Raw genomic sequence first — 41,379 nt, 5'->3', positions numbered from 1 at the left:
GCCTGCCAGCGTCCCCGTGGCAAAAACAACACTTGGACGCCGTACACGGCCGAGGATAGGGGTAACGGCCAGTTGGCATAGCCAGCAGTCCACCAGTCCGACACTGTGGGACTACCCATGCCCGAAAGGACTGGGAGTCCGGTAATTAGACTGCGAACCTGAAACTCCCACCGCTCGGGATTCCTCCGCGTTTACGCGGAAGAGGATGTCAATCACTCAACAAGACTCTCACGCCTGTGCGAGATCACTCAACGACTCACCGACGGTAAAACCGATTGTGTCGTCGAACTCTTCGCCACCGAACACTATCGCAAGCATCTCCTCGCTCGGGTTATCAATAGTTATTGACGACGAGGTAGCGGATTCGACTTGGATGGCTGGATCATCATCCAGTTCGACCCTCGCGTCATAGGCTCTAGAATCAGTCCATACGTCCTCATACGCAGTCATGCCGTCTTCATCGTCTTTTTCGTCGGCGTCTTCATCGCCCGATGCCGGCGGCAATTCAAATGCTTCCGAGAGAACAGTCTCATCCGCCGAATCGGTAATCGTCACAGTGCCAGTAAGGGTATCGTCAGTTTCGTTGAAAAGGTTGACATCGCCCAACGCGAGGTCGGCAAGACTGTTGACGATCCCTGTACAGCCGGCTGTTCCTGCGATGAGCACTCCACCACTGCAGGCGAGGAACCGTCGTCGGGAAGCGCTGTCTAAATACTGACGGACCGTCCATTGGAGGGCCATGTCACCTCATCGAAGTGCTACCGACATCAAGATACGGAAGACTAAAATCCGATTTGAAACACGACAATTTCCGTCTATCAACCCCCCGTACTAGACTTTTGTAGCCTTCGGAGATGAATTTCGGGAACCACATTACTGCGATAGCACCACCAACGAGCACGAAGTAGCTGAGTGACTTCGCTGAAAAATATTCACGTAGAATAGCGACAAATATTCAATTTAGCTACGCACCTGTGGCCGCCTCGATCCAAAGTAAACGGGCGTCCGCCTCCACCGCACTCGACATCGACGGCGTGGAGCGGACAGACGAGTGACGGCGACGGCAGGCCATACTCAGTTCGAACTGACGCCCGTTTCAGCGGAAAGTGTCGAAGCGATCGGCTTCCGACGGAGCCGACCGTACGAGAGCGTTACCGGTCAGGGTCTTCGTTTCGGCCGTAATGCCCGCCTCTCGCCTCGGGAAGGTCGCCTCTTCTCACGTGTGGTCGGGGCGGACCACCAATCGTCCCCGTAGACATCAACACCAGCGACAGGACCCTCAGCCGAGCCGATAGTTGCTAACGCGGTCTCGCGCAACGTACATCGAGACGAGACCGACGAGACACGCGATGACAGCCGAAACGAGCGTCCCACTGAGACCGATCACGAACTGACTAACGCCGAGGACCGAGCCGAGCGCGCGGCCGACAGTACCGGAGTGTGCGATAAGGGTCGGGAGCGCGACGACAAGTACGGCGACCGAGTAGAGTGCGAACGCGAAGGCGCTGGGGACGATCGCTTTGGTACTTCGAGAGACGCTGACGGCCTCAAAACGCGGAAAACCGACACCGATTCCGGTCCCGATCGTCCCCGACACGGCCGACAAGACGAGCGCTGACACGCCGAGGCTCGCAACGACCGGTACCGAATGCGGACTCAGAAGTCCCGTGGTAACGGTCGCCACGACGGTTATCGGCGCTATCAGGAGGGCACCGGAGAGGGCGTGTCCGATGACCAGTGAGCGTTCGGGGGTCTCCGAAAGCAGTGTGACGGGGAGCGCTGCGCCCTCTTGACCCACCACGTTGAGCGCGAACAACGACCCGGCAACCCACGTTCCACTGAGCACGATCCACAGCGGCAGCCCGGTTCCGATCTCCCCTGTTTGGACGGCCGTGACAGTCGGACCAGCGAGGACGATCAGGGGATACAACGCGAACGAAAGCGAGATCGGCGACCGGCGTGCACGTTTCCAATCGACTGCAACGACACCGAAGACCGGCCGTGAGAGAACTTTTGAGAGGCCGTTGAGCCGTGAAGATCCCCCCTCCGACCGCTCGATCTCGTGCGTGATGTGAACGCCATCAGCGTACCAAAGCCACTCTGCAAGTCGGGATAGGGACGCAGCCGCGACGACGACGAACGCTCCTGTGAACCCCACCGCGCCGACCGCCCTGAGCGGTGACGCCCCGATACCGAGCCCCACTGCCGCGAGGTCGCCGAACCAATCGATCGGCGTCGGCGCGAGCGCTCGATAGACCGGTTCCAAGACAGACGCGAACGCGTTCGTGAATATCAGCGCGAAGTACCCGATACCGAACAGAAGCAGGAACAGCGTTCGAAGGCGGCTGAGGAGCCGCGATCGAACGCCGGCGTTTCGCACCCCCAGTGCGATGATGAAGCCTGCCGGGATCCCGGTCACGAGTAAGAGACACAATGTGAGCAACAGGGCGGGGATCGTGAGCAGCGAGCCGGCACCGACGGCGAACGCGACTGTGGCGGCGCTTCCGATTGTGAGGAGGAACGCTGACCAGAGCGTTAGTTCGGCAAGGACGAGGCCACCGATCACGTCCCGGTGTGAGACCGTCGTCAACAAGCCGCCAACGTTGTCTGGGCGAAGCGCGACGGCGTACGCGCGATATCCACCGAATCCGACCACGAAGATCCATCCGTAGACGAACGCCATCCGCGCCCATTCGAGGAGCGGCTCGGTCTCGCTTCCGGCGACGAATCCCCCGGCGAGGTACGCCCCGAACACACCGCCGATTGAGAACGGAAGCAGCATGACGCCCGCGAACGCGAGCGCCAACAGCTGCGTCGTGTTCCTCCTCATCCTCCGCCAGCGGCGTCGGAGTTCGGTCCAGGCGATGAGCCGGGGCCGTTTTGCACGCCTCATCGGTCCTCAATTCGTCTGTCGTCCTCGACTCGTCCGTCTTGTCGGGCCGTCGCGTCTCCGGCGTTCCCGGGAGCCGATTCGGAAGCTGCCGGGCCGCGTTCGGCGGTGACCGAGAGGAACACGTCCTCAAGCGTCGTTCCCTCTTCGGCTTCCATCCGCGCCGTCAGTTCCGCGGGTGCGCCCTCGGTAACGAGGTCGCCCTCGTAGAGGACGCCGACGACATCCGCGAGCTCTTCGACGACCGAGAGGATATGCGTCGAGAGGAACACCGTGTGGCCGTCGTCGGTCAGGTCCGCGATGACGTCGATGACGGTTCGAGCCGCCCGCGGGTCGAGTCCGCTGGTCGGTTCGTCGAGGAATACGACGTCGGGCTCGTGTAACAGCGCCTGAATCAGCCCGATCTTCTGGCGCATGCCCTTCGAGTAATCGTCGATTCGCTTGTCGGCGTCGTCCGTGAGACCGAATCGATCCAACCAGTCTGCGATCCGAGTCTCCATCTCGGTAGCGGGGATGTCACGAAGCCGACCATAGTACTCGAGCTGTTCACGACCGGTGAGTTCGTCGAAGACCGGCGGCTCTTCGGGAAGGTAGCCGATCGATGCCCGAATTTCATCACGGTCAGAGACGGGATTTCCGTTGATCCACGCCTCACCGTCAGTCGGTCGCGTCAGCGACGTCAGCATCCGCATCGTCGTCGTTTTTCCGGCCCCGTTCGGTCCGAGGAAGCCGTACACCGTGCCGGGGTCGACGGCGAGGTCGAGCCCGTCGACAGCGATCTCAGTCCCGAACTGTTTTGTCAATTCACGCGTCTCGATGGCGCCTGTCTCCTGTGTCATTGTGACGGATGGATAGTCAGGTTCGTACCGCAGTCGGTCATAGGGCGATACCTCCGACTCCGACAGCGACGAACGCCAGCGCGACCACCGTCGGAAACACCGCCCGCCAGAGCCGTGAGAACGCGAACCGTCTCGGGGAGCGATCGGTGATGACAAGATCGCCTGTGAGGACGGCCTCGTTCTGTTGCCGTTCCGTGTGTCCCGCGATAAGATACTCCTCGTCGGGAACGGTCCGACGTTCGACGTAGCGCCGCGTCCCGAGTCCGGGAATAATCCGTGCCCATCTCGCAACGGGTTCGAGATCGTCTCGCACGTCGACGAACCGTTGGATTCGCTCGGGTGGCGTTTCACTGGCACCGACGGTGATGACTGTTGATTCCGTATCGAGAGAGAACCGTTTGGCGGACGGGACGACGTCGAGAGACCCGGACGGACCGTCGAGAGTGAACGGACGCGTCGTCATACCGTCATCGAGATGGGTTTGAAACCACGGGATCCCGATCCCGAACGGTTGCCGTTCGGTGACCTCGAACTCGAACCCGAGGCTCCGCGATCCCGTGAACGGAGTCGTAAGGGTCTCGCTCGATTCGTTCGCAACGCCGCGGCACACGACGAAGGAGCCGGTGCTGGCCACCTCGCTCGGGTCTCGAACGGTGGCACGGAGGACACTCGGTACGACCGCAAGCGGCCGGATCCCGTACCAGCCGATCGCGAGACCGAGAGCGATGAAGCCGCTCCCGACGACCGTGTACAGCATCAACGGCAGGGACGCGGCTTGTCGATCGCATGAGCGGCGCGGTCGGTCGTCGTTGCGCCTGACCGGGACGGGTTTCCGTCCGTCCCGACGAGAGCTCGGTCGAACCTGCTGAATGTCGTCGTCACGAACAGTGTCGGTTGCTCACGGAGAGGCCACGAGACCTCTCGGAGGGCTTCGAGGAGGGCCACACTCTACGTGTCAGCGAGACCTACGCATAAAATGACGGGATCGTCCGATTCGAAACCCCGGTGAGACACAGCTGTCGAACCGTCCGTGAGAGACGCCCCGTAAGCCACCACCAGAAGGGCTGACCATGGAGTTTGAGTATCCCGACCTATGGCCCTCCGCTCAGTCGAAAACGTTGCGGAAGCGTTCGGCGTCACACGGGAGTTTCTGACTCCTATTGATGTTCGCCGCTGGCGGACGCTCGCGCTCGTCGCGCTCTTCGTCGGGGGCGGCGTCAGCTCCCCGACGGCACAGCTCAACATGTCGACCCGACAGGAGACGTCTGTGAACTACCCTCCCCTACTCGCTCACGGCTGACGCCGTTCGCTCCTTGAGGGAAGGGCCTCCTGTTTCCACGACGCGCTTTGCAGATAGGAACGTATCCACAGGGAGCGCAGTCCCCACAGGCGTTGACGAATCGCAGAGCGATTCGTTCGCCAACCAGAAATCCTCGATTTCTGGTGACGTTGATTCGGAGTGTCCCACTCCTACATCTTGTAGACCGCGAGAAAGGATGCTCCACGCCGCGCTCGCGTCCCCGTCCGCCTCAAACCCACAAGACGGACAGGAGTGTTCACGGACCCAAAACGGCTTGTCGGTCGAAACGCCGCACGACGCGCACTCCTTGGTCGTCCCTCTCGGGTTGACCGCGACGAAGTGCGTTTCTTCACGCTCGCACTTGTATTCGAGCAACGAGAGGAACGTTCGCCACGCGGCAGACGCAGTGTTGCGGCTGTTCGACGGACCTTCCATCATCCCCTCCACGTTCAGGTCTTCGACCGCTACAAGCTCGAATTCCTGAGCGTAGTACGCCGAGAGCCTGTGCAAGAAGTCGCGGCGCTTCCGTCGCAGGTCGGCGTGACACTCCGCGACTCGACGCCGTTGCTTCTCGTCGTTGTTCGACCCGTGCTGTTTGCGCGAGAGCGTCCGTTGCTCGCGCTCCAAGCGGTCGCGTTCGTCTGAGGGGTCAGACGTATCCGCGCCCGGTTGTGGGCTTCGAGGCGCGCCGCGAGCAGTTCTGGTTCCGGTACGAGGACCGGCGGCCTGAGGCGGCACGGGAGCTTCGACGCGAAGCGATTGCGAAACGCGCCTCGCTCTCCGGCGGCGACGCCGCCGCCCGAGCCATCGCGGACAAACACGGGCGGCCGAGGCCGACGTGCCGGACGGAACGCAGCTCTCGCTCGGCGAACTCGCCGACACCGGTATGTGCGCGACGACCCAACAACTGGTATGTCCACCACGAGCGTCGAGACGGCGGCCAATCCGCAGGCGCTGGTCGACAGGCTCCCAGCAGCCCCGGGCGACTGGGAACGGAAGGAAGAACCCGGCGGCATCGTTGAGTACCGGCTTTCGGACGAGGAAAGCCCCTGTACCGCGGCGAAAGTCGCTGTCCGTCCCGACATCCTGAGCGACGCGGCCGTCCGGCTCGTCCGCAAACGCGGATGTGGCGACGCGGGGAGCGACACCTTCGACTCGATCGCCGCCGCCACAGACGCAGTCAGCCGAGAACTCCGCCACGTCCTCGCGGCTGTCGGCGACGACCAGCCGCGATAGATTCGGCTGCGGGCTCGGTCGCGGCATCAATACCGGCACTAGCGGCTCCGGTGCGCGGCACCGGCGCGGGCCGATCGCCATACCGACATCGGTATCCGACGGGGTGACATACTGTGTGCCGTGTCGACACGACACACCGACGCCGCTTCGGCCGCGCTCGTCGCACTCGCCGTTTGGATTACCGGGCGGCGAGACGGACGTTCGCCGCGAGCGTTGCTTCGCCCGGTCCCGTTTCTCGGCGGTGCGGCCGTCGCGGTGTTCGTCGAAGTCACGTTCGCGCGGTGGCCGGAACGCACGACTCGCCTCTGGCGGCATCCGGCGATCCGCTTCGGCTCGCCGCTCGCGCTCCTTGCCGCGACCCTGTCGGTTGGCCGTCGAAGCGGCGCGCCACACGCGGCGACGCTCGGAGGCCTCGCCGGGTACTTCGCGCTGCTCATCGGAATCACCACAGACGTCGTTCCCGAGCCGAAACAGTGGTTTCGACGCTCCGCCCCGGACGAACGGAGGGCCCGCGACGACGTCGCTCACGGTCCCGAATAATCGGCTCTCGTATCGTCTGGCCGAGGACAAGCGACGCCTGGAGCCGTCTCAACGGACGATTAATGCCGCTCGCGCCCCTACATCTGACACTCAGATGTCCGACCGGTACCCGATAGCCGGGCTCCCGACGCCAGACCCGACGTACGATGCCGACCGCGTGGTCGCGATCCAACTCGAGGCGCTAGCGACCAACGACGACCCGTTCACGAACGCCGGCATCGGCGTCGCGTACAACTTCGCATCGCCGGCGAACAGACGGGCGACGGGCCCGTTTGACCGCTTCCGGCAGATGGTGCACAACCCGCGATACGCCCCGATGATCGACCACGTCGAAGCGACGACGGGACCGGTCGAGCGCGACGGCGATGATGCCGCACAACGCGTCACGCTGACCGGCCCCGACGGCCGCACGGTCACGTACGTCTTCGAGCTGTCGCGACGCCGACGCGGCGAACTCGACGAGCACTGGCTGACCGACAGCGTGGTCCGCGAGTAGCGCGGCCGGCCGAGCGGTCGCCGCTCGGGTCCCGGTTAGTGATCCCGCCACCGAAGCGACTGCCGATTCAGCGCCTCCACGGCGGGCTTGCCTTCTTCGAGCATTCGGTCGGCGATCGCGATGGCCGCGCGCAGTTCGTCGGCCGACAGCTGCTCGTACGCGGGGGTGCCGTCGACGTGTTCGTACCAGACCCCCTCGAACAGGCCGTCCAACACGACGCGGGCGAAACAGTGGTCGCGGTGGATCGGCCAGTCGCCCGCTTCGGCCGCCTGTTTCGGGAGCGCACCGGTGACCCGCTGGAGATACGTCTCGCGCAAGCGCGTGAGGTCGTCGCCGCCGAGCGTTCGTTGCCCCATTCGACACCGGTGATACGAGCCCGGTCAATAAGACGGCTTTCCCCGCGGCGCTATTCAGCACGGTATCAACAAACTCCCCGACATGTGTCAGTAACAATCCGACCGATACAGAGGTCGAGTTCAGCAAGCCACGCCCGGAAGCGAGACACATTGCTACTCACAAACCTTGCCGGGCGTCAATTCCGAGCGACAAAAAACTCGACCGACACAAGACTCACAGATATTTGAGTGATACAAACATATATTGATACTCGTTCCGTAGAGACGCTCATGAGCGAATTCGATCCGGCTCCTGACTCAGCGACAGAGACGCCACGGTGGCAAGACGGAACCGATACCTTCGGCCGCGTCTACGATGTGGCCCTCGGTCTCACGTCACCGACGACGTACACGAGGGTTGCAGAACTCGCAGACTGCTCCCCGAACGCAGCGAAAAAGCACCTCGATCGCCTCGCGGAGATGGGGATTGTCCGCGCTGATCGTAGCAGCCGTCCGGCCACGTACGAGCGAAATAATGGGTATCTCGAATGGCAAGAGGCGAGTCGGATCGCCACCGATCTCTCTGTCGATGCGATTATCGACCGCGTCGAAGCGCTTGAACAGCGACGGACGGAGTACGAAGCCGAATTCGGCACCACCGACCCAGCCACCGTTGCGGTGTTCGATGCCGAAGATCACGAGACGATCCACGACCGCATGACTGCAGTAAGCGACTGGCAGGGGGTCATCCGAGACATTCGCTTATACGAACTTGCCCGCCAACTCTCACAGAACGACGGGCACCTCATCCCCGCATAAGATGAGTCCGCCCCCAGAGGATTCAGCGGCTGACTCGACAGGCCCGCCCGATCGACAAACGTTACGCCTGCTTGAAAAACAGTTGACGACGGACCAACTCGTTGCTGCCACCCAGTTCGACCCAAATACGCACGAACCGCGACTGCTCACCGCAACCCTTGACACTGACCGATATCCCGATACGATCGCTGACGCCAGAGTCGATATTCGATGGTTCACAACCGGAGATTTTTCCATCCACTACGTCGAGACCCGGAGAGAGAACACCCACTGGGAGTGTCGCTGGGATCGGCATCCAAACACACACAACACCCGACTCCATTTTCACGAACCACCAACCGGTACTGAAGTCTCAAATTACGATCTCGCTTCACTCCACCCACTCGATGTCTATTCAACGGTGTTCGAAGCGATCGAGCGGCGTATCGAAACGCTCTGGTGAGTGGTCTTTCTGCCCGAACTGAACCGCAGCCAACTAGCAACGAACTACGAGAACTCCGGCCGCTCAGCATACGCGACCGGATCGCGAGACCCGGCGTTCCGGAACGCCTCAAGCCGGAAGGCGCAGGCATCGCAGGTCCCACACGCAGGCTCCTCGTCCCGGTAACACGACCACGTCATCTCGTACGGCACACCGAGTCCCGAGCCACGCTCCGCTATCTCCGTCTCTGGCTTCGTCCCGACATCGATCACGTTCTGAAAGGCGTCGAAAAAAGCCGGACGACAGTCGGGATACCCGGAGAAACCCTCCGAACGCGCGCCGATAAACAGCATCTCCGAACCGGTCGCTTCTGCGTACGATGTCGCCATCGACGATAGATTCGCGTCTCTGAATGGGACGTACGACGTCGGAATTTCGTCACTCTCCATATCGGCGTCAGCCACATCCATCTCTTCGTCCGTCAGACTCGATGTCCCGATCTGTGAGAGATGCCCCGTTACGATATGAAGGAAGTCACCCGCGTCAGCCTCTTCAGCAAGCGCTTTCGCACACTCGTACGCCTTGTCTTCAATGCGCTTCCCGTACGACGTATGGAGGAAGTACGGCTCGTATCCCTGCTCGATCGCCTCGTAGACTGCTGTCGCACTATTCATCACGCCGGTTACCGGAACCACTGCGCTTTCGTTGCTTATGTCTGCTCAGTTGCGTCGAACTGATCGCCGCTCTGTTCACCACACTGCGCTTTCCACAATGCCATCATCTAACCCTGACACCTTCCCGGCCCGGATCGGCCGACGACCCGCTCCGTCCGCACCGGACTGCCGTTGTTTTCATCGTCGAGCCCCTATCGGGTGTATGAGTGATCTCCCGGAGAGCCGCGCTGGTGTGTCGGACATCGACTGTACCGGACTGCAGGCGGTCGTCACCGGGTCGACGAGCGGGATCGGTCGCGCGGCGGCACTGGCGCTCGGCCGGCTCGGCGCCGATGTCATCGTTCACGGCCGCGACGCGGAGGCGGGCAGGGCGGTGGTCGACGAGCTTACTCGAAGCGGGGTCGACGCCGGCTTCCTCCGAGCCGACTTCGCGAGCGTCGACGCGGTCAGGGAACTCGCGGCCGACGTCCGCGAGGAGACCGACGGGATCGACCTCCTCGTCAACAACGCCGGTGGACTCTTCAGGAACGGGGCGACCACCGACGCCGGGGTCGAGTACACGTTCCACGTCAACCACCTCTCGCCGTACCTGCTGACGGCCGAACTGCTCGACCACCTCCGCGAGGGCGCTCGCGTCGTCACGACCGCCTCCGGCGCACACGAGGGGGCGTCGCTGGACCTGGAGCGGGTCCGGGGTGATGACCGGTTCACCGGCTTCCGAGCGTACAGCCACTCGAAGCTGGCGAACGTCCTCTTCGCGTCGGAACTCGCCAGACGCCTCGACGCCGCGGACCGTGACGTGACGTCGAACAGCATCCATCCCGGCGCGATCCCGGGCAGCGGCTTCAGCCGGTTCCTGCCCGGGCCGCTCCCGGGGCTCTTCCAACGGCTCGAGTCGCTTCCCGGGGTCACGTCCGTCGCCGACGGCGCCGCGGAGATCCTGTTCGTCGCCGTCTCGCCGCGGACGGCGGACGTCTCTGGACGGTACTTCGCGGATCAACGGCCGCGGTCGCCGTCGAACGCCGCCCGGGATCCCGACGCCGCACGGCGGCTCTGGACGGAGAGTGCGGCGTTACTCGACACGGAACCGCCGTTGGCCGAGGGGTGACCGTCCGCCTCGGCAGGGGAGTCCGGCTTCGCTCGTGATTTCGTCCGTTCAGCGATCGGCCGAAACCGATCCCGAGGGCACGGATCGGACCTCACCCGACGATCACGACGGCGCGGTCCGTCGACCTGAGGACGTCACTGGTGACGCTTCCCATCACGACTTCCGCAACGCCCGACCGTTTCCGACCGGCTACCACGATCTCGTCGGCGTCGAACGACTCGGCGGCCTCGAGGATCGTCTGTGCGACCAACCCCTCGAGTTTCTCGCCCTCACAGCGGAAGCCGGCGTCGGCGATCTCCTCGACGGCGGTGGTCGCCGACGGGATGTCCTCGAACTCCCTCGGCGGTGCGCCCTCGTAATCGGCCTCGTCGACGTGGATCACCTTGACCTCGACTTCGTCGCGGTCCATCGGCAGTGATCGCACGTAATCCGTCTGTTCTACCGTACGCTCCTTGTTCGCGTCGATGGGGACGAGTATTCGATACGTCACAGTCGGAAGTCGTTACTGAACCTACATAATTATTCATCGTATTTTGGCGGATCGGGAATCCGCCGGAGCCGGTGGCGCCCGTCACCCGGCCCGTCCGGTTCGGGATCCGCGGGACCACCGGCGCTACGGTACGAAAACCACCGGACAGTGTTCCTGTTCGAGGATCTGTTGTGGCGTGCTGTCCGAGAACACGGAGTCGATGAACGAGTCCTCGGTGTAGCCGATGACGACCGTATCGATGTCCGACCGCTCGACGATCGACAGGATCCGTTGGCGGACCTCGGCCATCGAGCCGACGTCCGTCACCGACTCGATCGACACCTCGACCGACACGTCCAACTCCTCGGCCAGTCGTCTGATGTCCGCTGCGCCGATGTTCTCCTCGAGATCGATCGAGTCCGCCGAGAGGTGGATCGCCGTCACCTCCAACTGGTCGTGAGTTCCGAACGTTTCGAGGGCGTAGTTGACGGCACGTTCGCTTGTCGGCGAGAAGCCGAAGGCCGACTGTGGCACCCGACTGTCCACCGGAACGATGTCGAACGGGAGGAGGACGTGCATACGTGAACTGTATCGTCGGGGAGCATATTTTTATTGATATTTATACATATAATAATCCTCTAAAAACAACGTGGGCGGTGTTCAGATAAAGATGAAGAGTGAGGCGGTGTGTTTTCGATCAGTCCAAAGAATTATGCCGAACCCACCCGCTCGTCATTCGACGTTTACGTCGGTCAGGTACCACGCAATAAGCCGCGCCTGCGCTCGGCGGACGATTCCGCTCGCGGTCGACTTGTCCACGCCGACCACGTCGGCGAGATCCGCCAGCGTGCACCCTCGCGGGACCTCGAAGTAACCCTCTCTGAGGCCGGCGGCGAGGAGCTCCTCTTGTCGGCGTGTGAGGAGTCGGTCCGACCGCTTCTTGTTCACCTTCGAGAGGAGCTCGTACTCGGTACCGCTCGCTTCCAGCGTCTTTCGGAGCTGGTCGAACTCCCCGCGAGTGCCGGTCAAGTCGAACTCGTAGAACCCGTTCCGCACTTCAATCGGAAACTCGGGCGGGAACCCTCCGGCTTCGACGAAGGCGTAGAAGTCGACATCGGTCGTCTCGTACGTCGTGAGGAGCCGATCGTCGGTACGTTCCAACACCTCGTACGCGTCGATCGCATCGTGCTCGCGAAACGCCGCCGCGACCGACTCCGGAGTCCGAGTCAGCACCTCACCGAGTTCCTTCGCGGTGGCGCCGCTGCGGACGCCGGAGAGGAGGCGAAAGGTCGCGTCGGGAAACGCCTCCGACAGGTCGGCGATGTACAGGTCCGGCGGGAGGCGAATGCGGAACCGAGCGTCGATCATGCTGGTCACCGCCGCTTCGGGCAGATACCAACATGTTGGGGTCACGCACACATGAATCGCCCGGCAACACTACGGTATGAACTCCGAGTCGGCCGCTGCGGCCACGAGCGGACGGACGAAGTTGCGGGCAATGGCGCGAACGATCGCCACGTCGATCCGAGAGCTGCGACGCCGCGATCCGGTTTTGTCCGCCGTGGCCGCGATCAACGCTGTCCTATTTGGTGCCTTCGCCGTCGGCATCGTCTTCGACCCAACGGTCGTCAACGGGGAACCGGCGTGGCTCAAGCCGACGAAGTTCGCCGGCTCGATCGCACTCGTGTGCGCGACGCTCGGCTGGCTCGGTGTCCACCTCCCGGTCGACCCGGACTTTCGCCGCCGCGTCTCCCGGGTCGTCGGGGTCGGTCTCCTCATTGAAATCGCCCTCATCGGCGGACAGGCCGCGCGGGGCGTTGGGTCCCACTTCAATCAGGCGACGGTCCTCGACGGGGTTGTCGGGGGAGTCATGGGCGTCACAATCGTCGTCGTCACCGTCGCGGTCGCAGCGCTGGCGGTCCGGGCGCGCAACAACGAGTTCGATGTCCACCCGGCGTTCGCCGCGGGCATCCTCCTCGGCATCGGGTGGTTCGTCGTCGGGGCGTTCGAAGGAGCGGCGATGATCGCGATCCAGTCACGGGTCGTCGAGGCGACGGAGCCGACGGTCCCGATCGTCGGCTGGCAGCTCGTCGGAGACCTCCGCCTCGCCCACTTCGTTGGCCTCCACGCTCTCCAGCTGTTGCCGCTGACTGGCTACCTCGCGGCTGTCGGACACCGCCGGGGCCTCGTCGACCATCCGCGACGCGCGGTATTCCTCGTCGCTACCGGATACGGCGCGGTCCTTCTCGGAACCGCCGCCCTCGGCGTCGCCCCGGCCCTCGTCTGACGAGCGATCCCGCGAAACGGACCAGTGGGGTTACACGGAGACGGAGTACCTACCGGCGTTCCGGATCACGGACCTCACGGAGCGGGAGGCGGACCTGATCGAGCACTTCGTTCCGGTCGCCGTCGACGAGGCGGGCGGGTTCGCGAACTTCCGGGAAACGGCGACGAAGACGAATTCGCTCGTCGATCGGCTGAAGGCGATCGAGTTGCCGGACGTCGACGACGTGGCCGCCGACTTGGAGAACTACCTGGAGACGAAGGAGCGCGCCGAGGAGCTCGACGCCAAGATCGAGCAGACGGACCGGCTCATCGACGAGATCGTCTACGAGCTGTACGGGCTGACCGAAGAGGAGATCGAGATCGTCGAGGAGGCAGTTAACTGACCATGGCGAGCCGCGATCCGGCTGAGTTACGCGACGAACTCGAAGATGTGGACTTCGACGGCGACCCAAGGCAGCTCTCCGAGTTGCGCTCGGAGGCTCGCGAAACTGTCGATGCACAGCGTGAGACGCTCAACGACATCGATACGAAGGCGAGTAAGATACTCCGGCTTAACGTCGCACTGATCGGCATTCTCATCTCTGTGCTGTCGATCGCGATACAGGTCGGTCCCGACTCCGAGACGGGACTTGGGAACGTCGAACCGTTCGTAAACGTCTATACGGAGATCGGACTCGGTGCGTTGGTCCTTTCAACGGCCTTCGCGGCGATGACGTACACCGCGTCGGAACTCGATGTCGGTGTGAGTTCCGAGAATCTCACGGGACTGCTTAAGGCCGGCTTCACACAGGAAGAGACCGAAGAGTTGCTCGTGCAGAACTACATCATGCGAATCAATTTCAACCGAAGTACGAACCTCCGGAACATCCCGCTGATCCAGTTGACGATCGTTCTGATCGTCTCGGCGATTGTCTCGTTCGTGCTGGGACTCTATCACGGTGTCTCGGGATCCGTTCCGATCTGGCTCTGGCTGTCATCGATCGTACTGCTCGGCGGAGTCGTCTGGGTGTCCGGACTGGTCACGCAAATCCGTCGAGCGATCGACGATCTTCTAGAGTGGCGTTGACCCAACGGTTATACACCTGACTGTATAAACTGGAAGTATGAGCACAGAAAGTGAGGAACAATCTGACCGTGAGGAGGCGCGTGAGAGTCTCCTCAGTGGCGGCGAGCGGGTCTCGAAAGGTCGCCAGCGAGACAACGACGACGCTGAGGACACCGACGACAACTGAACGGCCTGGCTGTAGGCGTATGCCGTGAATTCAATTTTTAATATTTGAGACGGCGACGAAGACGAACTCGCTCGTCGATCGGCTGAAGGCGATCGAGTTGCCCGACGTCGACGACGTGGCCGACGACCTGGAGAACTACCTGCGGACGAAGGAGCGTGCGGAGGAGCTCGACGCGAAGATCGAGCAGACGGACCAGCTTATCGATGAGATTGTCTACGAACTGTACGGGCTGACTGAGGAGGAGATCGTCGAGGAGGCAGTTAACACCGAGTAGGGAATTTTCGGCGGTGACTTTAGTTGAAACTGTATTCGTCTATACTTGTGATTCCTCAGTCTCTTCTTTCGCCTCCTGTATAATCTCGTCTTCAACAATTTCTGATCCGGGTCGATCTTTATCGGATTCTGCAATCCCTAAGATCGTCTGAATTCGAGGGGAAAATCCTGGATCTAGTTTACTCAAACCACGTTTGAGTCCATCTGCAACCTCTTTCCCGCCATTTGTCATCCGGACAATATGCATTCTGTCGTCCTCGTCAAGTTCGGCGAGATCTAGATCATCGAGCGACTGCATTATCTCCGTAAAGCCTGGATCAGTCGGACCCCACCGATCTCTCGTGAAACCCCAATCCTCCTTTTCGAGCGCGTTTACTCGATACTTGTAGAGAACTTTATGGTATTTTAGTTCTCCATCCATTTCCCCATCAAATTCATCAAGCATTAGCAAGTGGGGATGGTTCTTGCCCTCCTTGTCTTTCATTGTGCGTACCTCCCGAGGGATGCCTGGATCTGTTGGCGAGTCAACTGCCCTATCTTAGGGAACTCAGTCAGCAAACTCTCGTCAGAGGATGTACAAATAAACTGTTCGTCACACGAGTCAATGAACTCAAGTAGATTTTCTTTACCCTCAGCGTCGAGGTTCGAGAATGGTTCGTCGCATACAATTGTCGCCCACTTTGTCGTATTCGACTCCCGAACGAAGCGATTGTACGCGACCGCAAATGAGATGTTCATGAATGTGATCTCTGCGTCACTCAGATCTCCTGCTCGGTCGTATTTTCTGGGCCCTCCGGATCCAGGAATCTCGATACCTCCGTCTTGCATCATCTGAATCTCCAGTCCGATTTCGCCAGCCATTTTCTCGAAGATTTCCTGCCACTCTTCTGAGAATTCTTCAATCTCTGCGTTGATGCTCTCTTCCCGCATTACTTCCACCTCGTCTTTAGCCTCCTCCAGTCGTTCCTCAGAAGACTCTAGTTCATCTTCTAACTCCTCGATCTCGCCTTCTCTATCAGAAATTACTTCTTCGATTTCGTCAATGCTTGACTGGTAGCGTTCCAGTTCCTCTTCGGTTTCCTCAACGATAGCAGAGAAGTCGTAGTCATTATTTCGAATAATTCTTTCAATTCGCCCGTCGACATCACTCAGTGCCGGTTGTTCTTCACGAATCTCTTCGATCTGTTCATTGACCCTTTCTAACTCTGAATTGATCTCCTCCAGTTCCTCTTCGATCACTTCTAGCTCTTCTTCTGACCGGCTGATCTTATCGTCGATGTCTGCCTTGATTTCGTCACTTCGGTCCTCGACAGCACAGAACGGGCAGCGGGAGCGACTCAAGCGATCTTTAGCTAAATCTGTATCGACGTGTCCACTACACGCTGGGCAGACGAAGTCGTTTACAGCTTCAGCGATTATTCCGTTCCGCTCTGACTCCCGATACCGCTTCCACTGTCCCTTTTCTTTTCTCTTACTCCTTCGCTTGCGTTGTAAGGAATCCTGCTTCTGAGATGCTTCCGAGAGATCTTCTTGAAGCTCTTCGTTCGTCTCGATTGTTTCGATGATCTCTTCGAGTTCTCCGGACTCAGCAAGAGATTGAACTCGTTCGTACTTTTCCAGTTGGTTTTTGTCGCTACGGAGATTATTTTTTCGCTCGCTTTTATCCTCCTCTTTCCGACGTAGTGTCTGCTTGATTTCCGCGATTCTCTCTTCTAGCTGATCAATCTCTTCATCAGTCTCCTCTATCTCTTCCTGAGTGCCCTGATCGACTGCCGACCTAATGTGATCCAGCCGGGCGTCCTCCGACAGCCGCGAAATCGGCATCTGTTCGATGTGTGAGTGTACGAAGTGGTTTTTGATGACTTGTGTACTAGAGACCTCAGCAGATGGGTCTTCAGCTAGCCAGTCTGCAAGTGCTTCTTGTGCCTCCTCCTCACTTTTCTCGATATCATCCCTTCTGAACTGAGCACCTAGCTTACCACGTCGGAATTCTGTCCCGTCAGTGAATTTCAGAGAGACGTTGTTGTTCCGGCCAGTGGACAGTTCAATAGTTTCTCTCGAACCAAGGAGATTGTACAGGATCGCGTTGAAGGTGAGTGTCTTTCCAGTTCGATTACCGCCCTGTATTAGTAGATTCTCACCTTCGATGTTTGTGTGTTCAAACCCTCCGTACTCTTCTTTTGCAAATTCCCGAGAATGAATTTCCGTGATATTCATCTAATCTAACATTACAGATGCCATTTGAATAGTCCTTTTGATTTTCATAAAAGAGGGAACACATAGAATGAGGGTAGATAGTACGGAGAGGGCCAAGAGCCCTAGAGTTATTGACAGACTAGATATCAGAAGTGAGTGAGTTCCGAATACCACGGAAGCAAGCAAACCAGAATAAAACAGACACGTATATCGGAATACCTGACCATCAAACTTGTCAAAATCTTCTCTATTTTCTTTATAGATCTCGATAAAATCCTTTTGGCCATTCTTTTTCTCTATTTCTCTTTTCACATGGAGAATGATAGGAAATGAGAGAAAGGAGATCGCGGGCTTGCTAAGTAATTCCAGAATTAGCATGAATAAGAACCCAGCAACCGCTGCTCCAAACACTAGCTCACTTCTAGCTATGTCAGGGAGCCAATAGCTCGCAGTGCCATATGTAAGAATTGTTGTGATAACCCCTCCGGGCCCAGTCTGAGTAATTATTCGAATTAGAGACATATTTCAGAATTCTAAAACCCCGCCCACCAACCCGGCCTCGTAGCGTGAGGCGGCCGCGGACCGGGCTCGGGAACGTCGAGTCCGGGATCGACTTCCTCGCTCAAATAAAGTTGCCCCCACGTCGTGATCGACCAGTAGGTCTTGAAGCGTCCCTCGACGATCTCCCGTTCGTACCGATTGACGAGCTCGGCATCGAGTAACACCTTACAGCGCTCGGTGACGCGACCGGGGCTCACGGTACCGGCGAGGTCAAAGCCGATCTCCCAAGCGTCGGCGTCGCCTCCCCTAGCGAGCTGTTCGAGGATCCGCTCGTCGAGCTGGGTCATCCACGGGACGAATGACCGCATTCAGTCTGCGCCTCCGTTGGAATCCCCCGTAACGTCACCGCTGTCGGTTGCGGTGACATCGTCGGCCTCGTCGTCGAGGTAGCGCCACTCTTGCGTGTCGAGGCGGCCGTCGAGATAGGCTTCTCCATCCTCAGTGATGACGTATATCCCGTTACCGAAATGTTTGGTTAGACCTTCTTCAGTTAGCCGTTTACAGCGTTTATCGATGTATTGCCGTGAGTAGTTGATCGGGCCTTCCCGCTTCATCTCAGCCGGAGAACCAGACTCGTGTTCAGATAGATACTCAAGAACCCTATCATCGACAAGGGTCATCCAGTCTCCAGAATGTCTCATGAAGGACATCCAGTTGCCCTTCGCTGTATTACGACCGAATAGCAACTCATATTGATAATAGCATTATAAGAACTATCCAGCAACTATAAAAGCTTTCAGCATAGAATAATGCTCACGGAGCCCGAGTGAGAGAATCTCGGCAGTGTGAGAAAATGTAGGATCCCGGCCGCGGTGCTGGCACACCCGACCGGGTCGGGTTCTGTGTTGGCCCACAGAACCATGCAAACGAAGGCAACTGCGGGGCTTAAGCCCTGCGCGACGAACGGCGAACCGAGCGGACGAACTAACGGCTGCGGTCTTTGCGAAGCGCCGGCTGGCGGCTACGACGCGGCGTTCGGCGGCGCGCTCTGCAGAGAGTGCGCGGACGCGTTCGGCGACCTCCGCAACGACGTGCGGGAGGTGCGCGATGAGTAGCGTCGACACCGGTGAGAGCGGGACCGCCACAGGCGACGCCCTCGCCGATCTCACCGCCTTCCAGCGCGACCTCCTGTGTGCGCTCTCCCACGACGACGACCGTAAGGGGACCTCGCTGAAGGCGGAACTCGCCGGCTACTACGGCGATGAACTCAACCACAGCCGCCTCTACCAGAACCTCGACGAGCTCGTCGAGTGCGACCTCGTCGCCAAGCGGGCGCGCGACAAGCGCACCAACGAGTACCGCCTCACCGAGTCGGCCCGACGCGCCCTGGAAGCGCGCCGCGCATGGCAGGCGAGAGGTGAGACGGCGTGAGCCGCACGCGACCGTCGTCTATCCGATTCGACGCCCGCGAGACCCTCACGGGTGACCTCGACGACGTGACCGTCCGACAAGCGGTGGAGGGCCACGCGTGATGAAGAAACTCTGGCGATGCCGCCAGTGCGACCGGCTCGTCAACCGGTTCGTCAACGGCTGGGTCTGCCCGCGCTGTGGCTGGTGCTGCGGCCACTCACTCGCCCGCGTGAATCGGGGACCATGAGTCGGGACAGCGAGCAGCACGCCACCGCGCCCGCAGCGAGGACCCCCGCGGGCGACATCATCACGGATCTCGATCAGCTCTCGCTCGCAGCCACGTCGAGGACGTGCCAACACTGCGGTCGGTCGTTCATCGAAGGCGATGACGTCGTCGCGTACGTCCACAAGCCGGCCGAACAGCGGATCTACGAGGTCGGCCACTGTGTGTGCGCACACGCCGAACATCGCCAGCAAGAGGTGTTCACCCTCGGTGTCCACGAACTGATGGTCACCGGGCGTATCGGTGTCGCCTCTGACGCGGCGACCCAATCGACGTGGCCGATTCTCATCGACCCGGTCCCCGTGGGCGTGAGCGCGCCGGCGACGACGACGATCCGCTGGCTGCCGCCCGAGACACCACTCGCCGAGCAGGTCGTGCCGACGGCGACCCAGCGGCAACAGCGCCGGACAGCCCGGACACAGGTGACCGTCGGTGGCCATCAACCAACGGTGGAGGGTGACGACTGATGTCGCCGCCACACTTCGTCGACGACCGTCGGAACACGACGACCGGCCGCCATCGTCCACACCCACCCACGCCGAAGCAAGCAGTAGACGTGGACACCGTGCGCGCGACGATCGCGCACCTTCGTCGTGCCCTCACCGCGAGCGACGCTCACAATCCGGGCGCTGTCAACGCGGCCCTGTTGCAGGCCACGATGGCGATCGAGGAGACTTGCCACCCCAAGATTGCGGCCGCACTCCGGACTGCCCGCGGTGTCGATCCAGACTCGCGAACGCTACGGCAGTACATCCGGCAGCTACTCCGGCGGCTCATCGCGGTGGTCAACTGTTGGGAGCCATCCGAGTGATGCCAGCCAACGATCACTCCCGAGTGCCGCGTCCACAATCCACCGGACAGGGCCGCGAGCGTGGCGTCCGTCTCGTGCGTCCACCCGCTAGCGATGAGGCGGCTGGTATCCGCTGTGCCGCGGTCTCGCCGCGGATGACCGAGTGGGTGCCAGATGTCCTCGAACAGCTTCGCGAGGGAAGCATCGAGACGGTGCGCGCACAGACAAAGCACACCGACGCGTGGCGTGCGAGCTCATCGATACTCGATGCGACGCTCCCGGCGTGGAACTCCCTCAACGACAAGTGGGACGACGCGACCGCGGAGGCGGTCGCATACACGCAGGCGATCACCGAGCTCGCCGTAACCGACACGAATTCGACCGCCGAGTCGACGTATCACGAGCGGCGTCACGAATCGTTAATCGAAACGGTCGAAGCAATCGGGACGGGACGCGGCGCCGTCAACGCCGGACTCGGGGCGCTCGCGAAGGGGCCGGTCGCGCTCCATCGCGAGTTCGATCCCACCCCACGAGCGATTACGTTGGTCCTCGATGGGCCAGCATGGACCGAACTGACTGACCGTCGGACCGGAGTCCGTGCACTCGCGGCGATCGCCGTCCTCGCAGACGGATTCGACGTCCGGGTTGTCGCCTCGCCGGCACTCCAGCACGAACTCACCCACCGGTACCCGCGGTGGACCGAAGTCCATCTCGGTCTTACTGACAGCCGGGACCGGTCCCCCCAACAGGGACACCGCAGTTCCGATGAACCAGCTGCACCCACCGACATCACACAATTGGCGTGGATCGCTCTCGATGGACTCGCGTCCGCACCCGGGAAACGGCAGTTACTCGCCGCGTTACCCACCGAGAGTGGTCTGACGTACGCCGAGCTCGAAGCCGATCCCGAACTCGCGATCGAGCGCGGGACGATCGGTCGGTACGTCATCGACTTGGAGTCGCGAGGGTTAGTTGCGATCGACCGGCGTCGAGAGCACAACACGGTTCGGCTCACCGACCTCGGGGAGACGGCCGTCAGTAAGTGTCTCACGCCGGATTGTGAGCTCCACCACCCGGACCAGACCCAGTTGGCACACAGTCTTACCGCGACCACTCACGATTCACCAAGTACAGTGTCGCCCCCGCGAGGGGCATTGGGGACCGAACCGACCACGGTCGAATCGTGGCTTGCGGCGACCGGCGACGGCGACGAGGGCTACGTCCAGCGGATCGACACCCACGACGCGGCGTCGATCCACCAAAGGTTCACCATCCCGGCGGAGACTGGAGCGGTTACGCTCGTTGATGACCCGGTTGAACCGTTTGACGACGGTCGAGTGAGCTACTTCAGTCACCTCGACGGCGAGTGTCTCGCCATCGTCCAGTGGGGCGGTCCACTCGCCACACTAGGACGTCTCGCGGGTGTCTTACTCAGCGACACGGCCCTGTCGGAGGTCCTCACACCAACGCGACTCGGTGAGACGTTCGCGAACATCCACGGTGGGTCCGGCGGACACACCGGTTCACCCGGCCGGACTCTGCGTCGCGGCCAGCAAGTCGGCTGGTTCAGCGAACACGAGGAGGTGTACGAGAACTGGCGTAACCGGATCGAGAGCGTCCGCGAGACGCATCTCACTCGCCTCAGTGCGCTCACCGATAGCTCCGACAGTGCGGCCCGTGGTGAGTTATTCGAGGACCTCCACGGACTCATCGCGACGGCGACCCAGCTGTATCACGCTGCTGGCGTCGATCTGACCCTAACGGTCCGGCTGCCGGACACCGAGACGCTCGCCCAAAGCGAAACGAAGCGAGACGATCTTTGTGACTTCATTCGGTATACGGTGCCGAAACAGTCGGTGTACGGCGTTCACTCAGGCTATCGGATGTTGTTCGAAGAGCGTCCGGCGAAGCTCAAGCGACGGTTGCCGTACGACATCGAGACAGGCGCTTCGATGGAGCTAACAGCGTCGTGGGTGCTCGCCGGACCGACGGCGACAACGCTCCAGACAGCCATTTCCGAGGCGCTTGCCGCGGAACTCGACACCCTTCGCGAGGCGATCGCCACCGGCAACGAACGGGCACCGACGCTAACCGTGCCCGTTCGCGACGGGACGACATACACGTCGCTCCGCCGGATCGTCGACGAACTCGCCGTGGAGTACGACACCGGGTGGACGCCGCGTGTTCGACGCGAGCTCACGCGGTTCTGCCTCCGATCGTTCGGCCGCGAGGTGCCACACCGAGCGAGTCCGTACGACGCGGTCACCTGTTTGGTGCGAGCACTCGATGACCCACGCCAACAGGAGTGGGAGCCAGCAGTGATCAGGGCGGCGACAACGCTGCCGAGCAGTCGCTTCCGCCCTGACCTCGCACCGACGGCGACGAAGCTGTACGCGACGCTACTCAACGCGTCTGAGCCACGTGGTCGGCAGGAACTCATCGAGCGCGCCGACATCTCGGCCAGTAGCTACGACCGCCGTATTGGGACTGTCAGCGATCTCCCTCGTGTTCGGCCGACAACGGTGGGCGGACACCGGAAGTGGTACGCCGTCACACAGACGGAGGCGGCTAGTGCGGGCCAGAGGCCGGAGCGCTCACGCCACCCTCTACGGGCTCGCCCGACCACCGCGCGTGTCGCTTCAACTGCTGGAGACAGCCGCGGCGATCCAAACAGGGCGGTGAGGGGAGATGTTCAACTGACAAGACAGTTCAGAAGCGGTCCTACTCGATCAGCCGAGATCCGGACGGCGACGGCAGGGCAGCCAACGCTGCATCGGTTCCGAGCCTCAGGCAGGCCACAAAAGAGGCCGCCGGCTACCTTGTGGAGGTATCGATTCCAGGTAGATTCTCCAGCAACGGAACAGGCGGGAGTGGACTCGCGACACAGCAAGCAGTCTACCAGATGCATCGCTCGCACACCGATTGCCGCGAAGACAACTCACGACACACAATGGCCCGATCGACTACGGACGAATTCGACTGGGAGAATAGAGATTATCACCAAGACGCCCTTGTGGACGGATTCCCCCGTCTGAATATTGTGAATTACGAGTATGAGACAGGGTATCGGAAACACCTCGTGAAACTGCTTGAGAAGTACGACTGGGACGTTTCGACAGAAGTGTGGGATGACAATCGAAATGGCCGGGTTGATATCTTCGCAGAGCACCCGTCTGTCGGATGTATTGGGATCGAGGTCAAACGGACGCCTAAACGACAGGGCGGGCCAATTTCTGAGGGGATCGCACAGCTACTGAACTATCGCTCCTACACCTACGAGGAGTTCGACGTCGACTATTGGGTACTCGCTCCTGGCTTTGATGTCTCAACTGGACCTGGGGGAATGCCGTCAGAAAGAAAAAAACAGGTTCAGATCCAGTTACAGATGATACTTGTCGAACTTAAGATGGGAATGCTCGTCCGGTGGAAAAGATCGATTCTGTTCGGAAAGAGCCCTACACCGAGAATTAATCCACGGCATCCGGAATACTTCGACGAAGCAGATCGGCGAGCGCTTAACGAGACTATTAACGGCCGGAGCTGGGATGCAGGTGAGTACGAAGCAGGAGAGTAGATTCCCACTCACCGAGGTCGATTCCGAAGTATTCCAAGATCATGGCTGCTACAGAGGCCGTAACAAGCGAAAGAACTGTTTCCACAGCAGTTTACCCGACCATCGACCACGAACCATCAAAGAAGAGCGCAATGATGGTCCAGCCCACGAGCCCAAACGACAGTCCTCGAACAAGCCGAGTACGTTGTTGAGCAACACGACCAAGTCGCCCGAACGACTGACAACCAAGCCCACGAGGACCTCCGATACGCCGTCCACGGGGTGCTCGAAGGCGAAGCGGAACACCCCCAGCGGGCTGGACGCAGACTGACGGCGTGACCGTTGGCTACGGGAGCGGCGAGGCGATGTACGACAGCTGGGGCTATGTAAAAGACTGGGGGAGACCTTCCCGTTACGGAGAATCAAGGAGAAAGCCTCGCGCTTCAACGCGGGGATGAATCCGACAGTTCTCTACAGTAACCAGGACTCTCAGAGGCATACACCGAAGTGCTAGAGGCAGGGTTGGATGAATTGGAGAGTTGAATATCCAGCAACAACGTAGTTCGCACATGCTACTGTAGTTGTCGGATTCACCCCACGGCTAAACCCGTGGGCTTTCTCCTTGCCTATCTGTAGGGTCGTGTAGTTAACGGTGGGATCTGTGATGAACGCTATTGCCGAGTGGTTCGATAGAGGTAGTTTAAGTGATGACAATACTTGCGGTGGGTCACCCTTTCTTACCCAACAGATAGTCCGTGACAGCGTCGAATAAGTAGGCTGTGGTGACCAAATCCGGTCAATCCCGAGTTGCCGAGACAGCCTCGACGACCGATTGGGCGTTTGCCGCAACCCGACCGTACGAATCGTCGGCAATTGCATTGTGGTCAACGATTGAACTACCGACACCGACCGCGACTGCACCGGCCTGGATGTAGGCACCCGCGTTCTCCGCACCGACGCCGCCGGTCGGGACGAGGGGGATCTGCGAGAGGGGGCCGCCGATCGCTGCGACGTGATCTGGTCCCCCAGTCTTTGCGGGAAATACCTTCACCGCGTCGGCGCCGCCTTGGTAGGCTTCAAGCACCTCAGTCGGCGTGTAAGCGCCCACCACGATCGGCGTTCCGTAGCTGTTCGCCGTTCGGATGACGTCACGGTTCACCGTCGGCGTCACGAGGAACTCCGCGCCGGCGAGCTGTGCCGCACGCGCTGTCTCCGCGTCGAGCACGGTGCCCGCGCCGACCAGCACGTCCTCGACCCGATCCGATATCAGCTCGATCGATGCCATCGCGTTTGGCGAGTCTACCGTGACCTCAAGCGCCGTCACGCCGCCGTCGACAACGGCATCCGCGACCGCCCCGGCGTCGTCTGTGTCTACGTCCCGGAGGATTGCAATTACTCCGCTGTCCGTGATTCGGTCTAGTCGGTCAGTTTGCATGGTGAGGCCCTCCCTCGGAGGAGTATTAAATCAAACCGTGTCGAGGATGATCGTGCGCGTCACAATAGTTCGAGTTCGATTGTTTTCGCGGCACTGGAAACGAGCCCGGCCGTGTCTTCCTCGAGCCGTTTCCCCTGCATCTCGTCAGACGGCCCGGAGACGGTGACTGCGCCCACAGGATCGCCGTTGACGACGATAGGAGAGGCGACGCACTGCCAGTTCGCGTCGAGCTCGCCGCGATCGAACGCGATTTTTCGGTCCCTGATCGACCGGAGTTCGGAGCGAAGCGTCGCCGGGTCCGTCACGGTCCGGTCAGTCTTTCTATCGAGCCCATAGCGGTTGACGTACTCGTCAACTGCGTCCGCTGACCGGAACGCGAGAATTGCCTTGCCCGCCGCGGCCCCGTGGAGTCGGACGCTCCCCCCTACTGCGATTGGATGGTCGTCATTACCGATCCGGTGTAAGTAAATGGCGTCCGCTTCTTCCGGAACCACGAGGTTCGCGACCGCGTTTGTGTTCTGCGCCAGTTTTCGTATCTCGCTTTGTGCCGCCTGATAGACGGTATTCCGTTCTCTCGTCCCGAACCCGATCCGCAGGAACCGATGGGTGAGCTCGTAGGTCCCCTCGATGTTCTTCACGTAGCCGAGCGTACAGAGCGTCGAGAGGTGGTTGTGAACCGCGCTTTTCGAGACATCCATCGCGTCGGCTAATTCGGTGACTCCGGCGCCGTTACGCTCGTATAGTTCCTCGACGATCTGCAGGGACGTTGCCGTCGCCTGAACGGAGATGGTGTCCGGGTCTCCCATCGTTTCTGAGAGTGGTATGGGAGACAGCGGTATAACACTTGTTTAGTATAGGAGAACACAGTCGTGGATCAGAATATAATATTGGGTATAAAATTTATAAATTAAATATATTATACCCGCAATACTAGGCGGACGCGGCATAAATTTGAAAAAACGTATATAACTGGGCTCTGTTCAGCTTATGAAAACACAAATAATGCGGTTCTGAGCTGTTTTTAGGACAAATGTCCAGTAATTTTATATAGCTGTAGCATGAGGAACGGATAGTCAGGTACGATCATGACTAACAAACCAAACTACGCACAATACGGGCGACGTCGACTCATGAAAGGCGCGGGAATCGCGGGGCTCGCGGGACTCGCAGGGTGCATCGGAACCGGCGATCCCGAAAGTGGAGGGGATGGCAGCGACGGTAGCGACGGCAGCGATGGTAGCGACAGCAGCGATGGTAGTGACGGTAGCGACGAGAGCGACAGCGGCAACGGCATGGCGTCGGAGATCAACGTGTGGGGGTGGGACGTCGCCGCGCGAGCGCTGATGATAACTTCCGAGGAGTACGAGTCCGAGAACGACGCAACGGTTGCCGTCGAGGAGTTCGGTCGGTCCGCGATGAAAGACCGGCTTCAGACGAACCTGCTTTCGGGCTCCGGCGCGCCGGCGGTCTCCATGCTGGAGTCGGTCGACGGTCCCTCGCTCATCGACACGGGCTCCGTCGCACCCCTCTCCGACGAGATTGAGGAAGCGGGTGTCAAAGACGACTTCATCTCCGGGAAGTGGGAGGCGCTCACCGTTGACGGCGACATCTACGCGCTCCCGTGGGACACCGGCCCGACGGCGGTGTACTACCGGCGGTCGGTGTACGACGAACACGATATCGACCCGGACGGCATCGAGACGTGGGCGGACTTCATCGAGGAGGGTCAGAAGCTGCCCGACGAGCAGTACATGCTCAACCTCCCCGAAGGGGACCTCTCCGGCGTCTGGCGGTACCAGTTCCGTCAGCTCTCCGGCGAACCCTTCCTCGAGAGCGGCGAGGTGAACATCCACAACGAGAAGTCGCTCCGCGTGGCTCGCAACATCAAGGAGATTTACGACGCCGACATCGCGGCTAACATTGAGGGGTGGACGTCCGCTTGGTTCAGCGCCTACGGCGACGCGACGATCGCGTCGCTCCCCTCGGCGGCGTGGATGGAGGGGACGCTGCGCGCCGAGCTCCCCGACACCGCGGGCGACTGGGGCGTGTTCAAGATCCCCGCGCTGGAGTCGGGCGGCCCGCGAGCGTCCAACTGGGGCGGCTCCAACCTCATGATAGCCGACCAGGTGTCCGACGACAAGAAGGCTCGCGGCTGGGACTACTTGGAGTTCTCGCTGGCGACCGAGGAGATGCAGCTGGCGATGTACGACGAGTACGGGCTCTTCCCGGCGCTTGAAACCACCTACGAGGACCCGGTCTTCGAGGAGGAGCTCGACTTCTACGACGGACAGCCCGCGCGGGCGCTCTTCGCCGAGGTCGCACAGGAGGCTCCCGGTTACCGGTTCACCGAAGACACCCCCGAGGTGTCGCAGGCCATCGAAACGGAGCTCCAGCGTATGATTAACGGGGAACAGTCGGCCGAAGAGGCCGTGCAGGCGGCCGCGGAGACGGTCGCCGAGAACACCGATCGGAACCTCGCGTAATCCGGGAGGAGTCGATCGCATGGCCACTTCTGACGAAACAGAGGATCGCGTCGGGCAGGCATATCGCCGCCGTCTTCGCGGTGCAGTCGGGAGAGCGACGCGACGGTCGAGGCGAGCGGCGCGACCGCTCTGGGACCGGTTCCGCTTCGCCAGACAGGACCTGACGGCGGCGACGCCGACGCTGCCGCGAGTCGCGTACATATTCATCGCGCCGTTCTTCCTGTTGTTCAGTGCGTTCCTGGCGTTCCCGGTGTTTTACACGCTGTACCTCTCGTTTTTCGAGTACCGAGGAGTCGGACAGGGGTCGCTGTTCTGGATCGACCTCGGCCCGTTGTACCTCGAGATCCCGCAGATCGCACAGCTGGAGTTCATCGGGCTCGGGAACTATGCCCGCCTGCTCAGCAACGAGCTGTTCTGGCAGTCGATGTTCAACACGTCGTACATCTTGGTGATACAAGTCCCGCTGATGATCGGGCTAGCGCTCGCCCTCGCGCTCGCGCTGAACGCGTCGTTTCTGCGGCTTAAAGGAGTGTTCCGCACAGCGATCGCGTTACCCGTCTCGGCGAACCTCGTGGCGTACTCAACGGTGTTCCTGCTGCTTTTCAACGAACAGCTGGGATTCCTCAACTACGCCCTCGCCGGCGTCGGACTCGGCCCCGTCCCGTGGCTGACCGACGCGTTCTGGGCGCGGAACACGATCATCGCGGCGGTGACGTGGCGGTGGACCGGATACAACATGATCATCCTGCTGGCCGGGCTTCAGACGATCCCGCAGCAGCTGTACGAGGCCGCCGAGATCGACGGTGCGAACCGGTGGGAGAAGTTCCGATACGTCACGCTCCCGCAACTCAAACCGGTGTTCCTGTTCGTCATCGTCCTCTCAACGATCGGGACGTTCAAGCTGTTCGCCGAGCCGTACGTGATCACCGGCGGCGGTCCGACCAACTCGACTATCACTATCGTGCAATACATTTACCGACAGGCGTTCGTTAACTTCAACCTGGGCTACGCGAGCGCGCTCACGGTCGTGTTCGTCGTGATCGTCAGCGTGTTCTCTGTCGTCCAGATCAAGATCGGGGGTGAGGACTGATGCGCGAACAGCGCCGGAAGGACGCGGTCTGGCAGTTCCTCACGTACGCCTTCGTCGTCACAATGGTCGTGGTGATGATGGTCCCTCTGTACTGGATGCTGGTGGCGGCGACGCTCCCGCAGGAGCAGTTCCTGCAGTTTCCGCCGCGGCTGGTACCCGGGACGGCGTTCCTCGACAACTTCGCGGCCCTGCAGGAGCGGCTCGACTTCGTCCGGACGATCCGGAACAGCGTCCTCATCGCGGTGATCTACACGCTGCTCTCGCTGGTGTTGTGCTCGATGGCCGGCTTCGCGTTCGCAAAGTACGAGTTCAAGTTCAAGGAGCCGATCTTCTACGCGATCTTAGCGACGCTCGTGTTGCCGATCCAGCTCCTCGTCATCCCGCTGTTCCTGCTGATGGCACAGCTGGACTGGACGAACACGTTCCGAGCGATAATCCTCCCGTGGGCGGCGAACCCCATCGGAATCTTCCTCATGCGGCAAAACATGAAATCGATCCCGGACGCGTTGCTGGAGTCCGCCCGGATGGACGGGGCGACGGAGATCCAGATATTCTACCGGATCGCGCTCCCGACGATGCGGTCGTCGCTGGCCGCGCTGGCGATCATCCTGTTCCTGTTCCAATGGGACTTGTTCTTGTATCCACTCGTGATCCTCGAGAGCGCGGACATGTACACGATCCCGATCGGGTTGGCACAGCTGACCGGCTTCCAGCGTATCTACTACGATCAGATCATGGTGGCGGCGACGCTCGCTATCGTCCCGATGGTCGTGTTGTTCTTACTGCTGCAGAAACAGTTCGTTAGCGGCATCCTCGCGGGGTCGCTCAAGGAGTAACCAATGTCAGGAATCAACATCTCTGAGCTCGATAAAGTGTACGACTCCGGAACTGAGAACGTGGTCGCGGTGAAGGACCTCTCCGTCGAGATCGACCACGGCGAGTTCCTCGTCTTGGTCGGGCCGTCCGGCTGCGGGAAGTCGACGACGCTCCGCTGTCTCGCGGGCCTTGAGGACGTGACGGACGGCTCGATACGGTTCGGCGACGTAGACGTCACGGACCGCCGGGCCAGCGAACGTGACGTGGCCATGGTGTTCCAGAATTACGCGCTGTACCCGCACATGACCGTCCGGGGCAACATCGGCTTCGGGCTGAAGCTCTCGACGAAGCTGACCGGTGACGAGATCGAACAGAAGGTCGAGAACGTCGCCGAGATGCTCGGTATCAGCGAACTGCTCAACGAGAAGCCGAAGTCGCTCTCCGGTGGGCAACAGCAGCGCGTGGCACTCGGACGGGCGATCGTTCGGGAGCCATCTGTGTTCCTGATGGACGAGCCGCTCAGTAACCTCGACGCGAAGCTCCGGTCGGACATGCGGACCGAACTGCAGGAGCTCCAAGCCGATCTCGACGTCACGACGGTGTACGTCACGCACGACCAGACGGAGGCGATGGCCATGGGCGACCGGATCGCCGTGATGGACGGCGGCGTGCTCCAACAGGTCGGCGCGCCTGAGGACGTGTACCGCTCGCCCGTGAATCAGTTCGTCGCGGACTTCATCGGCTCGCCGAGTATCAACCTCTTTATCGCCGACGTCGACGGCGCGACCCTTCGGGGCCCCGGCGGGTTCACGTACGAGCTCGCCAACCCCGAACCGGTCGCGGGGCACGACCGCGTCAGCGTCGGCGTCCGACCTGAGGACATCACCGTCGTCGAGGCGGGGCAGAACACCGCCGACGTGACGGTCGTCGAGCCGATGGGGAACGAGAACTTCCTCTACATGGAGATGGCCGGCCACGAACTCACCGCCCGCGTCGCACCGGCGGTCCGGCCGACGGAGGGCACGCACGTCCCGTTCGACTTCAAGGAAGCGGCGCTCTACCTGTTCAACGCCGAGACCGGCGACGCGCTTAAGACCAAGACGGACACCGTCGACTCAGCAGTCGTCGGGACAACTGAAGACTGACTAACCTACCATGTACATCACCGACTACGAGCTGTTCGAAGTACCGCCCCGCTGGTTATTCCTGAAGCTGACGACGAGCGATGGCACCGTCGGCTGGGGAGAGCCGATCGTGGAGGGGCGGTCTCACACGGTCGTCGCCGCGGTCGAGGAGCTGCTCGACAACTACCTACTCGGCGAGGATCCGACACGGATCGAAGATCACTGGCAGGCGATGTACCGTGGCGGATTCTATCGCGGCGGCCCCGTGCTGATGAGCGCGATCGCCGGCGTCGACCAGGCGTTATGGGACCTCAAAGGGAAACAGTTCGGCGCGCCCGTCCACGAGCTGCTCGGCGGTCGCGCACGGAACCGGATCCGCGTGTATCAGTGGATCGGCGGGGACCGACCGGCTGATGTCGGTGACGCCGCTCAAGAGAAGGTCGATGCAGGATTCACGGCGCTAAAAATGAACGCGACCGCGGAGCTACGGCCTATCGATACCCCAGCCACCGTGGACGACGCGGTCGACCGGATCGCGGCTGTTCGGGAGTCGGTCGGCGACGAGGTCGACATCGGAGTCGATTTCCACGGGCGTGTGTCGAAACCGATGGTTCGGCGGCTTGCGGCCGCGCTTGAGCCGTACGACCCGATGTTTATTGAGGAACCGGTGTTACCTGAGCACAACGATGCGCTCTCGGGTATCCGGCAGTCGACGACGATCCCGATCGCAACCGGCGAGCGAATGTACTCGCGGTGGGATTTCAAAGAGGTGTTCGAGACGGACGCCGTGGACCTGATCCAGCCGGATGTCTCGCACGCGGGCGGGATCACGGAAATGAAGAAGATCGCGTCCATGGCCGAGGCGTACGACGTGTCGATCGCGCCCCACTGTCCGCTCGGACCGATCGCACTCGCGTCTTGCATTCAGGTTGACGCGTGCACGCCGAATGCGCTGATCCAAGAGCAGTCGCTCGACATTCATTATAATGAAACGAGCGACGTGTTGGACTATCTCGCCGATCCGACGGTGTTCGAGTACCGCGACGGCTTCGTCGACATCCCCGAGGGAGACGGCCTCGGGATCGAGATCGACGAGGAGTACGTCCGCGAACAGCGCGGCGACGTCGATTGGCACAACCCCGTTTGGCGGCACGACGACGGCTCCGTCGCGGAGTGGTGAGCCGGATGAGAACTCGAACGCGCCGACACGGAGGCGAACTATGACACGCCGACACGAGTCCCCGACCGAGCACGCGGTGTCCGGCCGGTTCGCCGGCGAGACCGCGATCGTCACCGGGTCGACGCGCGGGATCGGCGCCGGAATCGCGGAACGGCTCGCCGACGAGGGGGCGAACGTCGTCGTCAGCGGTCGCACCGTCGAGGCCGGCGAGGCCGTCGTCGACCGGATCGCGGATCGGACCGCGGACGAGTCGACCGACGGCTCGCGGACCGGCGACGCGACCTTCGTCCGCGCTGACATGCGCGACCCGGACGACGTGGCGGCGCTGGCGGAGGCGGCCGCCGAGCGGTACGGGTCCGTCGACGTGCTCGTGAACAACGCTGGCGTGCAGACGGAGACGGCCGCCGACGAGGCGACGCTCGACGACTGGGAGTTCGTCGTGGAGACGGACTTCCGAGCGTACTGGCTCGCCGCACGAGCAGCCCTCGCGCACATGGACCGCGGGGCAATCGTGAACGTCTCGTCGAACCACGCGTACGCGACGATGCCCGCTCACTTCCCGTACAACGCGGTGAAGGCGGGCATCAACGGCATGACGCGGTCGCTGGCCGTGGACTTCGGTCCACGCGTCCGGGTGAACACGGTCGTTCCCGGCTGGGTGGAGATCGAGCGAACCCGCGAGGAGCTCCCGGAGGGGCGGTTCGAGGAGGTCGAGTCGATCCATCCGACCGGTCGGATCGGCACACCGGCCGATGTCGCCGGGGCCGTCTCGTTCCTCGCGAGCGAGGACGCCGCGTTCATTACGGGGGCCGCCCTGCTCGTGGACGGCGGACGCGGCGCAGTGATGCAGGACGACACGCTCCCGAACTACCGGACACGGGAACGGTCGAAATAACCGACGGCCACAACCACTAGGGCTTCTGACGGACGTGCTCAACTACGGCTTAGCGACCTGTAGTCCATCGACACGGTCTCCCTCGATGACGGCGACTCCGTACGGTCCCACAAAGCTGCCGTCTGCTGATGAGTCGCCGTCGAGTGCCACGTCGACGTTGTCCCGGTTGGTGTCGTCCACTACGAGCGAGTCTGGATCGATTCCCGGCAACTGAAGCCGATCGCTCGTGAAGTTCGTCACCCACGTATAGCCGCCGCGGGACCCGACTCGGACGCCGTCTGGAAGCTGATCGGCGCGTCGGACATCCGCGCGTTCGAGCAAGTCTGACGCGAGCGTATCTGCCAAGTCAGCCCCGGGCCAGACCCCGCAGTAGGTGACCTGGCCGTCACCGACCACATTGGTGACGACTGCCGGCCGACCGTTCGCCGGACCATCGACGTCGTACACATACATGGGTTCAGCAGCGTTGGGAACGAGCCATTCGGCCCAGGTCCGAAACTGAACGGCCTGAATCACGTCTTCATCGACACCGCTGTCAGTGGGGCTGTCGACTCGCTGGACCGCGGTTTGGAGGCGTCGCGGCAGCGACTCGTGCTGGTCGATGTCCGCACCGACGAGATCAGCTAGCGGGCCGGGTTGGGGTGCCGGCCGGAGCTTGTTTTCCGCGTCCTTCACGCCGGTTCGGGGCCCGAAGAGGAGCTCCCCACCGTCGGCGACGTAGTCGCTCAGCTTGTCGGCGAGACCTTCGGTAACGAGGTGGAGTGCGGGCGCGACGACGGCCGCGTACCCGGAGAGGTCAGCACTCGGTGGGATCACGTCGACCTGTACGCCGTAACTGCGCACGGCGCCGTAGAAGGCCTCTTGGAGCGCCCAGTAATCGAAATCCGGCGCGTGCGGCTGAGTGTCAAGCGCCCAGAGCGAGTCGTAGTCGAAGATAGTCGCTACCGGAGCGTCCACGTGAGAAACACCGTCGAGTGCGGTGAACTCCTCGGCCGTTCGCATAGCGTCACCGTACCCACGGTCAGGCGAGCCGTCCGCCTTCCGGAGTCCGGCATGGTACTGTTCTTGGCCTTCGAGACAACGCCGCCACCTGAAGTAGAGGACAGCACCGGCCCCGTGGGCGGTGGCGTGGTGAGCCCACAGCCGCATCGCGCCCTCACCCGGCTGCGGACAGTGTGGTGGCCAGTTCACATCGCCCGGCTGCTGTTCCATCACCCAGAACGGCCGGTCTAGCGCGCTCCGGTAGAGGTCGTGGTCCATCCCGACTTGGTCAGGGTCGCCGGCCCGCAACTGGTCCGGTGACGCCTCCGCGTCGTAGCGGTCCTGGACGAACCCCGTCGGGTATGAATCCCACGCGACTCGGTCGAGATCAGCACTCACGTCATACGCGTTCAGCGTCGGGAATCGTCCCATGAAGTTGTGGGTGACGAACCAGTCGGGGTCGGCCTCGCGTATCAAGTCGGCATGGACGCGATTGTACTCGACGACCGAATCGCTGGCGAAGCGTGCGTACGCCAGCAAACGCGAGGGGTGATGTTCGGCAGGGGTCGGGCCCGGCGGATCGACCTCCTCGAAGGCTCCGTACTGTTGGCTCCAGAACGTGTTCCCCCACGCCTCATTGAGCCGGTCGATGTCACCGTACCGGTCCGCGAGCCAAGTCCGGAACGCGTCGGCGCAGTCGTCGCAGTAACACCGGACAGTCCTATGACAGCCGAACTCGTTGTCCGTCTGCCAGCCAGCGACGTGCGGCGAGTCGGCGTATCGCTCGGTGATTTGCTTGACGATCCGGGTCGTCTCCTCGTGGTACGCGTCGGAGTTGAAACAGTAGTGTCGGCGGCTGCCGTGTTCGCGGACGGTCCCGTCGGCATCTTCTTGTCGGATCGACGGTCGCTCGTCGACCAGCCACTTCGGTGGCGTCGCCGTCGGCGTGCACAACACCGCCTGCATCCCGTGGTCGCCGATGAGTTCGACAGCTTCGTCGAGCCACTCGAAGTTGAACGTGCCACGCTCGGGCTCGAGGGTTCCCCACGAGAACTCCGCCATTCGCACGTACTCGAGGCCGGCGTCTGCCATTGCAGCGACGTCGCGTTCCCACTCCTCGCTCGGCCAGTGTTCGGGAAAGTAACAAACTCCGATACGCATAGCGCATCCACTCAACCGCGCCACCTAAGCGTTCGGATAGGTGGGTATGAGAAGACGGTGTGATATTTATATGGGCGAAAGGACCGTGTGGTATGAAGAAACGCAGGGCGGACGCCACCGCAGTCACGTACGACCCGACCAGCCACGAGGTCACGATCGCGGATGACGCCGGGAATTTACTCGTCGGGGCCCTTGACGCGGCCGCAGTCGATGGCGATAATGAGCGAATGCAGGTCGCGGACGTGTCACTCTCGACCGAAGCAGGCGGCGTCGAAGCGATTTGCACCGTCGAGAACGCTAGCAACGAGCCGGTCCGGGCGGGCGACATTACTTTTAGGTTCGAGACCGCATTCAGCGCGGACGCGCGCGTCTACCGGCACGGGTACCAGTCGTGGTCGTCGACGGGTACGCTCCCGGTTGGGGAGCGCTTCCCCACGGAGAGCCCAGACAACGCCCCGATGATGAACGACCTCGCAGCGTCGACTGACGACCGGACCAGCAGTTACCTGACCGGACTCGTCGAGGACGACCGATACGTCACGGCGGGGTTTCTCGAGCACGATCGCTACTGTACCCGGTTTGAGATCGACGACGACGACAGTGGCGTCGCAACACTCCGCGCGGTGTGCCCGCTCGAAGGGACACGCCTAGCGCCCGGCGAACAGTTGGCCCTCCCGCCGCTGTGGGTCGACGCTGATCGTGAGCTTCGGGAAGGGCTCGCTGCGTTGGCTGACTGCGTCGGCGAGCGGATGAACGCTCGCGTGCCTGAAACTTCACCGACCGGCTGGTGCTCGTGGTATCACTATTTTACCGACGTCACCGAAGCGGACGTACGAGAGAACCTCGCCGAACTCCGCGAGTGGGGGATCCCAGTCGACGTCGTCCAAATCGACGACGGGTACATGGAGGCGTTCGGCGACTGGCGATCGATCGCCGACGGGTTCGAGGATATGAGCGACGTTGCGGACGACATCTCAACCACCGGGTACCGACCGGGGCTGTGGCTCGCGCCCTTTTACGTGGAGGCCGGTGCCGACTTGCACGCCGACCACCCGGAGTGGTTCATTACGGAGCCGACCGACGCGGCTGCTGATGGGCCGGGAACACCCGTCGACGGCGGCTTCCGCGCCGGGTCGTCGCTGTACGGGCTTGACACGACGCACCCGGAAGTTGTCGACTGGCTTCGAGAGACCGTGTCGACGGTCGTCGACGACTGGGGGTTCACGTATCTGAAGCTTGATTTCCTCTTCGCAGCGGCGCTACCCGGTGAGCGATACGACGCTGAGGCGACCCGGATGGAGGCGTACCGTCGAGGGATCGAGACGATCGCCGAGGTGGCCGGTGACGACGTATTTCTCCTCGGGTCCGGCGCGCCGATGGCCCCAAGCGTCGGACTCTTCGACGCAATGCGGATCGGCCCGGACACCGATCCGACCTGGGAAACACCAGGGGAATCGGGGAGCCAACCGGCATTAAAAAACGCCGTCCGCAATACGCTCACGCGGAACTACTTGCACCGGCGCTGGTGGCTCAACGACCCCGACTGCCAGCTCGTTCGGGACACGAGCGACCTCACCGGAGCCGAGCGCGAGGCGTTCGCAGCGCTCGTCGCCACGACTGGTGGTGTAAACGTGTTCTCGGACCGGCTCGCGGAGATCGCTCCGGCCAGTCGACGGCTACTAGAACGGTCTATCCCGCCCGCGAGCGACGCCGAGGTCGCGGGGCTCGACGCAGAGCGGTTCCCGTCACGTGTCATCTGCGACCGACCGGGCGACGAGACCACGACTGTCGCACTGTTTAATTGGTCAGACGAACCGTCGACGGTCCGATTCGACGCATACGAACACTTAGAGAGAGGCTCGGGAGCCGACCCAATCGTGTGGGACGGCCTGTCGGGCACGCTCGTTGACGGCCCGGTCATCGAGCGGAAACTACCGCCGCACGGCGCGGCGGTGTTTGCCGCCGTCCCCGCCGACACCGGCGACTTACTCGGCGACGCCGCAACACTCACGGGCGGATCAGATCGCACAACAACGGCGACGCTTCGAGACGGAACGCTCGAAGCAGCCGTCGACGGAGAGAGCGTCACGTTCGTGCTCAACCGTGAATGACTGGTTCACGGCCGCCGTTCGTGAACTCCGGCAAGAGGTCCTCGACGTTCCCCACGCCTACGTGAACTGCTAGCAAGCGCAGGCTCGCGGCTCCCGAAATCTGTTCCGTGGCGGGCCTCTAGACGACGGGCCGCCACGTCGACCTGTTTGCTGACCGGAAAGAGGCGTGCCCGCCGAGTAAGGCTGGCCTTCGCTCGAAGAGTGCCTCGACAGCTACAACCTCCCGGTCCCGAGACCGTATCCTGGCCGTCCAGAAATGATCGGAGTTCCCACAGGGCATCATAGAGCCCCTCCTCTGACGGTGGTAACGGATCGGGTCTACCCGCTCATCCGTAGCGGTCGCCGGCGGCGTCATCGACGAACAGCGTCGGGTGATTCTCTTCGTGAACCTCGTGAGCGATGCCGTCGGGTGTGAGCGTCCATCGGGCGAGGTGACCGTCTCCGAGAGACTCCGGCGTGCGCGTCACGGGTTATGTGTCGGTGAGTGAGTCGACTCGTAACTCGGGTTCGGCGATCCGGCGTTCCTGTTCAAGCGCGATCGCCATCCACACCGGCGCCAGCGGGTCGGAGTGGTTGAGGTGACCGGCGGCGTCGGCGCGATCGCGAGCGTACATGAACAGGTGGTCGAACCGGAATTGATCCTCGCCCCGGAGCGCTCGTCGCGCTCGTCGGAACGCGCTCCACTCGTTTTCGACCGCTCCCAACCGATCTCGGTACGTCGGATTGGTCCGTCCCATTACGGAGAATCAAGGAGAAAGCCTCGCGTTTCAGCGCGGGGATGAATCCGACAGTTCTCTACAGTAACCAGGAGCTTCTGGTCGGGTGTTTTAACTGAGTGATTGTCATACTGCTAGGTAGCCGAGGCGGTCTACCCGCCCACCTAATCGGACAATATCGGGATTGCCCGAATCCACACAGAAAGCACCCTTTCTGTTGTGGATTTCGGGATGCAGTAAGAAGTACCTCTGAATCCCAAGTCGGGATAGGAGTAACGGCTGATTGACACAGCCAGTAGCCGTCACCGGGACAGCTACAAACCGTAAACACCCCAACCCAGCGGTACGGTGCCGTGGGAACCTTCGCCCTTCAGGGCGGAGAGGATGTCAACGAAAGTGTGTACCCGCTTCCGGGTGCCCTTTCCGGCCGACGACCAGACGGCCGGCTCCCAACAACTCCAAGGTAGCTCACCATCCTCTTCGTCGGAACCGCTCTCCTGTCACTGAGTAGTGTGGCGGCACACTAGGCTTTTCACGGTCAGTCACATACCGGGAAGTATGAGCAGCGACAGAATTGACGCCGAAAGCAAGGTGTCTGGAAACCAAGCGAATATTCCCGCCCGGATTCGGCGGGAACTCGGTATCGACGATGGTGATCAACTCCGTTGGCATCTCGAAGACGACGGGAGCATTCGGGTCCACGTTGTCCGACAGCAAACAGGCACGTTCGCCGACTTTGACGGCTACGATGGTGAGGAGCCGACCGATGTGACGAGCGATCACGACGTCTGGGGCGTCGACGTCGAGTAAATGCCGCGAGCACTCATCGATACGACAGTCCTCTTTGCCGCCGCATACCGGCAGGATGGATCCCACGATGCCGCGCTTCCCGTGCTCCAAGGAATCGACAATGGAACGCTCCCTGAGGCAGTCGTCCTCGACTACGTACTCGCTGAAACGCTCAACGGCCTCACGACCCACGCCGGCCACGACGCAGCCGTGGATCTCCTCGATCGCATCGAAGAAAACGCCCGTTTCCACATCGACTCACTCACCACTGACGCCCTCGCGACGGGGAAGGCTCTCTTCCGCCAACACGAACCGCTTTCGTTCGTCGATGCCTGCATTGTCGCGTATATGCAAACCGAGGGGCTCGGCTACCTGTATGCGTTTGACGACGATTTTGACGCTGTCGAGGATGTTTACCGACTCGATACAGCGACGAATCCCTACGACTTAAACTGACGCTGGCAGACGGCACGGCTGGTAACGATGTCCGATCTCAGGGTAGTTGCCCCTCGTAGTCAGCCGCCAGCTCCCGGAACTCGTCCCCACTCCGGGAGCCGAAAGTCGTCGACCTCGCCGTGCGTCTCGAGGTAGCGGAGCGAGGCGTCGATTTCGTCTTCGAGGCCATACGTCGCCGCCTACTCCCGGAGATTTTTCTCGTCAACGTCGACGTCGCTGAGCAGGAGGAGACAGTACGAGCGGTGGCGGCTACCGTCATTGATTAACAGCGTGTGACAGCAGAGCTCTGCCGGGGACTTCTACGGATTCAACAGATCAGACCATTCCGAGGCTGTCCGCGATCGCTATGGCCATTAGCACCACAGTATAAGAGATCACCTCAATTATCGAAGCGACACATTAACCAACAACAAATTCAAGCCATCGCTTTGTTGGTTAAATTGCTAGCGACGAACAGATCGAGCTCACCGCCGAGGAGGTCGCGGAGATTGCCCGGCGAACCGAGATATCGGGGCTGGAAACGAGGGGATCGCCCTCCAAGCGGCGCTCGGCCGTATCTCAAAGGGGGCGCGTGAGTTCACCTACGAGGACATTCGCAACGAGATCATCATCCCACCGGGCGGGGTCGGCGCGTTCGCGGCTGATAGCGAGGAGCCAGTCGAGGACGAGTCGGTCAACGAGGAGGCAACCGAGAAAGAAGCACTCGGGGAGGCACGTACAGAGGAGCCAGCCGAGGAGCCGCCCGAGAAGACGGCCACACAGACAGACGCCACAGAAGCGAGCCACAGGCCGGGGACGTGGCCACAGATAGCAGTCGTGTGACCCCCAAACAGATAGCCACAGACGGTCGGATCGACCTCTCCGTGGGGGCGATCGAAGCCTTCGCTGACGGCGACTACCGCCCGACCGATCAAGAGGAAGTAGACCTACAGGCCGTGGTTCGTAGCCTCTCCGATGGTGGCCGGCGCGAGATACAGACCGTCGACGATGCGAGAAACGCGATCAGGCACTCACCCGAGAACGAGAAACCAGAGCCGAAAGACGAGGCGCCCGTCACCAGCGCGAGTAGCGACCAGAGTGCCAGCGCGGAGAACGGCGAGCCCGCAGCGATCGGTTACGAGCAGGTAGACGACGACCTTGAGGACTCTTGGTCAGGGATCGTCGACGCCGAAGTCGAGTCTGGAAACCACCCCGACGACGTCGAGTCTGACAACGAGATCGACTCCGTGTTCATGGACCGGTACGGGAGTGAGAGTGCCGGGGAGTCCTACCAGCAAAGAGGAGATGAACAGCGCAAAAGCTCAGACTGAGTCAGTCGGGAAGTCCCCGTAGACCGCAGGGGTCTACTCTCAATCACCGTCGGGAAACGTTGCTTCAAGCGGGCTTGGAGGAGGCCTTTTCGGAGACATAATTTCGGCCATAAATCAAAGTAAACAGTAAGCGAGATACGGCGGTAGATCCACGGTGAGATCGAAAACAATTCCGACGAGCCATCAAGCCGATGTACGCAGTCTACTCAGGGGAGAACCTACGCGTGTTCCTCGCTCTCTACAGGTGGGTCAAGTTGCTCGGAGTCGGCCTCATCGATCGACTCGGTGAGATGGTTGTACGCCGAAACACGGAGCTCTCTGAGCGCCTGTTCGTCATCAATATCTGCGGCCGCCACCGCATCCATGTCGATCCCAAGTACCTCGGTCAACACGAAATTCTGTTGTGGGAACGCCCGGGCGATCGCTTCGAGCTTGGCCCCCAGATTACCCCCGATCGCGCCCGTCCGATTTTGCTTAATCGTCTCCATATCCTCAGACAAATTTTCAACCGTTTCGCGTAGTTCAGAAACCTCCGTCCGAAGTTCCTCGATCTCCGCCGACGAAGCCGCACCCGAACCGCCCTCACGACCGTCGCCCGACGAGCGCGATTCCTTGATCTCAGCGACTACCCGATGGCCTTTGTCAGTCAGTTCTACCGACCGTGGACCAAACCCCTTGCCCTCTACTCGGGGACCATGTGAGCGGATCAAATTCAGACTATCCTCGGCAAGCCCACGACTGTCGTCACCCTCCCGAGCGCGGTAGTCGATCTGATTTTTCGAGAGGCCCGACACCTGTTTGAGCACCGTGACGTTCGCGACTGTCTCCCCCGGATCAGTATTATCATATTCCGTAGAGTTTTCTTCGATTTGTTTGACAGTCAACAGAAACTCTACGTCGTCCTCTTTCAGACCGTAGTCAGTAATCACACTCATATTGAGTTGGGGACTCGTTGTGAACCACAATTCGCCCCACCCGCTTAACTGTTTAGGGGGATGAATTATGCCACCTGAATCAGGGTCTAAAGTTCACGGTGTGTGAAATCATGCCCTGAATAAGCCCCTAATCTGCAACCCCCCGTGAAGAAAATCCGGAATTAGACCCCCTGATTAGCCCCCTGAATTTCAGGGGGTGTAATTCCACCACCATATTAGAGGGGTGAACGTACCCCACCCTGAGAG

46 protein-coding genes and 5 pseudogenes are annotated in these 41,379 nt (G+C 61.3%); 29 read left to right on the top strand and 22 right to left on the bottom strand.

The genetic code is table 11. The features are described from left to right. Nucleotides 1–228: 228 nt before the first annotated feature. The 4 genes from DJ73_RS05905 to DJ73_RS05890 form a co-directional block, all read right to left on the bottom strand. Nucleotides 229–741 (bottom strand): hypothetical protein, encoded by a 513-nt coding sequence (locus DJ73_RS05905; RefSeq protein WP_254921601.1) that lies wholly within the window; start codon nucleotides 739–741, stop codon nucleotides 229–231. 538 nt (nucleotides 742–1,279) lie between these two features. After that, entirely contained in the window at nucleotides 1,280–2,830 is a 1,551-nt protein-coding gene (locus DJ73_RS05900; RefSeq protein ID WP_254921600.1) for a hypothetical protein, read from the bottom strand. Between the two features lie 59 nt (nucleotides 2,831–2,889). Continuing rightward, nucleotides 2,890–3,729, bottom strand: a complete 840-nt coding sequence (locus DJ73_RS05895) for an ABC transporter ATP-binding protein (RefSeq protein ID WP_094557515.1) — start codon at nucleotides 3,727–3,729, stop codon at nucleotides 2,890–2,892. Nucleotides 3,730–3,766: 37 nt separating this feature from the next. Then, nucleotides 3,767–4,486 carry a hypothetical protein gene (locus DJ73_RS05890; RefSeq protein ID WP_094524322.1) on the bottom strand — a complete coding sequence of 240 codons (720 nt, stop codon included), beginning with the start codon at nucleotides 4,484–4,486 and terminating at the stop codon, nucleotides 3,767–3,769. Nucleotides 4,487–4,822: 336 nt separating this feature from the next. Here DJ73_RS05890 and DJ73_RS05885 point away from each other — a divergent pair, with 336 nt between their 5' ends. Next, nucleotides 4,823–5,029, top strand: coding sequence for a hypothetical protein (locus DJ73_RS05885; protein ID WP_094524323.1), 207 nt, complete (start codon nucleotides 4,823–4,825; stop codon nucleotides 5,027–5,029). Here the strand turns inward: DJ73_RS05885 and DJ73_RS05880 are convergent. Further along, nucleotides 5,012–5,680, bottom strand: a pseudogene (locus DJ73_RS05880) (RNA-guided endonuclease InsQ/TnpB family protein); the annotation flags it as partial. The gene DJ73_RS05885 and the pseudogene DJ73_RS05880 overlap by 18 nt on opposite strands. Before the next feature lie 261 nt (nucleotides 5,681–5,941). Between DJ73_RS05880 and DJ73_RS05875 the strand changes: the two are divergent. The 3 genes from DJ73_RS05875 (at nucleotide 5,942) to DJ73_RS05865 (ending at nucleotide 7,301) form a co-directional block, all read left to right on the top strand. Then, the gene (locus DJ73_RS05875; RefSeq protein WP_094557514.1) at nucleotides 5,942–6,265 is read left to right on the top strand and encodes a hypothetical protein; all 324 of its coding nucleotides are present in this window, start codon (nucleotides 5,942–5,944) and stop codon (nucleotides 6,263–6,265) included. Between the two features lie 213 nt (nucleotides 6,266–6,478). Then, the gene (locus DJ73_RS05870) at nucleotides 6,479–6,805 is read left to right on the top strand and encodes a hypothetical protein (protein ID WP_094527075.1); all 327 of its coding nucleotides are present in this window, start codon (nucleotides 6,479–6,481) and stop codon (nucleotides 6,803–6,805) included. A 94-nt stretch (nucleotides 6,806–6,899) separates the two neighbouring features. After that, nucleotides 6,900–7,301 (top strand): DUF4864 domain-containing protein, encoded by a 402-nt coding sequence (locus DJ73_RS05865; protein ID WP_094557513.1) that lies wholly within the window; start codon nucleotides 6,900–6,902, stop codon nucleotides 7,299–7,301. A 35-nt stretch (nucleotides 7,302–7,336) separates the two neighbouring features. Here DJ73_RS05865 and DJ73_RS05860 read toward each other — a convergent pair whose 3' ends face one another. Next, nucleotides 7,337–7,657 carry a hypothetical protein gene (locus tag DJ73_RS05860; protein ID WP_094557512.1) on the bottom strand — a complete coding sequence of 107 codons (321 nt, stop codon included), beginning with the start codon at nucleotides 7,655–7,657 and terminating at the stop codon, nucleotides 7,337–7,339. 270 nt (nucleotides 7,658–7,927) lie between these two features. Between DJ73_RS05860 and DJ73_RS05855 the strand changes: the two genes are divergently transcribed. Together DJ73_RS05855 and DJ73_RS21330 are read left to right on the top strand one after the other, a co-directional pair. Then, the gene (locus DJ73_RS05855; protein WP_094524328.1) at nucleotides 7,928–8,455 is read left to right on the top strand and encodes a helix-turn-helix transcriptional regulator; all 528 of its coding nucleotides are present in this window, start codon (nucleotides 7,928–7,930) and stop codon (nucleotides 8,453–8,455) included. Between the two features lies 1 nt (nucleotide 8,456). Continuing rightward, nucleotides 8,457–8,897: a hypothetical protein gene (locus tag DJ73_RS21330; RefSeq protein WP_094557511.1), complete on the top strand. Its 441-nt coding sequence runs from the start codon at nucleotides 8,457–8,459 to the stop codon at nucleotides 8,895–8,897. Between the two features lie 44 nt (nucleotides 8,898–8,941). Here the strand turns inward: DJ73_RS21330 and DJ73_RS05845 are convergent, their stop codons facing one another. Then, entirely contained in the window at nucleotides 8,942–9,589 is a 648-nt protein-coding gene (locus tag DJ73_RS05845; protein ID WP_094557510.1) for a 7-cyano-7-deazaguanine synthase, read from the bottom strand. 163 nt (nucleotides 9,590–9,752) lie between these two features. Here DJ73_RS05845 and DJ73_RS05840 point away from each other — a divergent pair, with 163 nt between their 5' ends. After that, complete coding sequence (locus tag DJ73_RS05840; RefSeq protein ID WP_094557509.1) at nucleotides 9,753–10,658, top strand: SDR family NAD(P)-dependent oxidoreductase; 906 nt, start codon at nucleotides 9,753–9,755, stop codon at nucleotides 10,656–10,658. A gap of 91 nt (nucleotides 10,659–10,749) precedes the next feature. On the opposite strand, the gene DJ73_RS05835 is transcribed toward DJ73_RS05840, so the two are convergent. The 3 genes from DJ73_RS05835 to DJ73_RS05825 form a co-directional block, all read right to left on the bottom strand. Then, nucleotides 10,750–11,148 (bottom strand): universal stress protein, encoded by a 399-nt coding sequence (locus DJ73_RS05835; RefSeq protein ID WP_094557508.1) that lies wholly within the window; start codon nucleotides 11,146–11,148, stop codon nucleotides 10,750–10,752. Between the two features lie 123 nt (nucleotides 11,149–11,271). Next, on the bottom strand, nucleotides 11,272–11,706 hold the full coding sequence (locus DJ73_RS05830) for a universal stress protein (RefSeq protein ID WP_094524333.1): 435 nt from the start codon (nucleotides 11,704–11,706) through the stop codon (nucleotides 11,272–11,274). A gap of 153 nt (nucleotides 11,707–11,859) precedes the next feature. After that, nucleotides 11,860–12,495 (bottom strand): helix-turn-helix domain-containing protein, encoded by a 636-nt coding sequence (locus tag DJ73_RS05825; protein WP_094557507.1) that lies wholly within the window; start codon nucleotides 12,493–12,495, stop codon nucleotides 11,860–11,862. Nucleotides 12,496–12,625: 130 nt separating this feature from the next. Between DJ73_RS05825 and DJ73_RS05820 the strand changes: the two genes are divergently transcribed. From DJ73_RS05820 to DJ73_RS05805, 5 genes and pseudogenes are all read left to right on the top strand, one after another. Next, nucleotides 12,626–13,414 carry a hypothetical protein gene (locus DJ73_RS05820; protein ID WP_094557518.1) on the top strand — a complete coding sequence of 263 codons (789 nt, stop codon included), beginning with the start codon at nucleotides 12,626–12,628 and terminating at the stop codon, nucleotides 13,412–13,414. Next, nucleotides 13,413–13,796, top strand: a pseudogene (locus tag DJ73_RS21325) (restriction endonuclease); the annotation flags it as partial. The gene DJ73_RS05820 and the pseudogene DJ73_RS21325, both read left to right, overlap by 2 nt. A 2-nt stretch (nucleotides 13,797–13,798) precedes the next feature. Next, nucleotides 13,799–14,479: a hypothetical protein gene (locus DJ73_RS05810; protein ID WP_094557506.1), complete on the top strand. Its 681-nt coding sequence runs from the start codon at nucleotides 13,799–13,801 to the stop codon at nucleotides 14,477–14,479. A gap of 37 nt (nucleotides 14,480–14,516) precedes the next feature. After that, nucleotides 14,517–14,645: a hypothetical protein gene (locus tag DJ73_RS20870; RefSeq protein ID WP_254921599.1), complete on the top strand. Its 129-nt coding sequence runs from the start codon at nucleotides 14,517–14,519 to the stop codon at nucleotides 14,643–14,645. A gap of 97 nt (nucleotides 14,646–14,742) precedes the next feature. Next, on the top strand, nucleotides 14,743–14,919 hold the full coding sequence (locus DJ73_RS05805; protein ID WP_217900424.1) for a restriction endonuclease: 177 nt from the start codon (nucleotides 14,743–14,745) through the stop codon (nucleotides 14,917–14,919). A gap of 39 nt (nucleotides 14,920–14,958) precedes the next feature. Here the strand turns inward: DJ73_RS05805 and DJ73_RS05800 are convergent, their stop codons facing one another. From DJ73_RS05800 to DJ73_RS05785, 4 genes are all read right to left on the bottom strand, one after another. Beyond that, nucleotides 14,959–15,402 (bottom strand): hypothetical protein, encoded by a 444-nt coding sequence (locus DJ73_RS05800; protein WP_094557504.1) that lies wholly within the window; start codon nucleotides 15,400–15,402, stop codon nucleotides 14,959–14,961. Further along, nucleotides 15,399–17,135, bottom strand: a complete 1,737-nt coding sequence (locus DJ73_RS05795; RefSeq protein ID WP_141212911.1) for a hypothetical protein — start codon at nucleotides 17,133–17,135, stop codon at nucleotides 15,399–15,401. The genes DJ73_RS05800 and DJ73_RS05795 overlap by 4 nt, the downstream gene beginning before the upstream one ends. Before the next feature lie 512 nt (nucleotides 17,136–17,647). Next, on the bottom strand, nucleotides 17,648–17,962 hold the full coding sequence (locus tag DJ73_RS05790) for a repressor phrH2 (protein ID WP_254921598.1): 315 nt from the start codon (nucleotides 17,960–17,962) through the stop codon (nucleotides 17,648–17,650). Between the two features lie 21 nt (nucleotides 17,963–17,983). Then, nucleotides 17,984–18,316 (bottom strand): phage repressor protein, encoded by a 333-nt coding sequence (locus DJ73_RS05785; RefSeq protein WP_094557517.1) that lies wholly within the window; start codon nucleotides 18,314–18,316, stop codon nucleotides 17,984–17,986. A 219-nt stretch (nucleotides 18,317–18,535) separates the two neighbouring features. On the opposite strand from DJ73_RS05785, the gene DJ73_RS19665 reads away from it, so the two are divergent. From DJ73_RS19665 to DJ73_RS21215, 7 genes and pseudogenes are all read left to right on the top strand, one after another. Continuing rightward, nucleotides 18,536–18,730 carry a hypothetical protein gene (locus DJ73_RS19665; RefSeq protein WP_141212910.1) on the top strand — a complete coding sequence of 65 codons (195 nt, stop codon included), beginning with the start codon at nucleotides 18,536–18,538 and terminating at the stop codon, nucleotides 18,728–18,730. Next, nucleotides 18,723–19,046: a helix-turn-helix transcriptional regulator gene (locus DJ73_RS05780; protein ID WP_094557501.1), complete on the top strand. Its 324-nt coding sequence runs from the start codon at nucleotides 18,723–18,725 to the stop codon at nucleotides 19,044–19,046. The genes DJ73_RS19665 and DJ73_RS05780 overlap by 8 nt, the downstream gene beginning before the upstream one ends. A gap of 222 nt (nucleotides 19,047–19,268) precedes the next feature. Next, nucleotides 19,269–19,775, top strand: coding sequence for a hypothetical protein (locus DJ73_RS05775; protein WP_094557500.1), 507 nt, complete (start codon nucleotides 19,269–19,271; stop codon nucleotides 19,773–19,775). After that, a complete protein-coding gene (locus DJ73_RS05770) occupies nucleotides 19,775–20,119 on the top strand; it encodes a hypothetical protein (protein ID WP_094557499.1) in 345 nt (114 codons plus the stop codon). Before DJ73_RS05775 ends, DJ73_RS05770 begins: the two co-directional genes overlap by 1 nt. Nucleotides 20,120–20,253: 134 nt before the next feature. Continuing rightward, entirely contained in the window at nucleotides 20,254–23,133 is a 2,880-nt protein-coding gene (locus DJ73_RS05765) for a plasmid replication protein RepH (RefSeq protein WP_176451082.1), read from the top strand. A gap of 44 nt (nucleotides 23,134–23,177) precedes the next feature. Continuing rightward, nucleotides 23,178–23,672, top strand: coding sequence for a hypothetical protein (locus DJ73_RS19660; RefSeq protein WP_141212561.1), 495 nt, complete (start codon nucleotides 23,178–23,180; stop codon nucleotides 23,670–23,672). 156 nt (nucleotides 23,673–23,828) lie between these two features. Continuing rightward, nucleotides 23,829–24,049, top strand: a pseudogene (locus DJ73_RS21215) (hypothetical protein); the annotation flags it as partial. A 398-nt stretch (nucleotides 24,050–24,447) separates the two neighbouring features. Here DJ73_RS21215 and DJ73_RS05760 read toward each other — a convergent pair. From DJ73_RS05760 to DJ73_RS21260, 3 genes and pseudogenes are all read right to left on the bottom strand, one after another. Then, nucleotides 24,448–25,086: a bifunctional 4-hydroxy-2-oxoglutarate aldolase/2-dehydro-3-deoxy-phosphogluconate aldolase gene (locus DJ73_RS05760; protein WP_094527062.1), complete on the bottom strand. Its 639-nt coding sequence runs from the start codon at nucleotides 25,084–25,086 to the stop codon at nucleotides 24,448–24,450. Nucleotides 25,087–25,145: 59 nt separating this feature from the next. Next, the gene (locus tag DJ73_RS05755; protein WP_343124815.1) at nucleotides 25,146–25,724 is read right to left on the bottom strand and encodes an IclR family transcriptional regulator; all 579 of its coding nucleotides are present in this window, start codon (nucleotides 25,722–25,724) and stop codon (nucleotides 25,146–25,148) included. A gap of 6 nt (nucleotides 25,725–25,730) precedes the next feature. Then, nucleotides 25,731–25,892: pseudogene (locus DJ73_RS21260) on the bottom strand (helix-turn-helix domain-containing protein); the annotation flags it as partial. A 324-nt stretch (nucleotides 25,893–26,216) separates the two neighbouring features. On the opposite strand from DJ73_RS21260, the gene DJ73_RS05750 reads away from it, so the two are divergent. From DJ73_RS05750 to DJ73_RS05725, 6 genes are read left to right on the top strand one after another with little or no spacing between them, the layout of a single operon-like run. Continuing rightward, a complete protein-coding gene (locus DJ73_RS05750) occupies nucleotides 26,217–27,569 on the top strand; it encodes an ABC transporter substrate-binding protein (RefSeq protein WP_094557497.1) in 1,353 nt (450 codons plus the stop codon). A 19-nt stretch (nucleotides 27,570–27,588) separates the two neighbouring features. After that, entirely contained in the window at nucleotides 27,589–28,659 is a 1,071-nt protein-coding gene (locus DJ73_RS05745; RefSeq protein ID WP_094557496.1) for a carbohydrate ABC transporter permease, read from the top strand. Beyond that, nucleotides 28,659–29,495, top strand: a complete 837-nt coding sequence (locus DJ73_RS05740; protein WP_094527058.1) for a carbohydrate ABC transporter permease — start codon at nucleotides 28,659–28,661, stop codon at nucleotides 29,493–29,495. Before DJ73_RS05745 ends, DJ73_RS05740 begins: the two co-directional genes overlap by 1 nt. Nucleotides 29,496–29,498: 3 nt before the next feature. After that, a complete protein-coding gene (locus tag DJ73_RS05735; RefSeq protein ID WP_094527057.1) occupies nucleotides 29,499–30,620 on the top strand; it encodes an ABC transporter ATP-binding protein in 1,122 nt (373 codons plus the stop codon). 10 nt (nucleotides 30,621–30,630) lie between these two features. After that, on the top strand, nucleotides 30,631–31,779 hold the full coding sequence (gene dgoD / locus DJ73_RS05730; RefSeq protein WP_094527056.1) for a galactonate dehydratase: 1,149 nt from the start codon (nucleotides 30,631–30,633) through the stop codon (nucleotides 31,777–31,779). Nucleotides 31,780–31,819: 40 nt separating this feature from the next. Further along, nucleotides 31,820–32,674 (top strand): SDR family NAD(P)-dependent oxidoreductase, encoded by an 855-nt coding sequence (locus tag DJ73_RS05725; RefSeq protein WP_094527055.1) that lies wholly within the window; start codon nucleotides 31,820–31,822, stop codon nucleotides 32,672–32,674. A 42-nt stretch (nucleotides 32,675–32,716) separates the two neighbouring features. Here DJ73_RS05725 and bga read toward each other — a convergent pair whose 3' ends face one another. Beyond that, complete coding sequence (bga, locus tag DJ73_RS05720) at nucleotides 32,717–34,816, bottom strand: beta-galactosidase Bga (RefSeq protein ID WP_094557495.1); 2,100 nt, start codon at nucleotides 34,814–34,816, stop codon at nucleotides 32,717–32,719. A 92-nt stretch (nucleotides 34,817–34,908) separates the two neighbouring features. On the opposite strand from bga, the gene DJ73_RS05715 reads away from it, so the two are divergent. Then, nucleotides 34,909–36,927 (top strand): glycoside hydrolase family 36 protein, encoded by a 2,019-nt coding sequence (locus tag DJ73_RS05715; protein ID WP_094527053.1) that lies wholly within the window; start codon nucleotides 34,909–34,911, stop codon nucleotides 36,925–36,927. A 326-nt stretch (nucleotides 36,928–37,253) separates the two neighbouring features. Here DJ73_RS05715 and DJ73_RS20180 read toward each other — a convergent pair whose 3' ends face one another. Together DJ73_RS20180 and DJ73_RS05710 are read right to left on the bottom strand one after the other, a co-directional pair. Then, nucleotides 37,254–37,394, bottom strand: coding sequence for a hypothetical protein (locus tag DJ73_RS20180; protein ID WP_170938288.1), 141 nt, complete (start codon nucleotides 37,392–37,394; stop codon nucleotides 37,254–37,256). Nucleotides 37,395–37,397: 3 nt separating this feature from the next. Continuing rightward, nucleotides 37,398–37,664 carry a hypothetical protein gene (locus DJ73_RS05710; RefSeq protein ID WP_094524335.1) on the bottom strand — a complete coding sequence of 89 codons (267 nt, stop codon included), beginning with the start codon at nucleotides 37,662–37,664 and terminating at the stop codon, nucleotides 37,398–37,400. A 537-nt stretch (nucleotides 37,665–38,201) separates the two neighbouring features. On the opposite strand from DJ73_RS05710, the gene DJ73_RS05705 reads away from it, so the two are divergent. Both DJ73_RS05705 and DJ73_RS05700 read left to right on the top strand, forming a co-directional pair. Then, on the top strand, nucleotides 38,202–38,453 hold the full coding sequence (locus DJ73_RS05705) for an AbrB/MazE/SpoVT family DNA-binding domain-containing protein (protein WP_094557494.1): 252 nt from the start codon (nucleotides 38,202–38,204) through the stop codon (nucleotides 38,451–38,453). Next, nucleotides 38,454–38,888: a PIN domain-containing protein gene (locus DJ73_RS05700; RefSeq protein ID WP_094557493.1), complete on the top strand. Its 435-nt coding sequence runs from the start codon at nucleotides 38,454–38,456 to the stop codon at nucleotides 38,886–38,888. Nucleotides 38,889–38,925: 37 nt separating this feature from the next. Here the strand turns inward: DJ73_RS05700 and DJ73_RS20865 are convergent. Next, nucleotides 38,926–39,184, bottom strand: a pseudogene (locus DJ73_RS20865) (transcriptional regulator TrmB); the annotation flags it as partial. A gap of 522 nt (nucleotides 39,185–39,706) precedes the next feature. Here DJ73_RS20865 and DJ73_RS05690 point away from each other — a divergent pair. After that, nucleotides 39,707–40,198: a hypothetical protein gene (locus DJ73_RS05690; protein WP_094557492.1), complete on the top strand. Its 492-nt coding sequence runs from the start codon at nucleotides 39,707–39,709 to the stop codon at nucleotides 40,196–40,198. A gap of 218 nt (nucleotides 40,199–40,416) precedes the next feature. Here the strand turns inward: DJ73_RS05690 and DJ73_RS05685 are convergent, their stop codons facing one another. Continuing rightward, a complete protein-coding gene (locus DJ73_RS05685; RefSeq protein WP_141212909.1) occupies nucleotides 40,417–41,127 on the bottom strand; it encodes a hypothetical protein in 711 nt (236 codons plus the stop codon). Nucleotides 41,128–41,379: the final 252 nt, after the last annotated feature.

The sequence above is a fragment of the Halorubrum sp. Ea1 genome, from assembly GCF_002252965.1.
Classification (GTDB): Archaea; Halobacteriota; Halobacteria; order Halobacteriales; family Haloferacaceae; genus Halorubrum.
The sequence above is the reverse complement of the archived record's forward strand: the minus strand, read 5'-3'. Positions and strand labels throughout refer to the sequence as shown.

Excerpts from the sequence above, each read along its gene's own strand:
- DJ73_RS05745 (WP_094557496.1), top strand. The coding sequence starts at position 27,589 with ATGGCCACTTCTGACGAAACAGAGGATCGCGTCGGGCAGGCATATCGC.
- DJ73_RS05875 (WP_094557514.1), top strand. The coding sequence starts at position 5,942 with ATGTCCACCACGAGCGTCGAGACGGCGGCCAATCCGCAGGCGCTGGTC.
- DJ73_RS05890 (WP_094524322.1), bottom strand. The coding sequence starts at position 4,486 with ATGCTGTACACGGTCGTCGGGAGCGGCTTCATCGCTCTCGGTCTCGCG.
- DJ73_RS05780 (WP_094557501.1), top strand. The coding sequence starts at position 18,723 with ATGAGTAGCGTCGACACCGGTGAGAGCGGGACCGCCACAGGCGACGCC.
- DJ73_RS19665 (WP_141212910.1), top strand. The coding sequence starts at position 18,536 with ATGCAAACGAAGGCAACTGCGGGGCTTAAGCCCTGCGCGACGAACGGC.
- DJ73_RS05865 (WP_094557513.1), top strand. The coding sequence starts at position 6,900 with ATGTCCGACCGGTACCCGATAGCCGGGCTCCCGACGCCAGACCCGACG.
- DJ73_RS05905 (WP_254921601.1), bottom strand. The coding sequence starts at position 741 with ATGGCCCTCCAATGGACGGTCCGTCAGTATTTAGACAGCGCTTCCCGA.
- DJ73_RS05800 (WP_094557504.1), bottom strand. The coding sequence starts at position 15,402 with ATGAAAGACAAGGAGGGCAAGAACCATCCCCACTTGCTAATGCTTGAT.
- DJ73_RS05895 (WP_094557515.1), bottom strand. The coding sequence starts at position 3,729 with ATGACACAGGAGACAGGCGCCATCGAGACGCGTGAATTGACAAAACAG.
- DJ73_RS05810 (WP_094557506.1), top strand. The coding sequence starts at position 13,799 with ATGGCGAGCCGCGATCCGGCTGAGTTACGCGACGAACTCGAAGATGTG.
- DJ73_RS05770 (WP_094557499.1), top strand. The coding sequence starts at position 19,775 with ATGTCGCCGCCACACTTCGTCGACGACCGTCGGAACACGACGACCGGC.
- DJ73_RS05785 (WP_094557517.1), bottom strand. The coding sequence starts at position 18,316 with ATGAGACATTCTGGAGACTGGATGACCCTTGTCGATGATAGGGTTCTT.
- dgoD (WP_094527056.1), top strand. The coding sequence starts at position 30,631 with ATGTACATCACCGACTACGAGCTGTTCGAAGTACCGCCCCGCTGGTTA.
- DJ73_RS05885 (WP_094524323.1), top strand. The coding sequence starts at position 4,823 with ATGGCCCTCCGCTCAGTCGAAAACGTTGCGGAAGCGTTCGGCGTCACA.
- DJ73_RS05830 (WP_094524333.1), bottom strand. The coding sequence starts at position 11,706 with ATGCACGTCCTCCTCCCGTTCGACATCGTTCCGGTGGACAGTCGGGTG.
- DJ73_RS05760 (WP_094527062.1), bottom strand. The coding sequence starts at position 25,086 with ATGCAAACTGACCGACTAGACCGAATCACGGACAGCGGAGTAATTGCA.
- DJ73_RS05715 (WP_094527053.1), top strand. The coding sequence starts at position 34,909 with ATGAAGAAACGCAGGGCGGACGCCACCGCAGTCACGTACGACCCGACC.
- DJ73_RS05855 (WP_094524328.1), top strand. The coding sequence starts at position 7,928 with ATGAGCGAATTCGATCCGGCTCCTGACTCAGCGACAGAGACGCCACGG.
- DJ73_RS05820 (WP_094557518.1), top strand. The coding sequence starts at position 12,626 with ATGGCGCGAACGATCGCCACGTCGATCCGAGAGCTGCGACGCCGCGAT.
- DJ73_RS05775 (WP_094557500.1), top strand. The coding sequence starts at position 19,269 with ATGAGTCGGGACAGCGAGCAGCACGCCACCGCGCCCGCAGCGAGGACC.
- bga (WP_094557495.1), bottom strand. The coding sequence starts at position 34,816 with ATGCGTATCGGAGTTTGTTACTTTCCCGAACACTGGCCGAGCGAGGAG.
- DJ73_RS05740 (WP_094527058.1), top strand. The coding sequence starts at position 28,659 with ATGCGCGAACAGCGCCGGAAGGACGCGGTCTGGCAGTTCCTCACGTAC.
- DJ73_RS05795 (WP_141212911.1), bottom strand. The coding sequence starts at position 17,135 with ATGAATATCACGGAAATTCATTCTCGGGAATTTGCAAAAGAAGAGTAC.
- DJ73_RS05900 (WP_254921600.1), bottom strand. The coding sequence starts at position 2,830 with ATGAGGAGGAACACGACGCAGCTGTTGGCGCTCGCGTTCGCGGGCGTC.
- DJ73_RS05750 (WP_094557497.1), top strand. The coding sequence starts at position 26,217 with ATGAAAGGCGCGGGAATCGCGGGGCTCGCGGGACTCGCAGGGTGCATC.
- DJ73_RS05825 (WP_094557507.1), bottom strand. The coding sequence starts at position 12,495 with ATGATCGACGCTCGGTTCCGCATTCGCCTCCCGCCGGACCTGTACATC.
- DJ73_RS05860 (WP_094557512.1), bottom strand. The coding sequence starts at position 7,657 with ATGGGGCAACGAACGCTCGGCGGCGACGACCTCACGCGCTTGCGCGAG.
- DJ73_RS05735 (WP_094527057.1), top strand. The coding sequence starts at position 29,499 with ATGTCAGGAATCAACATCTCTGAGCTCGATAAAGTGTACGACTCCGGA.
- DJ73_RS05705 (WP_094557494.1), top strand. The coding sequence starts at position 38,202 with ATGAGCAGCGACAGAATTGACGCCGAAAGCAAGGTGTCTGGAAACCAA.
- DJ73_RS20870 (WP_254921599.1), top strand. The coding sequence starts at position 14,517 with ATGAGCACAGAAAGTGAGGAACAATCTGACCGTGAGGAGGCGCGTGAG.
- DJ73_RS05790 (WP_254921598.1), bottom strand. The coding sequence starts at position 17,962 with ATGACCCAGCTCGACGAGCGGATCCTCGAACAGCTCGCTAGGGGAGGC.
- DJ73_RS05710 (WP_094524335.1), bottom strand. The coding sequence starts at position 37,664 with ATGGGACGGACCAATCCGACGTACCGAGATCGGTTGGGAGCGGTCGAA.
- DJ73_RS05765 (WP_176451082.1), top strand. The coding sequence starts at position 20,254 with ATGACCGAGTGGGTGCCAGATGTCCTCGAACAGCTTCGCGAGGGAAGC.
- DJ73_RS05840 (WP_094557509.1), top strand. The coding sequence starts at position 9,753 with ATGAGTGATCTCCCGGAGAGCCGCGCTGGTGTGTCGGACATCGACTGT.
- DJ73_RS21330 (WP_094557511.1), top strand. The coding sequence starts at position 8,457 with ATGAGTCCGCCCCCAGAGGATTCAGCGGCTGACTCGACAGGCCCGCCC.
- DJ73_RS05725 (WP_094527055.1), top strand. The coding sequence starts at position 31,820 with ATGACACGCCGACACGAGTCCCCGACCGAGCACGCGGTGTCCGGCCGG.
- DJ73_RS05700 (WP_094557493.1), top strand. The coding sequence starts at position 38,454 with ATGCCGCGAGCACTCATCGATACGACAGTCCTCTTTGCCGCCGCATAC.